48 protein-coding genes and 1 pseudogene (2 of these 49 cut by a window edge) are annotated in these 57,671 nt (G+C 40.9%); 26 read left to right on the top strand and 23 right to left on the bottom strand.

Going from position 1 to position 57,671, the window contains the following annotated elements; genetic code table 11:
• The 6 genes from ACHFIZ_RS06985 to ACHFIZ_RS06960 all read left to right on the top strand — a co-directional run.
• Positions 1-42 carry the end of a PspC domain-containing protein gene (locus tag ACHFIZ_RS06985; protein WP_410884220.1) on the top strand. Its footprint begins 612 nt before the window's first position, so only the last 42 of its 654 coding nucleotides appear in the window; the start codon falls outside the window, past its left edge; it ends in the stop codon at positions 40-42.
• 2 nt (positions 43-44) lie between these two features.
• On the top strand, positions 45-977 hold the full coding sequence (locus ACHFIZ_RS06980) for a LiaF transmembrane domain-containing protein (RefSeq protein ID WP_410884218.1): 933 nt from the start codon (positions 45-47) through the stop codon (positions 975-977).
• A gap of 12 nt (positions 978-989) precedes the next feature.
• The gene (locus ACHFIZ_RS06975) at positions 990-1,607 is read left to right on the top strand and encodes an RDD family protein (protein WP_410884216.1); all 618 of its coding nucleotides are present in this window, start codon (positions 990-992) and stop codon (positions 1,605-1,607) included.
• A 29-nt stretch (positions 1,608-1,636) separates the two neighbouring features.
• Positions 1,637-3,586, top strand: a complete 1,950-nt coding sequence (ispG, locus tag ACHFIZ_RS06970) for a (E)-4-hydroxy-3-methylbut-2-enyl-diphosphate synthase (protein ID WP_410884214.1) — start codon at positions 1,637-1,639, stop codon at positions 3,584-3,586.
• On the top strand, positions 3,583-5,586 hold the full coding sequence (locus ACHFIZ_RS06965; RefSeq protein WP_410884212.1) for a glycoside hydrolase family 97 protein: 2,004 nt from the start codon (positions 3,583-3,585) through the stop codon (positions 5,584-5,586). Before ispG ends, ACHFIZ_RS06965 begins: the two co-directional genes overlap by 4 nt.
• Positions 5,587-5,673: 87 nt before the next feature.
• Entirely contained in the window at positions 5,674-5,874 is a 201-nt protein-coding gene (locus ACHFIZ_RS06960) for a hypothetical protein (protein ID WP_410884210.1), read from the top strand.
• Between the two features lie 860 nt (positions 5,875-6,734).
• Here ACHFIZ_RS06960 and ACHFIZ_RS06955 read toward each other — a convergent pair.
• Both ACHFIZ_RS06955 and ACHFIZ_RS06950 read right to left on the bottom strand, forming a co-directional pair.
• Positions 6,735-7,865: a hypothetical protein gene (locus ACHFIZ_RS06955; RefSeq protein WP_410884208.1), complete on the bottom strand. Its 1,131-nt coding sequence runs from the start codon at positions 7,863-7,865 to the stop codon at positions 6,735-6,737.
• A 6-nt stretch (positions 7,866-7,871) separates the two neighbouring features.
• Complete coding sequence (locus tag ACHFIZ_RS06950) at positions 7,872-8,504, bottom strand: ATP-binding cassette domain-containing protein (RefSeq protein WP_410884206.1); 633 nt, start codon at positions 8,502-8,504, stop codon at positions 7,872-7,874.
• Between the two features lie 394 nt (positions 8,505-8,898).
• Between ACHFIZ_RS06950 and folE the strand changes: the two genes are divergently transcribed.
• The 6 genes from folE to ACHFIZ_RS06920 are packed head-to-tail and all read left to right on the top strand — an operon-like array spanning position 8,899 to position 13,936.
• Positions 8,899-9,582: a GTP cyclohydrolase I FolE gene (gene folE / locus ACHFIZ_RS06945; protein ID WP_410884204.1), complete on the top strand. Its 684-nt coding sequence runs from the start codon at positions 8,899-8,901 to the stop codon at positions 9,580-9,582.
• Complete coding sequence (locus ACHFIZ_RS06940; RefSeq protein WP_410884202.1) at positions 9,579-10,295, top strand: SDR family NAD(P)-dependent oxidoreductase; 717 nt, start codon at positions 9,579-9,581, stop codon at positions 10,293-10,295. The genes folE and ACHFIZ_RS06940 overlap by 4 nt, the downstream gene beginning before the upstream one ends.
• Before the next feature lies 1 nt (position 10,296).
• Positions 10,297-10,935: a flavin reductase family protein gene (locus tag ACHFIZ_RS06935; protein WP_410884200.1), complete on the top strand. Its 639-nt coding sequence runs from the start codon at positions 10,297-10,299 to the stop codon at positions 10,933-10,935.
• A gap of 6 nt (positions 10,936-10,941) precedes the next feature.
• Positions 10,942-12,186 (top strand): NAD(P)/FAD-dependent oxidoreductase, encoded by a 1,245-nt coding sequence (locus tag ACHFIZ_RS06930; RefSeq protein ID WP_410884198.1) that lies wholly within the window; start codon positions 10,942-10,944, stop codon positions 12,184-12,186.
• Complete coding sequence (locus ACHFIZ_RS06925; RefSeq protein WP_410884196.1) at positions 12,183-13,253, top strand: oxygenase MpaB family protein; 1,071 nt, start codon at positions 12,183-12,185, stop codon at positions 13,251-13,253. Before ACHFIZ_RS06930 ends, ACHFIZ_RS06925 begins: the two co-directional genes overlap by 4 nt.
• Positions 13,254-13,258: 5 nt before the next feature.
• Positions 13,259-13,936, top strand: coding sequence for a MarR family winged helix-turn-helix transcriptional regulator (locus ACHFIZ_RS06920; protein ID WP_410884195.1), 678 nt, complete (start codon positions 13,259-13,261; stop codon positions 13,934-13,936).
• Between the two features lie 89 nt (positions 13,937-14,025).
• Here the strand turns inward: ACHFIZ_RS06920 and ACHFIZ_RS06915 are convergent, their stop codons facing one another.
• From ACHFIZ_RS06915 to ACHFIZ_RS06875, 9 genes are all read right to left on the bottom strand, one after another.
• Positions 14,026-14,730 carry a VIT family protein gene (locus ACHFIZ_RS06915; protein WP_410884193.1) on the bottom strand — a complete coding sequence of 235 codons (705 nt, stop codon included), beginning with the start codon at positions 14,728-14,730 and terminating at the stop codon, positions 14,026-14,028.
• A 4-nt stretch (positions 14,731-14,734) separates the two neighbouring features.
• On the bottom strand, positions 14,735-15,184 hold the full coding sequence (locus ACHFIZ_RS06910) for a heme-binding domain-containing protein (RefSeq protein WP_410884191.1): 450 nt from the start codon (positions 15,182-15,184) through the stop codon (positions 14,735-14,737).
• Between the two features lie 323 nt (positions 15,185-15,507).
• Positions 15,508-16,716 (bottom strand): DUF3570 domain-containing protein, encoded by a 1,209-nt coding sequence (locus tag ACHFIZ_RS06905; protein WP_410884189.1) that lies wholly within the window; start codon positions 16,714-16,716, stop codon positions 15,508-15,510.
• A 9-nt stretch (positions 16,717-16,725) separates the two neighbouring features.
• Positions 16,726-16,956, bottom strand: a complete 231-nt coding sequence (locus ACHFIZ_RS06900) for a DUF4266 domain-containing protein (protein ID WP_410884187.1) — start codon at positions 16,954-16,956, stop codon at positions 16,726-16,728.
• Position 16,957: 1 nt separating this feature from the next.
• Positions 16,958-17,887, bottom strand: coding sequence for an FAD:protein FMN transferase (locus ACHFIZ_RS06895; protein WP_410884185.1), 930 nt, complete (start codon positions 17,885-17,887; stop codon positions 16,958-16,960).
• Between the two features lie 6 nt (positions 17,888-17,893).
• Positions 17,894-18,331 carry a thioredoxin family protein gene (locus ACHFIZ_RS06890; RefSeq protein ID WP_410884183.1) on the bottom strand — a complete coding sequence of 146 codons (438 nt, stop codon included), beginning with the start codon at positions 18,329-18,331 and terminating at the stop codon, positions 17,894-17,896.
• 128 nt (positions 18,332-18,459) lie between these two features.
• Positions 18,460-19,605: a sensor histidine kinase gene (locus ACHFIZ_RS06885; RefSeq protein ID WP_410884181.1), complete on the bottom strand. Its 1,146-nt coding sequence runs from the start codon at positions 19,603-19,605 to the stop codon at positions 18,460-18,462.
• Positions 19,606-19,745: 140 nt separating this feature from the next.
• On the bottom strand, positions 19,746-20,417 hold the full coding sequence (locus ACHFIZ_RS06880) for a response regulator transcription factor (protein WP_410884179.1): 672 nt from the start codon (positions 20,415-20,417) through the stop codon (positions 19,746-19,748).
• Between the two features lie 257 nt (positions 20,418-20,674).
• Positions 20,675-20,902: a hypothetical protein gene (locus ACHFIZ_RS06875; protein WP_410884178.1), complete on the bottom strand. Its 228-nt coding sequence runs from the start codon at positions 20,900-20,902 to the stop codon at positions 20,675-20,677.
• Between the two features lie 224 nt (positions 20,903-21,126).
• Here ACHFIZ_RS06875 and ACHFIZ_RS06870 point away from each other — a divergent pair, with 224 nt between their 5' ends.
• From ACHFIZ_RS06870 to ACHFIZ_RS06860, 3 genes are all read left to right on the top strand, one after another.
• A complete protein-coding gene (locus ACHFIZ_RS06870) occupies positions 21,127-21,975 on the top strand; it encodes a chromate resistance protein ChrB domain-containing protein (protein ID WP_410884176.1) in 849 nt (282 codons plus the stop codon).
• Positions 21,976-22,041: 66 nt separating this feature from the next.
• Positions 22,042-23,247 carry a chromate transporter gene (locus ACHFIZ_RS06865; protein ID WP_410884174.1) on the top strand — a complete coding sequence of 402 codons (1,206 nt, stop codon included), beginning with the start codon at positions 22,042-22,044 and terminating at the stop codon, positions 23,245-23,247.
• A gap of 122 nt (positions 23,248-23,369) precedes the next feature.
• The gene (locus tag ACHFIZ_RS06860) at positions 23,370-24,686 is read left to right on the top strand and encodes a hypothetical protein (protein ID WP_410884172.1); all 1,317 of its coding nucleotides are present in this window, start codon (positions 23,370-23,372) and stop codon (positions 24,684-24,686) included.
• A gap of 58 nt (positions 24,687-24,744) precedes the next feature.
• Here ACHFIZ_RS06860 and ACHFIZ_RS06855 read toward each other — a convergent pair whose 3' ends face one another.
• The 3 genes from ACHFIZ_RS06855 to ACHFIZ_RS06845 all read right to left on the bottom strand — a co-directional run bounded on the left by ACHFIZ_RS06855 (position 24,745) and on the right by ACHFIZ_RS06845 (position 30,298).
• Positions 24,745-27,186, bottom strand: coding sequence for a bifunctional YncE family protein/alkaline phosphatase family protein (locus tag ACHFIZ_RS06855; RefSeq protein ID WP_410884170.1), 2,442 nt, complete (start codon positions 27,184-27,186; stop codon positions 24,745-24,747).
• Between the two features lie 6 nt (positions 27,187-27,192).
• Complete coding sequence (locus tag ACHFIZ_RS06850) at positions 27,193-27,987, bottom strand: hypothetical protein (RefSeq protein WP_410884168.1); 795 nt, start codon at positions 27,985-27,987, stop codon at positions 27,193-27,195.
• Positions 27,988-28,147: 160 nt separating this feature from the next.
• Positions 28,148-30,298 (bottom strand): PAS domain S-box protein, encoded by a 2,151-nt coding sequence (locus ACHFIZ_RS06845; RefSeq protein ID WP_410884166.1) that lies wholly within the window; start codon positions 30,296-30,298, stop codon positions 28,148-28,150.
• A gap of 217 nt (positions 30,299-30,515) precedes the next feature.
• Here ACHFIZ_RS06845 and ACHFIZ_RS06840 point away from each other — a divergent pair, with 217 nt between their 5' ends.
• Positions 30,516-31,514 (top strand): glycoside hydrolase family 5 protein, encoded by a 999-nt coding sequence (locus ACHFIZ_RS06840; RefSeq protein ID WP_410884164.1) that lies wholly within the window; start codon positions 30,516-30,518, stop codon positions 31,512-31,514.
• 106 nt (positions 31,515-31,620) lie between these two features.
• Positions 31,621-31,866 carry a hypothetical protein gene (locus ACHFIZ_RS06835; protein ID WP_410884162.1) on the top strand — a complete coding sequence of 82 codons (246 nt, stop codon included), beginning with the start codon at positions 31,621-31,623 and terminating at the stop codon, positions 31,864-31,866.
• Here ACHFIZ_RS06835 and ACHFIZ_RS06830 read toward each other — a convergent pair.
• Positions 31,841-33,097 carry a hypothetical protein gene (locus ACHFIZ_RS06830; protein WP_410884160.1) on the bottom strand — a complete coding sequence of 419 codons (1,257 nt, stop codon included), beginning with the start codon at positions 33,095-33,097 and terminating at the stop codon, positions 31,841-31,843. The genes ACHFIZ_RS06835 and ACHFIZ_RS06830 overlap by 26 nt on opposite strands.
• Positions 33,098-33,239: 142 nt before the next feature.
• Between ACHFIZ_RS06830 and ACHFIZ_RS06825 the strand changes: the two genes are divergently transcribed.
• The 3 genes from ACHFIZ_RS06825 to ACHFIZ_RS06815 all read left to right on the top strand — a co-directional run bounded on the left by ACHFIZ_RS06825 (position 33,240) and on the right by ACHFIZ_RS06815 (position 36,991).
• Positions 33,240-33,896 carry an energy transducer TonB gene (locus ACHFIZ_RS06825; RefSeq protein ID WP_410884158.1) on the top strand — a complete coding sequence of 219 codons (657 nt, stop codon included), beginning with the start codon at positions 33,240-33,242 and terminating at the stop codon, positions 33,894-33,896.
• A gap of 17 nt (positions 33,897-33,913) precedes the next feature.
• Positions 33,914-35,719, top strand: a complete 1,806-nt coding sequence (locus ACHFIZ_RS06820) for a glycoside hydrolase family 2 protein (protein WP_410884156.1) — start codon at positions 33,914-33,916, stop codon at positions 35,717-35,719.
• A gap of 99 nt (positions 35,720-35,818) precedes the next feature.
• The gene (locus ACHFIZ_RS06815; protein ID WP_410884154.1) at positions 35,819-36,991 is read left to right on the top strand and encodes a hypothetical protein; all 1,173 of its coding nucleotides are present in this window, start codon (positions 35,819-35,821) and stop codon (positions 36,989-36,991) included.
• Positions 36,992-37,011: 20 nt separating this feature from the next.
• Here ACHFIZ_RS06815 and ACHFIZ_RS06810 read toward each other — a convergent pair whose 3' ends face one another.
• The 3 genes from ACHFIZ_RS06810 to ACHFIZ_RS06800 all read right to left on the bottom strand — a co-directional run bounded on the left by ACHFIZ_RS06810 (position 37,012) and on the right by ACHFIZ_RS06800 (position 40,777).
• Positions 37,012-37,323 carry a hypothetical protein gene (locus ACHFIZ_RS06810; RefSeq protein WP_410884152.1) on the bottom strand — a complete coding sequence of 104 codons (312 nt, stop codon included), beginning with the start codon at positions 37,321-37,323 and terminating at the stop codon, positions 37,012-37,014.
• Between the two features lie 179 nt (positions 37,324-37,502).
• A complete protein-coding gene (locus ACHFIZ_RS06805; protein ID WP_410884150.1) occupies positions 37,503-40,196 on the bottom strand; it encodes a family 78 glycoside hydrolase catalytic domain in 2,694 nt (897 codons plus the stop codon).
• A gap of 341 nt (positions 40,197-40,537) precedes the next feature.
• Positions 40,538-40,777 carry a hypothetical protein gene (locus ACHFIZ_RS06800; RefSeq protein ID WP_410884148.1) on the bottom strand — a complete coding sequence of 80 codons (240 nt, stop codon included), beginning with the start codon at positions 40,775-40,777 and terminating at the stop codon, positions 40,538-40,540.
• A 354-nt stretch (positions 40,778-41,131) separates the two neighbouring features.
• Between ACHFIZ_RS06800 and ACHFIZ_RS06795 the strand changes: the two genes are divergently transcribed.
• Positions 41,132-42,235, top strand: coding sequence for a GDSL-type esterase/lipase family protein (locus tag ACHFIZ_RS06795; protein WP_410884146.1), 1,104 nt, complete (start codon positions 41,132-41,134; stop codon positions 42,233-42,235).
• A gap of 4 nt (positions 42,236-42,239) precedes the next feature.
• On the opposite strand, the gene ACHFIZ_RS06790 is transcribed toward ACHFIZ_RS06795, so the two are convergent.
• Positions 42,240-43,424 (bottom strand): efflux RND transporter periplasmic adaptor subunit, encoded by a 1,185-nt coding sequence (locus tag ACHFIZ_RS06790; protein ID WP_410884144.1) that lies wholly within the window; start codon positions 43,422-43,424, stop codon positions 42,240-42,242.
• 10 nt (positions 43,425-43,434) lie between these two features.
• Entirely contained in the window at positions 43,435-47,814 is a 4,380-nt protein-coding gene (locus tag ACHFIZ_RS06785) for a CusA/CzcA family heavy metal efflux RND transporter (protein ID WP_410884142.1), read from the bottom strand.
• A gap of 516 nt (positions 47,815-48,330) precedes the next feature.
• Here ACHFIZ_RS06785 and ACHFIZ_RS06780 point away from each other — a divergent pair.
• Positions 48,331-48,900, top strand: a complete 570-nt coding sequence (locus ACHFIZ_RS06780; RefSeq protein ID WP_410884140.1) for an adenylate kinase — start codon at positions 48,331-48,333, stop codon at positions 48,898-48,900.
• A gap of 9 nt (positions 48,901-48,909) precedes the next feature.
• Positions 48,910-49,914 carry a GTPase ObgE gene (obgE, locus tag ACHFIZ_RS06775; RefSeq protein WP_410884138.1) on the top strand — a complete coding sequence of 335 codons (1,005 nt, stop codon included), beginning with the start codon at positions 48,910-48,912 and terminating at the stop codon, positions 49,912-49,914.
• On the opposite strand, the gene ACHFIZ_RS06770 is transcribed toward obgE, so the two are convergent.
• The gene (locus ACHFIZ_RS06770; protein ID WP_410884136.1) at positions 49,911-51,143 is read right to left on the bottom strand and encodes a TCR/Tet family MFS transporter; all 1,233 of its coding nucleotides are present in this window, start codon (positions 51,141-51,143) and stop codon (positions 49,911-49,913) included. The two genes, obgE and ACHFIZ_RS06770, sit on opposite strands and share 4 nt — an antisense overlap.
• 192 nt (positions 51,144-51,335) lie before the next feature.
• On the opposite strand from ACHFIZ_RS06770, the pseudogene ACHFIZ_RS06765 reads away from it, so the two are divergent.
• Positions 51,336-51,545, top strand: a pseudogene (locus ACHFIZ_RS06765) (integrase core domain-containing protein); the annotation flags it as partial.
• Positions 51,546-51,652: 107 nt separating this feature from the next.
• Here ACHFIZ_RS06765 and ACHFIZ_RS06760 read toward each other — a convergent pair.
• Together ACHFIZ_RS06760 and ACHFIZ_RS06755 are read right to left on the bottom strand one after the other, a co-directional pair.
• Entirely contained in the window at positions 51,653-53,143 is a 1,491-nt protein-coding gene (locus ACHFIZ_RS06760) for a TlpA family protein disulfide reductase (RefSeq protein ID WP_410884134.1), read from the bottom strand.
• A gap of 317 nt (positions 53,144-53,460) precedes the next feature.
• Positions 53,461-53,970 carry a hypothetical protein gene (locus tag ACHFIZ_RS06755; protein ID WP_410884132.1) on the bottom strand — a complete coding sequence of 170 codons (510 nt, stop codon included), beginning with the start codon at positions 53,968-53,970 and terminating at the stop codon, positions 53,461-53,463.
• Between the two features lie 287 nt (positions 53,971-54,257).
• Between ACHFIZ_RS06755 and ACHFIZ_RS06750 the strand changes: the two genes are divergently transcribed.
• Together ACHFIZ_RS06750 and ACHFIZ_RS06745 are read left to right on the top strand one after the other, a co-directional pair.
• Entirely contained in the window at positions 54,258-56,825 is a 2,568-nt protein-coding gene (locus tag ACHFIZ_RS06750; protein WP_410884130.1) for a glycoside hydrolase family 38 C-terminal domain-containing protein, read from the top strand.
• Positions 56,825-57,671: the 5' portion of a sialate O-acetylesterase gene (locus tag ACHFIZ_RS06745; protein ID WP_410884128.1), read on the top strand. It continues 632 nt past the right edge of the window; the window shows 847 of its 1,479 coding nt (coding positions 1-847); it begins with the start codon at positions 56,825-56,827; its stop codon lies off the right edge, out of view. The genes ACHFIZ_RS06750 and ACHFIZ_RS06745 overlap by 1 nt, the downstream gene beginning before the upstream one ends.

The following is a 57,671-nucleotide window of genomic DNA, read 5'->3' as shown; positions in this document are numbered from 1 at the left end:
GCGCCTAAAGTAGACGACAGATTTACCAAAAAAGATATATAACGATGAAATTAGATAGAATAATGTGGGGTATTGTACTGCTTTTTATAGGTAGCGTACTTCTTTTGGAAAACTTTAATGTTATAGAATTTTATTGGGGCAGTGTATGGCGTTTCTGGCCTATCTTTTTAATTATTGCTGGGGTAAATATCCTCTTCTCCAAAAGTAAATCACAAGTTGGCGGATACATATCAATCGGCGTTTTGGTGGTCATGCTTGGTGTTCTTTTTTACCGGGGAACGCAGGTGCCTCAATCGGAAAAGGAAAAGAATTTCAGCATGGAGTTTGATAACGATGATGACGGAGGAGATGTTAAAATGCAGTCGTTCGATCTTCCATTCGATGATGCTGCAGGAAAGAAAACCGTCTTAAATATCAGTGGCGGAGGAACATCCTACACTTTAGAAGGAGAGACAGATAGTTTGTTCACCGCTGCCGTTAAAAACAAAGGTGCTGCATTCTCTTTGATGAATAATTTGCAGGATAGCTTGAGGACGGTGACCTTCAAGATGAACAATAAAAAGAACTGGAACATGGGTGAAGGGGGAAATGATGTCAATATACACCTGAATACTAAACCGATATGGGAGATGCACCTTAACATGGGTGCCGGCGAAATAAACTTTGACCTTAGCCCTTATCAAGTCCGTGAATTCAACTTCGATGGTGGCGCTGCGGCTCTTGACATTAAGTTTGGTGATATTTTGCCTATCGCTGATGTTCGAATAAAGACTGGTGTTGCTGATGTAAAGCTAAGTGTACCAACAAACTCTGGTTGTAGAATCACCACAAAAAGCGGATTGTCGTCTAAAGACTTTGAAGGTTTTATCAAATTGAAAGATGGCATTTATGAAACGTCTAACTATAGTACTTCGACAAAAAAGATATTCATCAGTTTAAACGGTGGATTGAGTAACTTTGAGGTGAAGAGATATTAGTAAGACGAAGCAATGCATGACAATGATGTTGACTATACTGTTGTAATAAACGGAAAGCCTGAAGGGCCATTTGAACTTGCGGCATTAAAGGACCTAAAGATTCGAACCTCTACATTTATTAGAAAGCCCGGTATGGATGATTATAAAGAAGCTCACGAGTTCCCGGAACTACGTGAGCTTCTTGGTTTTACCTACCAGCAAACTGCGCCTCAATATTTCGCTTCTTTTGATCAGCGTTTGCTGGCTTCTGTTATTGATTATTTTTTACTGACTATTGGATACGTACTTCTTGTATTAATTGCTTTTGTTTTTGTGGAGGAGAAAGTACAGCGTATTGGGCTAGCTCTGGCAGGGATTCCATTGATACCTCTGGCAAAGTTTATTTATAGTAGTGTTGCGGAAGCCTCCGAAAAACAAGCCACCTGGGGAAAGCGATTGATGAATATCAAGGTGACCGACTTGATGGGAAATCCCATTAAAATAGATGTTTCTTTTGGCAGGAATGCGGCAAAAGCTTTGTCTGTAGCTCCCGTGTTTTTCGGCTACCTCTATAGTTTTCTTAATAAAAAGCAGCAATGCTTTCATGATATTATTGCAAATACATTGGTGATAAAGGATAGATTAATTTAATTTTTATCTTTGTGCCACATCAACACACAATGGAAGGGTATAGTAACAGTTTAACTAGTTATTCAAGGTTTTTGACGAGGGAAGTTCAAATCGGTGATATCCCAATGGGAGGGTTGAATCCAATCAGGATACAATCAATGACCACTACTGATACCATGGATACCATAGGAACGGTAGAGCAGACCATTAGAATGGTTGAATCTGGGTGTGAGTACGTCCGCATCACTGCGCCCAGTGTAAAAGAAGCTGAGAACTTAGCTAACATTAAGAAAGAACTTCGCTACCGTGGCTATAATGTGCCATTGGTTGCCGATATCCACTTTACACCGAATGCGGCAGAATCAGCGGCAAGGATCGTGGAGAAAGTTCGAGTTAATCCTGGAAATTACGCCGATAAAAAGCGTTTTGAGAACATTGATTATACGCAGGCTGCTTATCAGGCAGAGCTTGATAGGATTTATAAGAAGTTTACCCCTCTTGTAAAGATCTGTAAGGAATATGGAACGGCAATGAGAATTGGTACGAACCATGGATCATTGTCTGACCGGATTATGAGTCACTATGGTGATACCCCCAGGGGAATGGTCGAGTCTGCTATGGAGTTCATCCGCATGTGCGAAGACCAGAATTACTACAACCTGGTGATTTCGATGAAGGCAAGTAATACGCAGGTGATGGTTCAGGCGTATAGGTTACTGGTAGAAACCATGGTGAAGGAGGGGATGAATTATCCTTTGCATTTAGGCGTGACTGAAGCTGGTGATGGAGAAGACGGTCGTATTAAATCTGCTGTTGGTATAGGGACTTTGCTGGAAGATGGTCTGGGAGATACGATCAGAGTGTCTCTAACAGAAGATCCTGAGTTTGAAGCACCGGTGGCAAAAGCGCTGGCTTTAAGATATGAGCAGCGTGCCCTGGCTTTAGGTACTGAGGTTTCTGCTAAGGTTGAATCCATAAAAGTGCTTGACTTGCCTTATAGTCCATATGAATATTCGAGAAGGCATACTGTTCCGGTAGGACATATTGGTGGACATTATCATCCTGTAGTGATGCTGGATGTATCATTAGAAAATCTGAAAAATCCTTACTTTTTAGGTGCTGTAGGGTACAAGTATAGTGCGGGACTTGATAAATATAATATAGCCGATCAGGCTTGCGACCTGGTTTACCTTGGAGACAATCTACCATCGTTTTCTTTCCCCGGTAATTTAAAGCAGATTTATAACGCTACTACCTGGGCTGGTTTGGTAGACAAGAACAACTGTCACCCGCTGTTTTCTTTTAGCGAATATCTGATTGCTGGAATTAAAGACGAGCAGTTGAATTTGGTAAGGATTAACACCGATGAGGCTTGTAATATAGATTTTGCTCATTTAGATTCATCAGTTGTAATTGTTTTGGAGACTGATGCGATTCACGGCATGGCTGCTCAAAGAGCTTTCTTCGTTTCGTTGATTAGAAGTGGCGTTGAAATTCCTGTGATCATCAAAAGATCGTACGTGGGTTTGAATGCTGATGATTTAATGCTTTACTCTGCAACCGATGTTGGCGCGCTATTTACAGATGGCTTAGGTGATGGAATATGGGTTAAAGCAGATACTGCAGTCGGATTGTCTTTAGTAAATTCTACAAGTTTTGGGATTTTGCAGGCTACACGCACCAGGATCTCGAAAACAGAGTATATATCTTGTCCGAGTTGTGGACGTACGCTTTTTGACCTTCAGGAAACGACTCAACTCATTCGTTCAAGGACAGATCATTTAAAAGGAATTAAGATTGGAATTATGGGTTGTATTGTAAACGGTCCAGGCGAGATGGCTGATGCCGATTATGGGTATGTAGGTACGGGGCCTGATAAGATTACACTTTATCGTGGGAGAGAAGTGGTTAAGAAAAATGTGAATTCTACACGAGCATTAGATGATTTGATCGACTTGATCAAAGAGGATGGCAAGTGGATTGAAGTAAGTCAGATATGAGGATAGTCAGCCAGATCTTAGTGATCGTTTTAACTTGTTCGTCGCTTTCTCTTGTTGCCCAAAAGAAAGCTTATTTGAAGTCGCCAGACGGTAGAATAGTGTTTTCTTTCCTGTTAAAGAAAGAAGGGCCGAGCTATACCGTTGCTTACAAGGGCAAGATCCTCATTGCCGATTCAGAGCTAGCTATGGACTTCAAGGATGGAGGTCGCTTTGCTGCTAACCTTTCGTTATTAAAAACTACTTCTATTTCAAAGGAAGAGCAGTATGAATTGCCTATTGGTAGAGCCCGGAACATTACCAGTCGGTTTAATCAGCTTACGCTCCCGTTAAAGGAACAATCCAGTCTAGGAAGGCAAATCAATATCGTTGTACGGTTATTTAACGATGGCCTGGCATTCCGGTATGAGTTTCCAAAGCAGGACAATTGGGCTGACTATGTCCTTAAAGAAGAACGGAGCAGCTTTCACCTTGTTGGAAATCCAAAAGTCAGGACACTTTTGTTCGGAAGAGATTATAAAAGCAGCCACGAAGGGTTATATCAAAAGATGACTTTGGATAGGCTTCCTGACAATAATTTAATGGATTTACCTGCGCTGTTTGAATATCCCGAAAAAGTATATGTTGCCATCACAGAGGCTAGCTTGAGAAACTATTCTGGAATGTATTTGGTAAAAGAAAATGGTATTTTGAGAAGCCAGCTTACTCCGCTACCGGGTGAGAAGGATATTACGGTAAAAGCAGTTCTGCCGCATCATACGCCTTGGCGAGTGGTTATGATTAGCGATAGGCCAGGTACATTCTTAGAGTCGAACATCCTGACCAATCTAAATGAACCCACAAAGCTAAAGGACCTTTCCTGGTTGAAGCCTGGAAAAACGTCCTTCCATTGGTGGAATGGAGATGTGGTTCCTGATTCGACTTTTGCACCCGGTGTAAACTTTGAAACCAATAAGTACTATATTGATTTTTGTGCGCGGAATAATATTGAGTATCACTCTGTAATTGGGTATGGAGGATTTGCCTGGTATCCAAATAACTGGGCGAGTTACGCGGACCAGGGCACTTATTCTGATGTTACAAAAACCGTAGCCTCTCTGGATATGCAGCGAATCTGTGACTACGCAAAAAGTAAAGGTGTAGCTATTCATGTTTGGATAAATTGGAAAGCCTTATATCCACAGTTGGAAGCTGCTTTTACACAGTTCGAAAAGTGGGGTATTAAAGGAATGATGGTCGATTTTCTGGATCGCAGTGATCAGGAGATGGTAAATATTCAGGAAGAGATTCTGGAACGTGCTGCAGCTCATCATCTTTTTATTCAGTTTCACGGCGCGTTTAAGCCAACAGGTTTAAATAGAACGTATCCGAATGAATTTACCCGAGAAGGTACGTTTAATTACGAGCAGAACAAGTGGTTGGTAAATCCGATTACTCCTGATCATGACCTGGATATTGCGTTTACAAGAATGATTGCGGGGGCTAGTGATTACCATTTGGGAGGTTTTAGAGCAGTTAAGCCAAGCGATTTTAAGCCTAAGTACATCAGGCCTACAATGGTTGGGACGAGGACGCATATGTTGGCAATGTACGTCGTGCTAGAAAGTTATTTAAATATGGTTGCAGACTATCCGCAAGCCTACGAAGGTGAGCCAGGTTTCGATTTTATTCAAAAGGTACCGACAGTTTGGGAGGAAACCAAAGTGATAAATGCAGAACTCGATGGTTTTTTAACTATTGCAAGGAAGCATAAGAATGAATGGTATGTTGGGACTATAAATAGTAGCTCAGGCAGATCAATCGATATTCCTTTAAATTTTTTGGAGAAGGGGGAGTATAGAGCGGAGATTTATATGGATGCAGAAGACTCAGCAGAACAACCAAATCATTTGGTTATGCTTGAGAAGATGATAAAGAAAGGTGAATTGTTAACAGTAAAACTTGCACCAGGTGGGGGTTGTGCGATAAGGATTTTTAAGAGTGACCCCAATACTGGGAAGTAATCATCCCTCCACTGTTCGTTGTAAGTCTTGGGGTAGTTTTTAAAAACTACCGGCATTGTAGTTTGTTAATCATTAAAATAGTAAGTTATGGAAACGAAGAAAAAACCAGATCCTTTTCAACCTAAAGGTCCCAGAGATGGGTTAGACAATACGGGGACTCAAGGTGCAGATTCATTAAAAGATGATGGCTATGTCGGATCCTCAGACAAGGATGTTGACAATACCCATGAAGATGGTACTGGTAGCTCCTCGGAAGATTTTCACGATAGGCCAATTGACAAACAGTAAAGGGGTTTTCTTTTAGAAAATTTTCTGTATTTCCAAGACATAACAAGACAAATTTATCCTTCATTTTGGAAGTAATGCTGTAATTGCTCCTCAAAACCCCTTGGTTTATTAAACTCACCTTTGCTTCTGAGTGTTGAAAGTTCCGTGTAAAATGTTTCACTTAATAAAGATTTTACTTCCTCCGCTGAAAATGCCATCGTTAATCTTTAAAACAGTAATTATTATAGCTCCTCTGGTGCCCCCAAATTTCAATAAGTCGAATCGCTATTACGTCATTAGGAGATTGCCTTGATGGACTTCTGATTCTACTTCTCCATCCTGCTTAGAAAAATCAATCGTTAGCGTATAATTTGTGTTTTCTACTGCGATATCGTCTAGTCTTAAGTTGCAAGTGTCTATAACGGCGTTATTGGGCTATTGAAAACGGATGATAGCGGGCTAGTGTACACTAATTTTTCTTCTGGGAGCGCAGTTTGATATATTCCCTCGACTCTCAGATTTCCTGTTGGATTTTAAATATCTTCAAATAGGTACTTAACTTTTCCGCTTTCCTAAATTTCGATGAAGCTTCATTAGCGAGATTTGATGCAAATTATGGAGTCGAGTTCTCCGCCAAGAACCCGAAAGCTTTCATGAACAGGATTAAAAATTATAGACTTGTTTATATTAATCAACGAAACTTTCAAATCTTTATGGTCTATTTCTATAATGATAAAGATCAAAGGTTTATTGAAGACTTCATTGAGACAAACCCCCATATTCTTGAGCTCAAAATGGTAAATGATTGTTTATTAGCTGATAGACTGCCTTTGGTTCTAATAGTTTATTTTTCAACTCACCAATACCAATTATACGGATCGCTATGAATAACTGATAGTATGGTTTGGTCTAAAGTAGTGTGTGTAGAATATCGTAAACCCCGCAACAGTGTTGAATGCAAATAGCAGCCAAAGCTGGTCGAACATGATCGTGTAAAACTGTAAGACAAACAAACAGAATGTCCAAATCAGGTATCTATAGATTTGTAATCCGGTTAGATAGACTAAAGACCTAAATAGTAGGGATATGCTCAGAGAAAGTAGTGTGATTTTGATCGCAACTTCCAGATTGGTTGTTGTTAAAAGCCAAATCAGTTCAGGTAAGAGAATAAATACAAACATGATGATGAAATTTACTATAATATGCAGTGGATGATAGGGCATATTACGCGAAAATCTGAGATAAGTCTCTTTAAAATGATGGTCTTTGTAAATTATGAAACTGTGGGTTATTGCCACTCCAAGCATAATAATACCCATTATTCTCTCATCATCGACATCCTCCTTGAATCCGTTATATATTCCAATGATCACTAATAGTGAGCATAATTTAGTTAGTGTCAGGGAGAGTTGAAGTTTTCTTCCCAAGTAATAAAGAAACAGTGAAGGATACGGTTTCTTCCAGTGTCCAGTTAACTTCCCAACTATAGATTTTTTTTCAGGCACTTGAACTTTGTTTAGTTGGTGCAGGTAAATCAAAGCACTAATGATAATTAAAATCAGGATATAGATTAAGGTGATCAGCGGTATAAGATTGGCTTTAAAAAGAACACCTAAAATTGTCGCAAAAAGCCAGTAACCAACCAAGGGTAAAGAGATCACCAATTGCATGAAGAATAAACTTATGAATTGCTTTTCTTTACTGCTCGCGTTGAAACTGTAAAATAGAAACTGATTCGTTTCATCCTTTAGCTGTTTAATCACATATCTCCAGCTTTTTATGGTGTAGAAAAAAAAGAGCACAAAAACCAGCAGCATGACTATTGGACTAACGATGAAGGTCATCATGAGCATCAAGTGATAAAATACAGATTGTTCAGGAGGGTAAACCCCAGCAGTTTTTATGAAGAAGCAGTAGCTTATTACAGATACATAGCTGAATAATAGAAAGCCTGAATTTTCTCTGTAAAAACGCCAGGATAATACTTTTAAAAGAACTCTTGTGATATCCATGCCTCATTAGATAAATTGTACCGTTTGATCTGAAACAATCAACCCTGCTGTTATTTTTAGCCTCTCTGCTTCAAGTATTTGGTGAGAGGCAATTATAAAACTGCAACCTTCAACCTGATGTCTTTCTTTTATCCAACTATACAAAATTTGTAGGGATTCGGTATCAATGGTTATCAGTGGCTCATCAAGAAGAATCAATAATGGATGACCAAGAAACGCCAATACGAGGGACAATTTTTTAAGCATTCCGCTTGAATAGCTTCCAAGTTCATCGTCAATGTAACTACCCATCATCATTTCGGAAATATATTTCTCTGCTTGGTTCGAATGACTGGATTTAGCTGAGGCAAACATTTTAACCATTTCATATCCCGTTAAAAATTCTGGGTATATAGGTTCAGCAGGAGCAAAGTTTACCCTAGTGCGATAGGCTATAGCATCTTTTTTTAGGCTGAACTTTTCATTTAAGAGCACATTCCCATGGAAATGAAGGATACCTGCTAATGACTTCAATAAGGTGCTTTTGCCGCTGCCATTTGTTCCTTTGAGAGAGAATATGCCATTTGGTAGATTCAGTTCTGGAACGGTTAAAACTGGAAGATTCTGATACTTTTTGTGGTAGTCTAAAATTCTGAGCATACAGCAGTTAGAGTTAATAAGACCGTGTATTGTTACTGACCTATGATGTTGATTGCAAGCATTTTGATACAATTGCAAAATCAATGGAAAGATCCTATTCAAAGGCGACCTGTGTTTACAGGTAATTGTAACCTCGTGATCTGTTGCTACCTAAGCTAAAAGTTCCTGCAGATTGAAATTTTGAAACTCAAAATCTAGTTTTAGATAACAGATAATGTTGATGCCGGAAATAACAAGTATTAAATGTGTTTGTTTCATTAATTGTTCATTCTGCTTGAAACTTATTTATTCCAAAGGACACCATTGAATATATACAATATTGCATAATTATTATTAATGTAATACGATATTGTATTACATTTGAACGATTTGTCTTTCGACTATAAAAAATCTCATGATAAATAATAACACAATAAGTATTTTAAACATTGAACAGGCTATTAGTGATATCGAAATGGAACACCATAGCTCGTCTTTCGATACCCCGATGCGTGCGGATGCATTTGTGTTGGATGATGATAGGAAAATTAACCTCATCGCACAACACTTTAGCAGCATAATGGAAATATTGGGTATGGATCTTGAAGACGACAGTTTAAAAGACACACCCAAGCGGGTAGCTAAAATGTATGTGAAAGAAATATTTAGTGGCCTCAATCCAGAGAATAAACCTGTCCCAACGTTGTTTAATAATCCTTTTAAATACAATCAGATGCTTGTGGAAAGGAATATTTCTGTATTCAGCAATTGTGAACACCATTTTGTTCCAATCGTTGGTAAAGCACACGTTGCCTATATCAGCAACGGAAAAGTGATCGGACTCTCCAAATTGAATAGGATCGTCCAGTTTTGTTCTCAACGACCTCAGGTACAGGAAAGACTGACTATGCAGATCGCCAACATGCTTAAAGAGGCTTTGGGAACAGAAGATGTTGCTGTGATTGTAGATGCACATCACCATTGTGTATCAAGTCGCGGAATCAGGGATTCAGGTAGTACAACACTTACCGCTGCGTACAGTGGCAAATTCTCAGAAACTGAAACCAGGAATGAATTTCTTAAATATATAGGCTCATGAATTTTGAAGGAAAAAATATCCTGATTGTTGGAGGAAGTTCAGGTATAGGTCTTTCATTGGTACAGCTATTACATGCGCATAAAGCGAATGTATATGTGATTTGCAGATCCGCTTCGGAAGAATGGCCAAACGATGTAAAATATCTGCAGGCTGATGTAACTGGAGATCTTGATGCTGTTGAGGCCTTTCTTCCCGAGCAATTGCAAGGGCTGGTGTACGCCGTCGGAAGTATCACCCTAAAACCCTTTAACCGGCTCAGCGTAGACGACTTTTTAAACGACTATCAGTTAAGTGTTTTGGGAGCAGCGAGAGTAATCCAACATGCGCTTAAGTCAATTAAAAACGCCGCAGGTTCTTCTATTGTACTAATCAGCTCTGTTGCCGCCAAAATTGGAATGCCCTACCACGCAAGTGTGGCTGCTGCAAAAGGGGCAGTTGAAGGAATGGGATTGAGCTTGGCAGCTGAACTAGCTTCCCAAAAAATAAGGGTAAATGTAGTTGCGCCGTCGTTGACGAATACCCCTATGGCCGAAAAGCTATTGAGCTCGGCTGACAAGCAGGAAGCATCTGCTAAAAGACATCCTTTAGGTCGTTATGGACAGCCAGAAGACATCAGCAACGCAATTGCTTTTTTGTTGTCCGACGATAGCAGTTGGATGACCGGTCAAGTAATCGGTATTGATGGAGGAATGGGTAATCTAAAGCCGAGTTGAGATGATCAGCATTAGCAGTGAACAGATCTACCAGTTAGATAAAGCGTATAGAACGAGTTTGATTAACAGCCTGATTGGTTATCGTTCTTTAAATCTTTTAGGAACAGTTAATGATCAGGGCATTACGAATCTTTGTGTAGTCAGCTCCGTATTTCATCTGGGTGCAAATCCGCCGCTTTTGGGTTTGGTAATGCGGCCCCAACGAGAGCATAATGATACCCTTCGTAACATTAAATCTACAGGGCAGTTTACGCTTAACAACGTACTCCCTTCCTGGTATATGCAAGCACATCAAACAAGTGCCAGTTATCCCTCTGGGGTTTCTGAGTTTGATAGTTGCGGTTTCAAAGCGCATTATATGGAGTCTTTTCAAGCTCCTTTTGTAGCAGAGTCTACCATCCGCATTGGCCTGGAGTTGCGCGAAGTAATTGATATGGAAATCAACGGAACCACAATTATCATAGCGGAGATCGTTCAGATTTTAACTAATGATGCATTGATAGGAGCCGATGGAACGGTGGACCACATTATTGCGGAAACAGTTACAGTGGCTGGCTTGGATGCCTATTTTCTTCCAGAATCTCTGGGAAGGCTAGCCTACGCTAAACCTGAAATGGCGCCCGGGTCACTAACAATCTAGATAACAATGGAAAAAGATGCTGAGGTTATTATTGTAGGTGCTGGTTTGGCAGGTCTGACAGCGGCAAAGGTTTTAAAGGCGGTTGGCAAGTCGATGCTTTTGCTAGAAGCCGCTGATGTAGTAGGTGGTAGGGTTCGTACCGACGCATTTAATGGTTTTTTGATGGATAGGGGGTTCCAGGTGTTACTTACAGCTTACCCGGAAACAAAACGGTTTTTAGATTATAAAGCATTGAACCTTTGTACGTTTGATCCAGGCGCACTAATCCTTGGAGCTGACGGTAACACAGTTATCGGTGATCCCATGAGGAAGCCAGCTTCCTTGATGGAAACATTGCGCTCGCCGGCAGGTACGTTTGCCGATAAGTTGAGGATGTTGAAATTAAAGATTAAACTGCGCCTTAAATCTATTGAGGCAATATTCTCAACAACCGAAACTACGACCATAGCCTATCTTGAAAATCAAGGCTTCAGTGAAAAGATAATCAGCCAATTCTTTAGGCCCTTTATGACTGGAATATTTTTGGAAGACAGGTTGAGTACCTCAAGCAGGATGTTCGAATTTGTATTCAAGATGTTTAGTGAGGGGAATGCAGCCATCCCTGCCGCAGGTATGGGACAGATACCCTTGCAACTGGCAGAAGGATTATCTCCGAATGACATTCTGTTCCGTAAACGGGTGACCGGAGTTGAAGGCGGAATCGTTAGTGCCGATGACGGAACCAGTTATCAGGCGGATTTTGTACTAATTGCCACCGAAGAATCTGCAATTCCTTTTCCATTTGAAAAAAGAGCCGCGAATTATCATTCGGTTACCAACATGTATTTTACTTCAGATAAAAGGCCATTTGAAATGCCATTAATTGCTTTGAATGCGATGCCCGGCAGACTGGTTAACAATATTGCGGTCATGAATCAAATTTCTCCTGCTTATTCTAAAAGCGGCGACTCCTTGATATCACTTTCGCTCATTGGTGATCACAGTCAGAAGGATCAAACTAAACTCCAGTCAAGCGCAATTGACGAGCTTAAATTCTGGTTTCCGGAGGCAGTCTACTGGAAGCACCTAAAAACCTACCATATTGATTACGCGTTGCCCAATGATGACAAGGTTACGAATAACTTAAAAACTATGCGTTTAAATCCCCAGTGTTTTGTATGTGGCGATCATCTCATGAATGGCTCCATAAATGCTGCAATGAAAAGCGGAAGATTAGCTGCTGAAGCTATTATAAACGAGATGAAACAATGATGAATCAAGCTAAGGTTTATAAGGACGAATTGCTCAACGGTAAAAGATCATTGGGTGATCCTCCAGTGGATGAGTTCATCAAGAATGTATTTGCGGACAACGCAAAGAAGCTTCAGCTGCAACAGTGGTTAAGTACTAAGGCAGACCCAGAACATTTTGCATTGTTTAAGGCAGCATATCCAGATGTTGATTTTATCACTCAAGCCAGCGATCTACCTCAATGGGCCGATCCTAAGCTAATGAAAGCCGGCTCGGTTTTCTTTGCTGTGCATGCTGAAATGATCATGAGTTTGCTCGGTCTGTTATCCCTCCCGTATTGCTATACTGCAGCTAACGGGGCGATGGTGCTCTATCTATCCGAATTGATAAGAAAACAGACTACGAAAAGATTATATGATACTGCAATTTTCGTTTGGGAAGTGATGGCCCCTGATGCATTTAGTAAACATGGAAATGCTTGCCAAGAAATCCTTAAAATACGAATCATGCATGCTGCTGTTCGTCACTATACGCTTCAAAGTAACAAATGGGATGACTCTTGGGGTCTCCCCATTAATCAGGAAGATATGGCAGGAACCAACCTTTCATTTTCGCTAATCGTGATGCGTGGACTTCGGATGCTTGGCTTCAAAGTAAGTCCGCAGGAGCAGACAGCGTTTATGCATGTATGGGCGGTTATTGGTTATTTGATTGGCCTGGATAAGGATCTTATACCAGAAAACACCAAGATAGCCCAGATACTGGATCGTTCTATTAAAGACCGTCAGTTTTGTGCTTCTACCCCTGGAAAGGAATTGACTCAGTCGCTCACGGACCATATTTTAAAGGTTAACAAAAGCTCGGCTACTGCGGACGATATATTGGGACTCATGCGGTATTTACTCGGAACAGAAATAGCCGACATGCTTTCGATTAAGGCACCAGAACTTCCAGGTTACAAAATAACGTTGCTCAGAGCGATTAATTATCTAAAGGGTTTTAAGCCAGATGGCGATACCCAGCAAAATTACAAAGTTGCATATGCTAAATTTAAAAAGCAGAGTGCAGCTCATGTAGAAAAATCTTAACTCATATGAAATCTTACCAACTCATTCATAAATTAGTAGACCTTGTCCATCAAATGGAAGAAGAAAACCATGGTCGCGAAATTTCTCTCGGCGACTTTACAGGGTTTTTGCTGAATACGGTCGGAGACAATTCAGGCAGTTCTGTTAATGCAGAATCGAGATTCGGCGACAATGATAGCCATGCTTTAGAGATTGCTTATCAGCTGGATAACAACATCGCACGGTTGTTTGTATTGATGAGCCGTTATGCGAAGTCTTACATTAAAAAGGCACTTGATGGCACACCTTTGCAAACAGCCGAGGATTTTACCGCATTGGCTACCCTGCTAACTCACACTCACTTGTCGAAAAGCGAACTGATTGCGCACAACCTACAGGAAAAAACTTCTGGCACGGAAGTAATCAGGCGCCTCGTGGCATCGGGACTGGTTCGTCAATGGGACGATGTGAAGGATAAGAGGAGCAAGCACATTGCCATTACAAATGAAGGGAAGGAGCTGCTATATCAGGTGTTTGTTGACATGAATCACGTCGGTAAAATGATTACCGGAAAGCTAACTATAGCCGAGAAATTTACGTTGCAGTACCTTTTACAGAAGCTAGAAAACTTCCATTTGGAACATTATGAAAAGAAAACGATTATGACCAAAGCAGATTTAAGGGAGTTTGCAGTAAGTATTTGATATAGTTAGCTGATAATTACTATCATGCAGTTGATTATAGTTTACTGTGACAGGAGAATAAATATATAAAACTTACTTCGTAATACAGCTCAAGCAATGCTAGTCCCAAATAAATGACCAACAACTGCCGTTATTGCCATTGCTGCGGTCCCCCAAAAAGCGATTCTCAATACGGCAGTTTTGAGGTATGAACCACCTGTTTGAGCAGCGATCGCCCCAAGAAGCATTAAAAAAATAATTGAGAGCACATACTGAATATACACCATGTAGGCTAAAGGTGCCAAAATTGAAACCACTAATGGCAATAACGCTCCAAAAATAAACGATCCAAAAGAAGCCAGCGCGGCTTGTAAGGGCCTGGCTGAGGTAATTTCATTGATCCCAAGTTCATCTCTTGCATGCGCCTCAAGGGCATTGTGTTTACTCAGTTGTATTGCCACCTGATGCGCAAGCTCCGCATCCAGCCCACGAGATACATAAATCTCTGCCAGTTCGGCTAATTCTGACTCTGGCATTTCCGATAGTTCTTGTTGTTCTCTTTTTAAATCTGAATTTTCGGAGTCTGCCTGAGAACTTACAGAAACATATTCTCCAGCCGCCATCGACATGGCGCCCGCGATGAGTCCTGCCAGAGCGGCTAGTATAATAGTATCTCTATCTGTGGAAGCCGCTGCGACCCCAATTACGATACTCGTAGTGGAGAGGATACCATCATTTGCCCCCAATACTGACGCCCTGAGCCAACCTATACGCGTAACGAAGTGTTTTTCTGCAGAATCATGTTTTGCCTCCATGACCCTACTTGATGGTTTTCTGGAGATCTTTTGCCCAAGCGATTATTCTGTTTTTCTCCTGAGGAGATAACACAGCTTTTGTATGTATTAATGTATACGAACGCAATGGCATTTCATCTTGCTCAATCATTTCCACAACTTCATCAAGCTTGTGTTTTTTCTTTTTAGCAGTATAACTATTGAATTCATCAAAGTTTATTTCTTGCTTGCCATCTTTTACGTGATTATCTAGCCACCATGCAAAAGGCTGGACTTTACTGTACCAAGGATATACGGTATTGTTGGAATGGCAATCGTAACAACTGGTTTTAAGCAGTCCCTTAATGTCCTCAGGAATGGTATAATGTTTTTCAATTGCATTTGTAGAAACTGTAGTCGCAATATTTTTCTCTGGCGTGAATAACTGGATTATTAATAGTAAAATAGCTAAAACAAAAAGTAATTTCCTGATCATGATTGATGTTATAATTGATTAAATAATGTACTATAATCAAAAGTTCCCACTTAATTAGAGCCCTGCCTTTCCATTTTGATAGGATGGCATTAGGTTAAACGCGGTTGAATTCCTTCCTAATATTAACATTTTAAGTTGAGGGTACAATGCGTAGGACAATTTTGTTGATAAAATTACAAATCCTGCTCCCCCGTCTACAGACAGAGTGATCAGGTTTTTCACGATGGGTAATGTGCTTAAGGGCAGTAACTGATCCGGTCGTGAAAGGCATTATTAGAAAGACCAGCCATTTAGGGTCGCTAAACGAATTGAGGTTTCCCATCTTATTTTAAAGTCAAATTAAGTGACACGATATTAGAGGCCAGTCCGGTTGATCTGGTGTAATGTCCATATCTGAGCTCCAGCATACTCAAACGCTGCCATCCTAACACCCCCTTTGGTGGTGAGAGTCGGATTCCGGCGCCATAGAAGTCGCTGTTTAGCGTCGATAGATCGTAATCACTCGTAAAATAGGTTGTACCTGGCGTATGGGCGCCATAGCCTGCAAAATACCGGGTACCGGTTTGCTTATTGTAACGATAAAATGGGCTAATGGAAATAAAGGAACTCAACTTTACAGGTACTTCAAGCTCTGCAGTATGCGCCCTGATTCCCCAGTTGTCCATATAGTAACGATAAAAGGTTCTAAGCAGAATGTGGTCAGTAGCGAAATAATTTAATCGTAAAGCGATAGGCAATTTTGAGCGTTTGTTAGGTAGGGTTTCCGCCTGAAGAGAACCATCTGTAAAGTAGTTGCGCTGGTACCTTGTGGCAAGCAAGCCCTTCTGATAGGAAGGTTCCACAATAAATACCGCCTGAAGTTTATCATTAATCACCTGCGACAAGGAGAACGACGAACTAAAAGAATTACGTGGACTGTATTCTTCTGACCGCTGTCGCGAACTTCCCGTTCTTAGTTCAATTGGAAGGATCACTGTCCAGGTATCCAAAAATGCCTGAAGTTTGAAGTCGAATTGTGTGTTCTTATTTTTGGATAACCTAGTCAGGTTGAATCCAGCTCCCATCGACTGGTAATCGTATTCTCCAGAATAGGACCCAGTAAATCCAAATGAATTTCCTGTCGACTGATTGGAATGTGTCCAGTTCAAGGATGGGTATATTCTCGTGTCAGCACTAGAAGCCGAAGAAATAGTAGTTGGATCTATTTTGTCAGAGGATGCGGAAGAATAGTGATCAATTCCCAGTTCAAAAAGGAAGGTGTTTTTCTTACCAAACTTATTGATCTTCGACATTTGAAGATCGATGGCGTTGGCAAAATCAGTTAATTTTTCTGTACCAATCCCACCCGTTACGGCGGAGTTGTTCCCATTCTGGTTATAATATGCAGAAACTAAATTGACCTCATCGATTTTTAATTTACGGCTTTGATAACTACTAATGCTGTCGCCCGTATTTATTTTCTGTTTGATCTGTCCATGCGCGCCCAAAACGCCCAGAAACATAACGATTACATGTAAATATATCTTTCTCATGATTCCGGATTAATTACAACCGCAGCCGCCGCCGCTTTTACCTCCGTTTGCACCTGAAGCACCTTCTCGATATAGTTGGAAACTTTGTTCGAATTTCTGAACTTTTCTGGACGAAAGGGTCATCTCCGAATCATTCAGCTTACTTTTCTGATAGGGCTTTACGGTACTGCATGCACTAAAAAGCGTCATGAAAGTTAGCGCTAAGCCGAGCAAAGTCACTGTTTTTTTTGAAGGTTTCATATCAGTATTTTATATTAATATTTTTCGATGTATAAATTTCATTATCGTCATCAATAATGACGCATGCAACGTTTCTCAATTGATTGATTAGGTCCAGGCCTACCTTAGCGCCCATGATTACAATAGGTGTGGCGAGGGCATCAGCTAGTTCGGCACTGGGACAAATAATGCTGACGCTCTTGATGCCCGAAACAGGTAGGCCTGTTTTCGGATTGATAGTATGCGAATATCTCTTCCCGTCGATTAATGCGTATTTTTCATAATTTCCTGATGTTGCTATGGCCATATTGCTAATACTCAATGCAGAGAAAGCACGCTGCTTACTATTAGGGTCTGCAATACCAATTGTCCATGGCTTGCCGCTAGGCTGCAAACCCCAGGTTATCAAATCACCGGCTGCGTTTACAATTCCACTTTCAATTCCTCGACCCATCATAACCTGCTTCGCCCGATCTGCAGCATATCCTTTTCCAATTCCTCCGAATCCGATTCGCATTCCTTTGTGTTTCAACATAACGGTACTTTCCTGTCTGTCAATGATCACATTTTCATAGTTGATCAGACCTACTGATTTTAATGCGGTTTCCTTTTCAGGCAAAGCCTTCATATGTACATCAAAATTCCATAGACTCTTGTCGATTGAGCCGTAAGTAATGTCAAAAGCCCCCTGAGTTATTGTAGATATTTTAAGAGAACGAGTAATTAATTCAATTACTTCTTGATTAACTTTTACGTGAGCAATCCCTGCAGAACGGTTGATCTCGTTCACCTGACTCGTTTCTTTAAATGTGCTTAACAGTTCTTCAACTCGTCTCACTTCATCAATTGCCTCCGAAATTGCGGTTTTCGCCAAAACCTGGTCGTCGCTAACCGCCGTTATTTCAAAACGGTTGCCCATCAGCTTCACAATTTCCCTGTACGATGAAGTCATGCTCATTTATTTGGTCAGCGGTAGTGCCTTTGCTATTTCCTGAACGAACCCTTCCGGACTCTTATCTGGAAATCCATCCCAGCTTCTAATTACTTTACCATTTTCATCTGTCAAAACTGTAAAGGGAAACTTTCCATCAGGGTTGTAACGTTCGGCAAGGGACTCGTTTCTTTCAGTTTGATCAGCAGATAGCCTGTTTTTCTTTTGCCTCGGGAAATCTGCTCGTACCAAGACGAGTTGCGTTGTTGCATATTTCTCGAACACTGGAGTTTCAAGAATTTCCTTTCTCAACCTGATGCAGGGGCCGCACCAATCCGAACCAGAGAAGTTGATTAAAATTTGTTTGTGAGATTTCCCCGCTTCTTTTAGCGCATCCTCGAAATTGTTCATCCAAGTGAGGGAAGGAAGAATTAAATAGAATAATGTGATCAATAGTAGTTTCATAGTCTTTAAGAATATATTGATAGTAATTTGAAGTGCCGAAAGATAATAAATGAGTAGACCAACGCCAGTTATAACTACAATATCAGGCTCAATTCTGGAGACATTATGAAGTTATTTGTTAAATTATGTTAAGGCGATAATCCGGTGTCGAGAGGTGTTATTGGGAAAGAAATTTCAAAGCAATGCTGATTACGAGAATAAGTATAACTAAATCCAAAATACTGTTGATTCGATATTTGCTTTAAAATCGCCAAGCCAAGACCTGTACCTTCAGAATTGCTGTCTTTAAAGAAGCGGTCGAAGATTTTATGCTGATCCAAAGCCTGGGCTATACCTGTATTTTTGAAGATCATGCCATGCGCTGATAGAATTATCTCTATGTTTCCATTCTCGTAATTATGCCTTATTGAATTGCTAAGCAAGTTGTTGATCAAAATTTCAAACAGGTATTTGTTTGTTTTAAGGATCACCGGATTAAGGGTAGTCATCACGCTGAGGTTTCTTTTTTGGGCCAACTCCTGAAAATAATTAATCCTTTCAACCAGTAAAGAGGTTACCTCGACATTTTCCTGTTCCCCAATTATGTTGTTGTCGATTTTTACCAGCAAAAGTAATGACTGATTGAGTTTTGTCAAACGGGAAGTTGCCTTATAAAGGTCGATTAATGTTTCACTTTCTTCCTTTCCAAGTCGGTCTGATTGCAGCATCGTATCAAGTTTTGAATTAATCACAGCTAGAGGGGTCATCATCTCGTGCGAAGCGTTTTCAGTGAAGAGCCTCACTTCCCTGAAGTCAGACCTTACACGAGCCGAAATATCAAGTATGGCTTGATTGAGTTCCTGAAATTCCTGAACTGGACTGGCGACAGATGCAAATGATTTATCCTGATCTAAGTTAAAGGTTTTAATATTTTCCAGGATTTGCCAAAAAGGGCTCCACAATCTCCTCGTCATAAACCTATTAATCAGAAGTAGTACAATTAGTAATAGGAGTAGGGATGAAATTATGATAAAGATAATACTTTTAATCTGATCCTGCCACTCCACTTTTGAGGTAAATATGGTTACTTCGTAATGTGATACCTCATAGGTTACACCAGTTCTTAGGTACCTGGCAGTTTCCCTTCTTTTCTTTTTTGGATTGTAAAAAAAGGTGTCAGCGAATTGTTTTCTGGTGTCTGGATGATCGACTTTTCTATATTTGATCACAAGTCCATCATAAAGGTCATGTACAGGTTTAATATTTCTAATATCGGTAGAATTCTTTAACTCCATGAGCTCTTCCACCAAATTATTGTCGATCTGTTTATTTAAATAAAAGCTCAGGGTATGGTAAAAAAGAAAACCTATACAAATAAGTCCTATAGTACTTACGAGGATTAAAACTCTGTTATAACCGGTTAACAACTTCACCTTTACTGAAACTTATAGCCGATGCCGTAAATAGAATGAAAATAGTCTTTGGAGCCTCCATCCGTCAACTTCTTTCTTATATTCTTGATGTGGGTATAGATAAAGTCAAAACTGTCTGCCATATCTGCATCTTCTCCCCAAACGTGTACCGCTGCAGCTGATTTTGAGATTACCTTAGATTTATTGGTCACAAAATAGAGGAGAATATCAAATTCTTTCTTTGTCAGATAAATCAGGACTGTGTTGACCCTGACCTCTTTAGAAACAACATCAATCTCAATTTCATTAAAAATTACCAGATCATTTCCGCTAAAACTTCTCCTGCGAACGATAGATGTCGTCCTTGCATTTAATTCGGAGAGATGGAATGGCTTTACCAGATAATCATCTGCTCCAAGACTTAAGCCTTCAACACGGTGTTCTATTGAGTCCCTTGCAGAGATGATTAAAACCCCATCCTTTCGTTTCAATTTTTTCAGCAATCTGAGTAGCTCTAGCCCATCGCCATCTGGCAGGCCGAGGTCCAAAAGAATGCAGTCATAGTCGTATAGATTGATTTTCTCAATAGCTTGATCAAACGTTGCTGAGCAATCACAAACATTTCCCTCTGCGGTTAAATACTGCAAGATGCTCCTTCTAAGGCTTTCCTCATCTTCAACGATTAGCAACTTCATAACGTAAATATCCAACTTAATTCTGAAGACTTGCTGAAGTTGATAGCCGTGATTTCAATTGATCTCACTTTTTTTTACTGCGCCGGTCTTGTCATATACCCTTTTTAAAGTCAAAAGTTATAAAAATTTGCTTTGATTTTTTGGTGTTGGCGTGTGGTTTTATTCGCTGTTGGGTTTTGGCCTCGACTTCAGTTTGGCCGACTTTTTCAAGTCCCGTACCTACCTATTTTAAAGTTATTACTTCAAATTTCGTTCCTTTAAAAGTTTCTCCAAGTCCTCATTGTTTTTTGAATTTTTAATTGCCACAATATGCAAAAAAAAGTGATTAGCGAAAGAAATCCAAATGTGTTTTTTACGATACAGTAAGTTACAATTTCAATCATTACTCCAATAAATACAGCAATAATCATGGAAGCTGATTTTATCTTTTTTGCTTCCTCTAAGAGTTCTTGATCTGTTAATTCGGATAGTTCTTCTTGCTTCATTAATTATATTGTTTTCAATATTTCTTTTTTTATAGACAGGTCAGCTATAACGGTTCTATTAAAACTAGGTCCTCTTTATGAGCTTTTTTATTGTTGTCAGCAGTTATTTTTATTCGTAAAATAGCTCGAGACTTGTATCGGTGTTTATACAACTGAAATTCTAAAACATAAATATAAAATGGTGGCCATTCACTAACTTTAGCGAGTAAGTTATACGACATAAAATGAAATGGATTACCCGTGATAGACCAAAGATTGACCGTATCGCCTGCCCTTGGCTTATAAAGCGGTTCATAGATCCGGGTGCACAAATCATCTATGTTCCTTTTGAACAGGTGATTTCTACAGCTGAAAAAATTGGAGCTATTCCCTTTGACCTTCCTGGGGTCGAATACAGCCATTATAATGATCAGTGTACTTTTGACTATTTCTTAAAGAAGCATAGGCTGAAGGATATAGCCCTCGACCGAATGGCGGCAATAATCCGTGGTGCAGATACAGACCGGCTCGACTTTGCCCCACAGGCAGCCGGACTGTCTGCGATCTTCCTTGGCCTTTCCAGAAACATCTCGAATGATCATGATTTGTTAGAAATCGGCATGACGGTTTACGACGGACTCTATACCTGGGCAAAGCACCTTCAGAAGCAAAAGCACACCCAGTCCCCGGTAGAGCATTTATTGCTTGATGTATATAACCGTTACCTTAAATCCAGTTTCAAAAAAGCTCCGGAATGGACAAGGGAACTGAAAGAAATGATCCAGGACCAAACGGACACTAATATGAGCATAAGCCTACAACAGGCATCGGATTCGTTGGACATTAATCCAGCCTACCTTTCAAGAGAGTTCTCGAAATATTTCGACAACCTCTCTTTTGGCGAATATATCCGGAAGATGCGTATCGAGAAAGCAGTAAGTCTGATGGAATCCTCGACCTATTCACTAACCGAAATAGCATACCTGACAGGTTTCTCTGACCAAAGCCATTTCAATAGAATATTTAAAAAGCAGCTGGGCGAAAATCCATCAGTTTTTAGAAAAGCGATGCAAAAAGGTAAAAAGAATACATAACAGTTAAATCCGTACAATTTCAGAGGATTTCTAATGTCGAGTATTGTAGGACAAAAGATTTGACTCATGAATAAAAATATCACTAGCAAAGCAAACCAAATTTACACTCATTCACAATCATCATACAGTTTAAGGGTGCTTAGTATTTATTTCCTAAAATTGGGTACTTGGGGATTCGGTGGTCCTGTAGCGCTTGTGGGTTATATGTACCGTGATTTGGTAGAGAACAAAAAGTGGTTAACTGATGAAGAATATAACGAGGGACTGGCACTTGCTCAGTTAGCACCCGGGCCTCTAGCAGCGCAACTTGGCATCTACATCGGTTTTGTACATCATGGTCTTTTGGGTGCGACGCTGGCCGGAATTGCCTTTGTACTCCCTTCATTTATTATGGTTGTCGTACTTGGAATGGCCTATCAACTTTATGGCGGCCTTGCCTGGATGCAGGCTGTTTTCTATGGAGTAGGTGCTGCAGTGATTGGAATCATTGCTATGAGCGCTTATAGATTGACCATTAAATCCATCAGTAAACTGGAATGGTCAGCCATGAGATCAAAATGGCTCCTCTGGCTCTTTTATATTACTGGTATTGTCATTACCGTCGTTACAGAAAGGGAGGAGATCCTGCTATTTATTAGCTGCGGAATAACATATATGATGATCAAGGCACCACCGAAATTGATCAAGAAACCGAGTTCACTTTCAGTAGGGTTATTGGTTGGGTTAGGGTTTTGGAACTATGATGGAAATACCTTACAAGGAATTGGATGGTTCTTTGCTAAAGCGGGGGCATTTGTTTTCGGGAGTGGGCTGGCTATTGTACCATTCCTGCATGGTGGGGTAGTTAAGGAATTTGGATGGCTAACAGAGCACCAGTTTGTCGACTCTGTGGCGGTCGCAATGATTACTCCAGGTCCTGTTGTCATTACTGTAGGCTTTATTGGTTACCTTATTGCGGGCTTTCCTGGAGCTTGTGTTGCCGCACTGTCCACTTTTCTCCCTTGCTATATTTTTACGGTAGCCCTTGCGCCTTCGTTTAAGAAGATTGCCAAAAACGTCAGCATAAAGGCTTTTGTAGAAGGAATAACAGCTGCCGTAATTGGAGCGCTCGTCGGTTCGGTTATTGTCATAGGGATACGCTCTATTAACGATATTTGGACAGCCTTAATTGCAATAACAGCATTAGGGGCATTGGTTTACATCAAGAAATTACAGGAACCATATATTATCGGGGTAGCTGCCGTCGTTGGACTGCTTATAAAATTTATCTAACCATTCTAGTGGCCCAGTACGGCAATTATGAGATCGTATAAGGTATTGAAGCAAGATATGAAATTGTAAAATAATAATATTGATTAGCTTTAGAGAGAAGTAGATTCCAACCAGTCTTTTTTATGCTAAAAATTATCCGCGTCATTTTTCTTTTTTTTTGCAGCATACCGCTAAATAGTCAGGCTCAAGGTGAAACGACTTTAAAATTTAAATCATTAAAGGCCGTTAAAAGCAATTTGGCGGCGGATGCAGTTGGTGTGAATACGCATTTGAATTACCTGGGATCGGTATATGACCTGCATTACCAGGACATCATCAAGCCGAGACTGATTGAGCTGGGCACAAAACATATCCGCGATCACTTTGGCAATGAGAAAATAAATGCCAGGTACATGAATTTGGCTCATGATTACGGAATTAGGTTGTTGCTGATTGGTGGTGATAACGGCAATGAACTGGAGCAAGGTCGAAATGAAACCATCAGGCTCAATCAGCTCATTCCAGGTAAATCCGTTGTCGAATTTCTAGAGCCCGCCAATGAACGCGACATCGGCTGGAATAGGGACTGGCTGAAATTGTGTAACTATGTAATAAGGTTCAAAAGTATGTTTAAGGAAAATCCAGTTACCAAATCTATTCCCTTACTTGGGCCATCTTTTGCCAATACCAGAAATAGTGTGCTTGATTTTGCTGCGGTATGCAAAAATGCTGCTACACAAATGGACATGGGTAACCTTCATGCCTATAGTGGTCTTTATCCCGAAAGCCCGGTAGGAGGAGGATGGGGAATCGGGTTCAATGAGGCGATATCGCGTTATAAAACAATTTCGGCGGATCAGCCCATCATAGAAACTGAATCAGGTTATAAAATGAGCGAGGGGGCCGATGGACATCCTGCTGTATCGGAAAGAACAGCTGCAAAATATGCCCCCCGTTTGGTATTATCACGATTAAAGGCAGACATTCCTAAAATCTATTTTTATCAGCTCATCAATAATTCGGAGGACTTTGGCTTACTCAATACAGATGGTTCGCCGCGTCTGCAATACACAGCATTAAAAAATTTCATTTCCCTGATGCGTGACACCAATAGCGACTTCGAGCCCGAAACTCTTGAATTCTCATTAACAGGAAACCTGGGAGATATCCAGTACCAATTGTTTCAAAAGAGCGACCGCAGGCTACTGTTATTGATCTGGCGAGGAGTTAATGGTTCAGAGGGAGGTTCAAAGAACAACGACTACCGGGACATCAACAACCCTGAACTCACGATTCAACTTGCGCTTAAAGCAAAGGCGAAACAGGTTAAAATCTATCGTCCGAGTTTTAATTACATGCCCGACGGGAACGGGACAAGCCCATTAAAAGTTTATCAAAATACCGCTATAATGTCAATAGGTATTCCTGACCACATAGTCTGCATTGAGATTACCAAATAGTACGGGTTTAGGGGTGTTACTTTGAAGCGATTTTTGTGACTGTGTAAGCCAAAGCTCATTAATCATCGTCATCTTTCTTTTTCTTTTCCAAAATCACAAATGCACTTCGCTTAGGCGCAGGCATGATGCTATGCTCGCCCTTGACCGATTTCCAGACTACTTCATTTAGGTCTAGATCAGGGGCAGAATCTTCCTTCGCAAAGTTAAAAAGCTCTGACCGCCGACTGCTTTCATTTACTGCCACATTTCGAGTATCCAGGTTTATCATTGGTTGTTTCAATGTAAATGGCGTAAAATCTGGCTTATTAGTAAAACATTCAAACAGCGGCATTGCACCTGCATCATATTGGCTCATTGGTGGTAGTCCGAGTATCAGCTCCATTGTTCTTAAGAAACCTGATGTAGAGTACATGGTATGGACTGCAGCATTTCTTTTGACATATGGGCCAATTACATAGGCCGGTGAACGGTGCGCATCGACATGGTCGGGACCGTTTTGCGCATCATCTTCCAGAATAAATACTACCGATTCTTTCCAAACTGGACTATGCGAAAGGTGTTCAATGATTCGGCCAACCGCAAGATCATTATCCGCCACAGCGGCCTGAGGTGACACTTTACCTTTTTTCTGACCGCTGGTATGATCGTTAGAGATCCTGATTGTATTAAATTGTGGAACCGAACCAGTATTCAACAGCGAATCGAAGTCGTGTTCCCAGGCATCTGCCCTCACTTGGTCGGTAATGTCCATGTCAAATCCTGGAGAGTTCGGGCACATATGCCCTTGCAGTGACTTGATGTTAGCTTTGGCATAGGAACCAAATTCACCGTAACTTCGGTATGAGACTCCTGCCCGCAGGCAATAGTCCCAAATAAATCCACCCTTCGGATAGGTCACTGGCCGGCCGCCCTCGAAAGTTGTAGAGCCACCACGAGCACCATAGCTTGTGGGCCAAGATTTTTCAACTACATCTGTGGCATACGCTGCCATACTCCAATTGTGCCCATCTGCGCTTACCTCGGCATCAACATAAAAATTATCTAGCAGTACGAAATTCTCTGCAAGTGCATGCTGGTTTGGTGTAATCTTTCTGCCAAACAGGCATAATGAAGAATCCCCATTGCCATTGGTTAGGTCGCCTAAAACCTGATCATAGGTTCGGTTTTCTTTGATAATATAGAAAACATGTTTGATAGGGGACTTCTCTCCTGCTCTACGAGGTATTGGGTTTCCAGCTTCTCCGTCAGCAACAATGGTTTTTTTATCATTGAAAGGCGTATTGGCGTATACCTGTTTGGTGTAAGTCTTCAACTCCTCTGGTTTTGGAACAGTGATGAATGATAAGCTACCCTTAAAGAGACCCGCGATATATTCTAGTCTATTATTAGCTGTGCTTCCCATGTGATAGCCGCTATTATCGACCTTAGAAATTGGCTGCGGTCCTTTAGGATTTGGAAGTGACGTATTGCCTTTGCCATTGCTGACAAATATTTTGTTTCCAAATGTTTTAACACTGGTAGGGTACCAACCAACCGGAATAAAGCCTTGACTCAAACTGCTACCTGGTTTACTTACATCAAATACCGCCAAGCAATTGTTGTCGGCATTCGCAATGTACAAGCTTTTTTCATTGGCACTTAAGGCTAGACCATTAGTCGTAGATCCTGTCAGCTGAGTGGCGTAAAGAGTTGTTGCAATAGTTTCTGTTACCTTTCCAGCTATTGTGTTTATCACCGATACCGTGTTGTCATTGGCATTGGCAACAAAAAGAATATTTCCTTTATTGTTGAGCAGCAACTCGTTAGGGTGATCGCCTACGGGGATGATTTTTACGATTTTATTAGTACCGAGATTAACTACTGCTACACCTTTGCCTCCCCATAAGGAAACATAAAGTTTGCTTTCATCCACGGAGAGCACACAGCTGTACGCTATGGCAGGGAGCTGAACTTTATGGAGAATCTTTTTCTCCCCAGGATTAATGATGTAAAGGGTGCTGTCTTCTTTTGTTACTGTGTAAAGCTTGCTATTAGATTTGTTAACCACGATACCGGCCGGACTAATCTTACCTTTTGGCCATACGGGCCCGAGTTTTATAGTGTCACAAGTGCCAAGCAACCTATTCTTGATTTTAAAATCAAGGATCCAGTTGTCATTTCCACCTGAGGCATATAAATGCTGTTCATTCTTGCTAAACGCCAATCCATACCAGGATTTGGACAATGCGCGTTCGTCCAATATTCGCTCTGTTTTTGGATCAACCAATTGCAGTGATTGTGTACTTTGTCCATTATTAGTTATTGCCAAAAAACTGCCTGATGGACTCAGCTGGAGGTTTAGCGGCAAGTCTCCTAGTGGAATCGAGCGGCCTGCCGGACTTAATTTCCATCCATTGGGAAGTAAGATCTGACTCGCTTGATCTGTTTTTCCCGGCCACTGAGCGGAGGTTCGTCCAACCCAAATAAAAGTTATAGTGATTAAAAGAAATACTTGTTTCATTTCTAGTTATTTGAAAAGATTAAAATTAACCAATGCCCTAAACGAATATCCGTTGGTGGTAGCACCAAGTTCGCGGATTGCATCGGAAGGTATGATGTTACTTCTTGTGGCGTAGAACACTGGTCCGCCTGATAACGAAAATGACAGCTTCGAATTTGATGGGGAAATGTTCAAAGAAGGGCCAACCATTAGTTTTGCGCCGCCTTCTGCTTCATCTGCCTCCCAAAATCCTTCCAGGTCCTGACCGACTGCTTCCAGGCCTACAAACAAGGCCGGTGACAAGCGGCACTGAAAACCTAAGCTACTTATGAAGTCGAGTTTATCTCTTTCGCTGTCGAACGCTTTCTCAAACCTGAGATTACCCGTCGCCCGCCATTTAGATTGATCAAAAGACAAAACGATCCTGCTGATGGCAGACTTCACATTCGACCAATCGCGACTTGCCCCTACGCCGACACCAAGCCTGAATCCTTCAGAGATCTTTCCACCGCCAATTAGATCACGTAGCACTTCTGCTTGTTGGGCAGAAGCCACTCCACCTCTATTAGCGAAGCCTACCGATGCTGTTGCATACAAAGTAAAGCGGTTGCCAAGATAGCCCTTGACACCAAACTGTTGGCCTATGCCATCATAGCCAAACTGACCAGAAGTACGTTCTCCATAGCTTCCGGAATAATGTAGGTTCCAGTATGGCTCTTGGCCGGTAAGGGAATTAACGGTGTATAAAAATGGTTGAGCAGTTTGCTGCGCAGACGCATTTAATCCTAAGCCGATTAGAACGGAAAGCAATATCCTTTTCATGGAATATTTTAGTTTAATTATCGAGAGCTATATTAGGCTTGTAAAATGAATAAACGAGTTGTTCTTTGTTAATATTAAGTTAAGTCTTTCCGTTCAGTATAATAAGAATGTGCTACGAAAGGCCTATTTCAATGTATTTGCGAAACTAACCATTCCCTTGCTATCTTTGACAATCTACGATGATCAGTTCGTGGCTCAAAGAGATATGCTGCATTCCTTCCACACTTTCTTCGACCATCTGACCGAAATCAAATGTAGACATATCGTAGGTCATCTTTCCGGCATTGATCTTGGTTACGTCCAAAAGCTCGGTAATCAGCTTGTTCAGGTTGGCCACCTGACCTGAAGACTTCTTGAGCAGGTCGTCCAGCTTGGGGTCTCTATTAGCACGTGCCATCAGCTGGGTGTATGCCTTTATACTAGTCAGAGGTGTCTTTAGTTCATGGCTTGCAATGGAGATGAATTCGTCCTTCTGCTGCTCGTTCTTTTTTTGTGTTTCGATATTGGTATTGGTACCCAGCCATAATGTTGGCAAGTTGGCTTCCGTCAGTGGCAAGGCGCGTCCCAGGTGCCAGTGATAGCTGCCATCAGCAAACTTAAGGCGGAACTCGACCATGTATTCGCTCGCCGTCTGAAGTGAATTCGTCCATTTTTCAAGGCATCCTGGAAGATCATCAGGATGAATAAACTCCTTCCAACCATGGCCAACGATCTGTTGGTTGCTATATCCAAAATCATTGCAGACCACTTCATTGACATAGTCAAGTGCTCCATCTGGTGAAGCGGTCCATACCTGTTGGGGAATCGCGTTGAGTATAAACCTGAATTGCTTTTCGTTGGCCTCAATGAGTTCGATCTTTTCTTCAAGAGCGACTTGCATGAGCTTGAGATTTTCGATAGCCGCCATGGTTTCGTCATTAGATGAATTCAATTCTTCGTTGATAGCGGTGAGTTCCTCATTCATTGCCTGAGCCTGCTGTTCGCTGATCTCCAATTGTTTTCTGTTCATCACCTGCTCGGTAATGTCGTTCACGGTCACCAGGATCGCCTCCACAAGTCCGTCGCTGTTATGGATTGGTTCATATGAAAAATCAATGTATTCTTCACGGTGCAAGTGTGGCGAACGGACTTCAGCTATTTTTACAGGTATTCCTGTATCAAAGACTCCTTGAAGCAATGCTGGATAACTGGTATTCATAAGTTCAGGAAAAACTTCTAGTAGAGGTCTTTCGGTCACTTGTTCGTTTTTTTTGTCCCAGCGATGGAGCATTGGCTGGTTGACAATTTCTATATATAGCTCATGGCTTCTTAGTACGGTCATGGCGATGGGTGCGGTCATAACCATGCTGTACATGCGTTTGCCAATTGATTCAAGTTTTTTCCTTGCATGTATCTGCTCAGACACTTTGGTGGCTATTACGATGATTGCATCGGTCTGCCCGCTACTATTCTGTAAAGGTTTGAATATGAAATTGAAATAGGATTCCTTTCGAGTTCCCTCGTGTTCCAGCTGCGCCAATACCTCGTTTCCGTAGAAGGGTTCTCCCGAAGTGTATACCCTGTCCAGCAATTCGGGAAAGGGCTGGTCTTTGATTTCGGGGAGGGCATCGATCAGCCTCTTTCCGATGATATCGCTTGATTTCCCCCAAACCTTGAGCATCAATTCATTGGCGGATTCGATAACAAGTTCCCGACCTTTAAGGGTACTAATTGCCACTGGTGCCCCTTGGATGAGGTAACGGAAGCGTGATTCGCTTTGGGAAAGTTCCGACGTACGCTTTTCTACGATCAATTCCAGCTGGTCGTTAAGATCCAAAAGCCCTTTTTTGGCTTTGCTGAGCTGGTCATTGGAGCGAAGCAATTCCTGATTGAGCGCCTTTTCTTTCTTGAGTGCTTCAGCACTGATGTAATGTTCGGCTACACGCTGGGTGGTTAGCAGCTCATCGATATCGATGCAAGAGCCAATATATCCTGCAAAACTACCGTCCGCGGCGTACCTTGGCACGCCGTTATCAAGTAGCCAGCGGTAAATCCCATCATATCTTTTTAGGCGATATTCCATCCTGAACGGCTTCCGTGCATCGAAACTGGAGTTGTAAATCTCAAAGCAGCGATCAAAATCTTCTGGATGGACGCCTTCTGCCCAACCGTTGTCATACTCCTGTTCCATTGTTCGTCCCGTAAAGCCAAGCCATCCCTGGTTGAAAAAATAGCAGAGCTTATCAGTTCCTGATATCCAGATCAGTACCGGAGCAGTATCTGCCATGACCTTAAACTGTTCTTCGATCGGAATGAAGCGATTTGAATCCATATCACAATATTAATGTTTTGTCTGCATTTGGTCAAATTATGCTTGGTGCCAGATTATTTTTGTTGATGTTTTAAATGTTACGGCTGACGATCGATCGACTTAAACAAAAATTCCCTGATAGATCTCTTAACATTTGTGTCCCTATTTTTTAGCAATAGAATAAGATTAAATGCTTTATTTTAGTTTAATTGCATCAAATTTTACAATACTTTGAAAGATGAATAGATTATTTTGTTACGCGAGCAGATTTACTTGCATAACCCTGCTTTTAATTGGGACTGCTTTCTCAGTTACATCACAGACCTCCAGTCCGGTAATTCGGCATGGCGCGTTGAAAGTATCGGGAGGAAAAATGGTTGACCGAAATGGCGAGCCGCCACAACTAAGGGGCATAAGCCTTTCATGGAGTATTTGGGGTGGAAGCAAATATTATAACCCCGAGGTGCTGCGTTGGCTGAAAACAGATTTCAATATCAACCTATTGCGAGTATCTATGGCTGTGGAGCCAGCTGGCGGATATCTAAAAGATCCTGAAGGGCAGGAGAAATTAATTATCCCTGTGATCGATGAAGCAATCAGGCAGGGAATATATGTACTGATTGACTGGCATGACCACCACGCAAATGTAAATGTTGATCGTGCAAAGGCTTTTTTTAGTAAGATTAGCAAGAAATATGCCGGCGTACCGAACGTAATTTATGAGATATGGAACGAACCTGAAAGAGTCGAATGGAAGGTTGTGAAAGATTATGCCGATGTGGTTGTAGCCGAGATCCGCAAGAATGATCCAGAAAATATAATAGTGGTGGGTAGCCCACACTGGGACCAAGATATTGACCTCGTTGCCAAAGAACCGCTTACTGGTTTCCAAAATATTGTTTACTCTTTTCATTTTTATGCTTCGGAACCAAATCATCAAGAAGCGTTGATGCGCAGGGCAGATGAGGCTCTGAGTTTAGGGTTACCAATTTTCGTAACGGAATGGGGTGTAGGAGAAGCAACGGGGGATGGTGTTTTTGATGTTCAAAAAACAGATACATGGTTCATGTGGATGGAAAAGCACAAGTTAAGTTCCGCCAACTGGAACTTAACCGATAAAAAAGAAACCACTGCGCTGCTGCTTCCAGGCGCTTCCGCTAATGGGAGCTGGCCATTAAACATGCTAAGTCCCGCAGGAATTTACATTAGAACACAACTGAAGAAATTTAATAAATAATTTTTATCCACTGGTATTCGAAGCCCCGAAAAAACCCCAGCCTAGAATATTTACTAAGGCGGCTAAAAGAACAAGTTTAGACTTTGCTATTCAAGCAGTGTTGATTTTGGCAATTACCTGGTCGGTGGTGTTCTATCGGGGTAGGTTTCATGAGTGGAAAGATATAGAAAAGAATGCTTGTGTTATGACCACAGAACGTTTATCAATAATCATAGCCATTGTTCTTTCTATTATTTTTTTGAAAGAAAAGGTAACCTGGCAAATTATTCTCGGGGGAACTATGATGGTCTCAGGTGCGTTGCTCATTGCTTTGTCCAATATTCCATTTATCTATTATATGGATATTCATTGACCCACCTAAATTTTCTTTTAGTTAGTTCAAATTCTTTTCTCTTTAAAGAGATTACAACTGGCTTACCAAGTAAAATGCCTTTCAAGACCAAGGAATCTTTCTTCAGGCTTTCATAAGTTAAATTATAGATAGAATCTGGTTTCTCCCAAAAAGAGAACTTCATGGACTTTGTAGCGAGCTGGATCTCAGACTTAGCATAGATAGTTTCATTGTCGCCATACTTAATAATCGCCCTATCGTAACTGTCAAAACCAATTACATTCCAGCCTTTGCTCACATAAAGGCTATCTATCGCCGGGGTGCCTTCTGTCCAGGTCAATTTAGATAGGCGATAGGCGCCATATAAACTTTTCTTGAGGTCACCCTTATCATCAGTAGCGATTGTATAAAACTTAGCACCTAAGGGAATCAAAGCGCAAAATACAATAGCAACGTACTTAACCAGAACTACCGTAACTCTTTGCCAGTTTGCATTAAAGGAAGGAGGATTAAATTGATCCAGGCCAACATTCATCCCCATAAAAAAGAATCGAAACAGCCTTACGATATTAGGAGAGAGGATTATTAAACACATGATTACAAGTGCGGTGCTCAGCATCTTTACGGGCACGTCAAAGAAGTAGTTGATTAGCATAATATTAAGACAGGTCATCAAACTTAAAAAGGCCCCAATTGTAGTAGTTTTCCTAAATAAGAGCAATGCGCCCATCATTTCTGCCACGAACATAAAGTGCTTATAGCCATCGGAGTAACCCATAAATCGCCATGCCAAACCCATAGGGGATGAATCACCATAGGTGGTTAACATACCACCAACTGACGGCGAGGGGAATTGTCCGTTGTGAAGCTTTGCCACTGCGTAGTGGATTAACATAAAGCCAACATAATACCGTAATACCACAACAAGCCAATAAAATATGCGCTTGTGATTTGACCGTTTATAGTCTATGGCCGACCAAATAATCGTCCCTAATATTGATAATAGCAAAACTACCAAGAGCAACACGTAGAAATAACTGGTATCTCCGCTGCCATTAAACTGAGGGTCAATTGGTTCAGTCCTATGCAGAATATGTTCGCCTACCCAAAATACCATCGCCTTTTGTAGTGGAACAAAATAATGCATAACGATATCCAGGAAGTTAAATGCACCATTGTTAAAAAATAATACAAACAGGATAAAAAAGAGGAATAGACAGCGGATTGCAATAAGATTAAGGGTTTTGGTCATAAAAGATGTTTATTTTGATGACAACAGGTGGACGGTGTGATTTCAGCTATTATGTCTTGTTGGTTAACCTTCATGAGGGTTATTTTTAAATTGTTTACATGTAAATATAATAGATTTCTTTGCAGAGTGCTATATTAGTACTATGAATTTACGCTTTATCATCTTTCTAGTCACGCTTTTAACTTTCAGTTTACAAAGCTATAGTCAGAAACTAGATACTCTTTTTTACGATGTCAATTGGAAGGAAACATCGAAAGCAAATAGCTCTTTCTATAGAATACTCACTAAGATCGAGGAGGGAAAGTTCTCGGTAACCGATTATTTTAATACAGGCGAGGTTCAAATGACAGGCACCTTGAAATCTATTGCTCCAAATGTTAATGACGGTGAATTTATCTGGTTCTATAAAAATGGGATGACCCAAACAATTACCTCCTACGAAAGCGGTAAAGTTATTACTTCGAAGAGTTGGGATGAAAAAGGAAAGGATATTGTATTAAATGGGATTATTGACATTCAGCCTGAATATCGAGGCGGAATGCAGAACTTCTATCAATATATAGCAAGTCACTTTATTTATCCTAAAGGGCTAAATCCGCGTCCAAAAGGAACGATTAATTTGAGTTTCGTAATAGATAATGACGGAAGCATAAATGATGTTTATGTTGTCAACTCTGTGCATCCAATCTTAGATGCAGAGGCCGTTCGGGTCTTGAAAACAATGCCAAAATGGAAACCGGGGATGCAGAAAGGTAAGGCTGTAAGGGTCAAATATAACATTCCCTTAAGTATGAAATAGAAATCTAAATTGTTAACATGAAAAATCTTTACACGATTGCGTTTTGTTTGTTTTTGTGCTGTATAGCTATAAAAAATTCTTTTGCTCAGGTGCCTAAACTACCAACTAAATGGACAAAAGAAGCAATGGAATCGGTAATCCCATTTCCAGAGTATCCACGCCCACAATTGCAACGCAACGATTGGTTGTGCTTAAATGGAAAATGGGATTACGTTGGCGGTAAGGGGGTTGCTGATGCGTTAAATCCAACACAGCCGATTGCTTTTGAGGGAACAACAGAAAAGATTCTGGTTCCATATTGTCCGGAGTCGGTGATTTCTGGTATTGAAAGGAAACAGGAAATCAACATGTGGTACCGCAGAGCAGTAACCATTCCCGCTTCATGGAATGGCAAGGATGTGATCATTCATTTCGATGCCGTAGATCATGATGCAACCATATTTGTTAACGGACAAAAAGCAGGCACTCATGCTGGGGGCTATGATGCCTTTAGCATTAATATAACTAAGTTTCTTAAATCCGGTAAGAATATGCTAGTTGTCGCTGCGCACGATCTAAATGACGGTCGCACACCATCAGGCAAAAATGGGCCACGTGGCGACTATACCTTTACTTCAGGAATCTGGCAAACAGTGTGGCTGGAGCCCGTTAGCAAAATCTTCATAAAGAATATTCGCATCCTACCCGATCTGGCAAATAATCGCTTAAAAGTCTTTGTGGATGCTGATCAGAGCACCGTAACAGCTTCTGCTCTTGATGGAAAGAGGATCGTTTCACAGGTGCAGGGCGAAAGTGGGAAAGCATTTTATATTCCTATCGTGGAGCCTAAACTATGGTCACCTGATTCTCCTTTCTTGTATGATCTCAAGCTAAGTTTGAAAGATAAATCCGGAAGACTTACTGATGAAGTTCTTAGTTATTTTGGAATGCGGGATGTAAAGCTTGGGAAAGTGGGAGGCGTAGTCAGACCATTGCTAAATGGTAAATTCGAGATGCAGGTGGGATTGTTGGATCAAGGCTATTGGCCAGATGGTATTTTAACCGCCCCGACGGATGAGGCCCTGAAATATGATGTGGAGTTTACTAAGAGAGCGGGATTCAATCTGATCAGAAAGCACATGAAAACCGAGCCAAAACGCTTTTATTATTGGGCTGATAAGTTAGGAATACTCTTATGGCAGGATATGCCAGCCATCTGGTATCAGCATGAAGACACCGCCACAAACAGATCAGTTTTTCGTAAGGAGCTTAAAGCCATTATAGACGACCATTATAATTCCCCCTCGATTATCGCCTGGGTGCCTTTCAATGAAAATTGGGGAGCGTTTGATGTTAGGGAGATTACGGATTGGGTAAAACAGTATGACCCATCAAGACTTGTTAATGGTAACTCTGGCTTCAATAACAATCCGGGTTACCAGAAAGCTTATGGTGATCCTGGGAACGGTGATTTTGTAGATACACATATCTATGTAGGTCCTAATGATGCTTCTGTTCCTGATGGGAAACGAGCAGCATCATTAGGTGAATTTGGAGGAGTTGGTTTGTTTGTAAGGGGACATATGTGGCCAGTTGAAAATAACGCCTATGATTATCAGTCGACCAAAACCGCACTTACAGATAAATACACTTTATTAATGGATCAGGTGGAACAACTTATGAAATATAGAGGGTTAAGTGTTTCCGTTTACACCCAAACCACAGATGTAGAGCATGAGGTTAACGGGTTGCTGACTTATGATCGCCTTTTCGAGAAAATGGATGTAGAAAAGGTTAAAGAAGTTAACCGAGCGGTGATTAATGAGGGAAAAAAAATAAAATGATGTAACAATGCGGCGAAACTCTTTTTTTTAGTCGTTTCATCCCAAACAACTGTTATATTTGATTGCGAATTCCCCACAATTATTCTATCATCATACCATATGGATCAATGCTCACGTGTTAAGCAGGTTGCTATTGCGACGAATCACTTTTTTGAGCAAGAAATCCAACGTTTTTTGCGAACATGGCTCCTCGAACACGGAGATCAAACCCTTCTGCGGTTCGATCAGACGCTGGAAGAGTACTTGGCCAATGATGCTTTAAGGGATTTTTTCCTTAACACACAGCACCCTGTCCAAAAGTTATTAGAAAATTTAAGGGTTGCGGGCCATCTTGCGAGGGACGTTAAAGATGTTTATTTTGATCCAATCAATGGAGATCCACTTTTAGCGCCTTCGGAACAACGAATCTATAACCTTGGCCGCAGAATGGACAGTGAGGAGATGCATGTTCCATTTCGTTCAGTTCAACCGAATAAGCAAACTGAAGCAGGCGATACTGCAGACAAAAACACCTATCCAATCGATTCAGAAGAACTTCGCTACAATAGTGGGAATCATTTTACAAGTATGCCGGCCAATGGAAGTGTTTTTGATGAAAATAGCAGACGTTGCATAGCAAAATCTGAAGGCAATCTCCATGTCTTTTTCAAGCGCGGGTTTCTGGAAGAACGCTTACAGGAGATAAAAGAGATAACTGCTTCCATGCATCAAAGTGGCGTTGTGAAATTACAATTCTTTGTGGTTTGTAGCAGACACTCAATAATGGAAGGGCACTATGGCACTTCTTTGGTGATCATGGATCCAGTTAATCCGGACTTCCCAACCCGAGTCATGGTTTGTGACACTTTGCTCAAAGCATTGCCTCATCATCCGCGTTGGTGGAATCATTTCATCACGGAATATTCCAATGTATTTGGAAATGCAATAGCTGAGATCGTCGAGGATCTTTCTCATCCTTTACAAAAAGTAAATGTGAAAGGTGATGACCCATATCGTCACGATTGGGATTGTCCGTATTACTCAGCCAGTACAGCAGATGCTTTCGCGGAACTGGTAAAATCTGATCCTGAACTTATGATAAGCGGACCGCTACAAGAGATTCATGAAGCCATGAAAGACAAAATGCCTGACTACTACCAGCAGAACGGCGAAATCAAAGAAAGATTTGAAATTCAGACGGTTAATCGCTTAAAACGGTGGAATAGTGGAGGCCAAATGATCAACAACCTCGTAAAGGAGCTTGGAAGCTGTTCGCTTAGGCTTTTTGATTAAATAGTAACGATTGACTAATATTACTCGATGATTTTACCATCGGCTGTGATTTTTAAAGATTTTATTTCTTCTTCTTTCTTCACATCTACTTGGTAGTAACTTGTTTTATCAGCATTCGTTACTAAGAATGCTGCAGTCGGGAGCCAGGCTTTTACTGGTTCGGATGCTAAAGTTGCCTTTACTGAGTCTGGCAAATCTTTAAATGCAACTGGTGTTTTTATAGTGCTATCTTGTCGAACCACATATGCGGTTGGGTTGTTAATTTCGGTTGCTTTTGCTGTTGTTAAACCTGCGATAGCTAAAAATGCTGCTGATAAGATGATCTTTTTCATAACCGTATAATTTAAATGGTTGATATTCTTGTTGATTATGTTTAGGCTATGCTTCATAATTGTGCCGAACCAGTACTTTTTTAGCACAGACCTGAATATCAGTAGATTGGTATAATCGATAAAAAGAAGATAATGTAGCTCATCTCTACATAATGATGAGATGATACCCGTATAAAGTCTTAAAGCATTTCAAATTCATATATCCCAGACTTAAATTCAGCTTGATAAGCATTGCCTTTTTTGTTAACGGCATATGGTTGGCCGCTGTTGTTTATAATCTTCTGCTTACCCTTAGGTAGCACAAATGTGGCGGAGCTGTTCTCAGGAATCTCAATCAGGATTTGGAACTTGCCTGGTTCATTGCGTTTCCATTCAGAGCGGATCTTTCCATATAGGTTGTTATAGGATGATCTGCAATAGGTAAGATCTGCAAGATTCTGCGGTGCTATAATAAAATGTTGCATCCCTGGACTTGAAGGGTCAACCTTGATCCCAGCAATACCAGAGTAAAACCACTTTATCACGCTTCCAAACATTGGATGAGATTTAGAGCCATCACCATTCCATGTTTCCCAAAGTGTACTGTTTTTGCTATCCAACAGATATCCAAAACTTGGAAAGTCTTTCTGGTTCATGATCTTATAGATAATGTCGTGCCTGCCGTTTTGGGCAAGCACTTTTAATAGTAGCGGGGTTCCTAAAATACCCGTATCAAAATGATAGTTTGTTGCTTTCAGGTGTTCCAATAGAGAATTGAAAACTGGATTGTAATTTTTATCTGATGTTAATCCGAAAGCCAGCGCGAATACATCTGCTCCTTGTCGGCCTTCCCAGTAAGATGACTTGGCAGAGTTGTAGTAAGCCCTATTGAAGTCAGCCTTAATCTTTTTACCAACATTGACGAAGGTTTGGCAGTCGTCGGTTTTACCAATCGATTTTGCAACCTTTGCCATTATATCTGTAACATAATAAAAATAGGCAGTATTTACTAAAGTCTCTGGAATTTGAATCTGAGTAGGGGTGCACCAATCACCAAGGCACCAGCCTTTGGGCTCCTCCTTGCTAACCAATCCTTTCTCATCCAAACGTGTTCCCAGATACTCGGCCCATTGTTTCATGCCGATATAATGTTGTTCCAATATGCTGCGGTCACCATAGTAGGAATAGTACAACCAAGGCATAATCACATAAGCTGAGCCCCAAGCAGGACCGCCACCACCACCGCCAAAAGGCGCCGTGTGAGTTACAAAGCCCGTGTTCCTATTTCTTGCATTGTCAATATCCTTTAACCATTTCTGGTAGAATTGAGTCATGTCGAACGAATAAAGTGCACTTTCCATGTTCGTCTGCCCATCTCCTGTATACCCTAATCTTTCGCGATGCGGACAATCGCTGCTTACACTGCCATGGAAGTTTGCTCTTTGCGTGCGTAGATATGCAGCATTAATCTGATTGAAAAAGGGGTTCGAGCATTCAAAACTTCCTTGACTAGCTACCTCAGTGTGAACGTCTTTAACCACCAAGTTCTCTTGATTAAGCGAAATATCTGTAGAAATTACTTCTAGCTTTCTGAAAGCATGCCATGTGAACTTTGGTTCCCAATGCTCCAACGCTCCACCTTTTAATATGTAGGTGTCGTACTGTCCATAATCTTCACCCTCTTCACTGATATACCTTATTTTAAGGCGACTTCCGGCTTTACCTTTTATAGCAATTGATGCCCATCCGGCAACGGTTTCATCTAAATGATACAGGTAAACGGAATCCTTTACTTTGCCTCCAAATGTTGGTTTTAGCGTTCTGGTCACCTTGTCGAACGGTGCCGTTTGTGAATGTAATTTTCCAGAAGGAGCGCGTACTAAAATTGCCGGCTTCCATTGTGAATCTTTATAGCCAGTTTGCGCCCAGTTACCAAATGCTAATCTTGCGTCATACTTTTCTCCAGTAAAAATGCCATCGTGTAGTAATGGTCCACTGCTTGTCTTCCAACTCGCATCCGAACTTATAATCTTAGTACTTCCATCGGTATAAATTAATTCCAGTTGGAAGATTAATTTTGGAACGTCATACCACATGTCACCCTCCACTCTGCGATCCCTTTGATTGTACCATCCGTTTCCAAGCTGAATGCCTATGGCGTTATTTGTCGTGTTCAAATAGCTTTTGACATCAAAGGTGTTGTAAAGAACACGCTGTGTACTCTGGTCGTCGTAAGGGTAAAGAAGGTGTCTCAAAGGTCGCTGGTCATAATTGGCGACCGCTGGGGCCAGCACTTGATCTCCTACTTTCTTGCCGTTTAACTGCAGTTCATAGAAACCTAATCCACTAATGTGCACGGTTGCTTTTCTAACCGCTTTTGTTAGCATAAACTCTTTACGGAAAAATGGAGATGGATAGGTTATGGCTGAATCCGGGTAAGGGTCTTTGAAGGCACCAATCCATTTACCCTTCCAATCGGCAGGCTGCAGTAAGCCCATGGACCATTCATTTACCGGACTCCAGTCGGAACTTTTACCTTGTTCATCCCAAACCTTAACTTTCCAGTATAGTTTAACTCTTGAGTTTAGCGCTTTCCCTTGGTAAACGATGTGCGTAGAGTTACCCGAATTAACTTTGCCACTGCGCCAATAGTCACCTTTGTTTTGTTCTAATAGTGCCGGACTACTGGCAACCAGTATACTGTACGTCTTCTGGTCTATGGCTTTTGCTTTAGATTTGAGTTGCCAGCTCAGTTTGGGCTGCAGGTTTTCGATCGCTATTGGATTAGTCAGATATTCGCAACTCAGGTTTTGAACTTTCAATTTATATTGTTGGGAGAAAGCGAGGTTGATTTGAAGCAGGAGTATGATGCAGGAGACAAGGGGAAATCTCATAAGTATTTTTAGTTTATAGCTTGATTTTGCTGAACAAAATACAACTAAATGTTCTGCTGTGAAAAATTTAACTCTGATAAGGGCTTCTAACTATAAATCCAAAGAATCATATTTTTTGCACCCGTTTTAATCAGGCGATTTATTTCAATTATGGTGAGGTCTGCAATAACCGGGTATCCCTGACTTATGCAAAGTAGGCCTTGAGGATAGGACTTATATTAAGGAACAGGAGAATAAGAATGCAGCAAAGCCACTCTTTTGTAAGAATTGCTATTGATGCTGTCTAGTCTGTGCATCTTGTAATGTGCATGAATACCCCAATTGCTCTAGGCGCGTGCGCCTTATTTGTATTTTCCCAGCGAAGTACAATTGTTATGGATCTTATTACCATAGAAAATTTTAAAAGGAGTACTTCTTTCATCACTGCCATGAGCGCAGAGTCCTTTGATGATGATCTTATTGCTTTTAAAGTCGTACACAATAAACGGTTTTTGCCAGAAGGGAGACTTGTCTCTACCAGTATGCAGAAGGGTATTCATTTTGTTCTCTTTAGCATACCGGAGTGCAGTGGTTGCCCTCATATCAAACTGCATTTCGGCGATTTGGTTGGAGCCTGAGCAAGGCATGTCCTAAACGGAAATAGCGTGTAGAGCAGCAGTGCAATATGGCCGAAGTTCTCCGCTTTCATGGTCTCTATGTTAATACCATATTCCTTTAGAATATCAATCTGTTCCTGGGCTGTGAGATCATAATATGCGGAATGAATCAAATAAAAGTTTGGATTGAAATCTGACCAGCGTAAGCTTAAATATTTTATGGTGCCTTTTTAAATTGTCTTGAACAAATAAGAAGGACTGCGTCTGGTAAAAGATCAGTTTTTTTGTTTACAACAATTTACTGCCTATTATTGCCTGGAATAAATAAAATCCAACCAGATGCGTTTCAAGACCTTTTTGCTATTCTACGCTTTAATTTTCTGCGCTCAGATTAGTAGTGCCGCAAGTAATTCATTGCTCGCAGATACGCTCTATGCGGATAAACTCAAACCCCTTGGGAGAACCCTGATTAATGATCAAAAACAGCTGGAGCTAGTCAGCTCCGCTGCAAGTTTTGAATTTAAGTTTAAAGGGAATAAATGCGAGATTTACTTTTCGCTGAAAGACAAAAAAGCACACAACTATATTCAATACGAGCTGGACGGTAGTTATCAGAAACGTTTGCGTGTTGAAGGTAATTCAAATGGCCCAATCGTGATATCCACTGAATCGTCTGCTGCACATACTGTTAGGGTATTTAAAACTACTGAGGCTCATACGGGCGGTATTTTAGTATTGAAAATAGTTGCCAGTCATGTTAAACCAAACAAGAATGCTAACGCTCCATTAATAGAATTCATTGGCAATAGCATAACTTGCGGTGCTGCGGCAGATCCATCTGAAATACCTTGTGGTACAGGCGAGTATCATGATCAGCACAATGCCTACATGGCCTATGGTCCGAGAGTGGCACGGTCGCTCGGGTTGAACTATTTGTTAAGCAGCGTAAGTGGAATCGGTATTTACAGAACCTGGAATATGGATGGCCCAGCCATGCCTCAAGTTTACGAAAACATTGATTTTAAGCCTGATAATACTCAAATGTGGGACTTCAGCACCTATAAGCCAACTATTGTAAGCATAGCACTTGGAACAAATGACCTCAGCAAAGGTGATGGCAAAACGCCAAGAGCGGCCTTCGATCAAAAGGTATTTATTGAAAGTTATCTTAGCTTCGTCAAGCAAATAAAGTCCAAATATCCAAAAGCAAAAATTGCCTTAATCAGCAGCCCCATGATCAGCGGTGCCTCAGGTAAGGTGCTAGAAGAATGCCTTACCTCAATTAAGAATCAGATCAATCTTTCCTACCCTTCTGATAAACCGGTTCGGACATTCTACTTTACTCCAATTGCAGCCCATGGCTGTGGTGGTCATCCCAGTGTAGAAGATCACCTAATTCTTGCGCAACAACTTAAGCCCTTTTATGAATCAATGTTGAAATAGCCGTTTAATGTGCATGTCCTTCTCCTTCTTCCGCATTTTTAACTTTGCTTAAAAGGTCGTATGCCCCTTTAATAACAATGTTGCGATCCCTATCAGCTATCGAAACCTGGCTGTAACCATTTTCTGTGATACCCGTTTGAACTTCCATCATTTGAAATTCATACAGTCTTTTCTTTGCTTTATCTCCTTCAGATAACTGAATAAAAACGTATTTCTTGCCTTCAAATTCAACAATAGCTTGCTCGGGCAGTGCCGTCACCTTATTAGAGCCGCTTTCCACATAAGCTTTGAGATACATCCCTGGAATAAGCTGCCTGTCTTCTTTATCCAGGTGGCAATGGATCTGCACCGTGCGCTCTTTGCTAATTTCCCTTCCAATTAGAAATACGGTGGCTAGTCTTTCAGTTTCCTCATTCGCAAGTGTAAACTTTACCTTCTGTCCTATCTTCAATTTAGGAACATCTTTCTCAAACACTGTCAGTTCTGCATGAAGGTGCTCAGTATCCGCAATTTTGAAAAGCATATCCTTTGTACTGGCAAAGGCTCCTGTATTGGTATTGACTTGGGTCACATAACCTGTTATCGGCGCGTAGAGGTTGAAAGTCTTTGAGATTCTTCCATTCTCCAGTGCGGAGAAGTTGATATTTAAAAGGGAAAGCCGTGTTCGCTGACCCAGCAGTCTTGCACTTACACTATTGTACTCGCTCCTGGCTTTCTGAACAGCCTTTTTTGAATTCACATTCTCTACAGACAATTCTTCTTGCCTCGATAACTCTTGCTTTAAAAAGTCTAGCTGACTCTTGTAATCCAGAAAGTCTTGCTGCATCTGAATAAATTCCGGATTTTGAATAGTAGCCACAACCGTTCCCTTTTTAACCCGCATTCCCTGCAGCATTTCCGTACTCTTTACGATACCTTCCAGAGGAGTAGAAATAGATACTAAGTTTTTTGGTGGGAGGTCAAGAAGACCATTTACTTTAATTGTGCCACTTAATGTCCTTGTCTCCAGCGCTCCAAGTTTAATCCCAGCTACCTCGTATTGCTCAGGTGTAAGAGAAACATGGTCAGTTTCTTCATGCTGCTGCTTTTCTTCATGAACCTCTGTTTCTTGTTTCTTTTGTGGACTTCCGCAAGAGAGTAGGAAGAGGGCAAAAAGTAATCCAGCAAAATTATTATATTTTAATTTCATGTTGTCTGATTTATAGGGTTGTAGGATAGCCGTTTAAAAACTCAATTCTGTTAATACTTTGGTAAAGCTCAAGCAGTGCGAATATGTGGCTTTCCTTGATCGCATTCACCTGCTTAAGATTTAATAGATGTTCTGAATAACCAATTTCCCCGTTCTGGTAAGCAAGTCTGCTGTTCTTCAAAATCAACACCGCATTCACAAGTGCCGAGTTGACGAAGTAGGTGTACCTGTCTTTACTTTTTAAATAATTTTGAATGGCTTGTTGGTATTGGCTTGTGAAATTACGTTGTTGTACATTCAGGTCATTTTTGGCGATTGACGTACCTATGGACGCAGCTTTAGCTTTTGCAGAATAGGCGCCAAAAAATACCGGAATAGTCAGCCCAATCTGAACGCTTTGAAATCGCTTATTCCTGCCATAGAAAACTTCGTTCCCGTTTACGTTTTGGAAACCTGTTAATGATTGGTTAAAGTAACTGACATTGAGATCAGGAAGTGCTTTTGCTGTTTCTACTTTCCGCTTACCATCGGCTACCACAATCAGCTGACGTAAGTAAGAGAGGGTCGGATTAGTTCCGGTTGCCGTGCTGTCCATTAAAGAAGATAGATTTGGTGATTCTATTAGAAACTGCGCTGAGATGTCTACCTTTTTATCATTTCCTAAAAGCGCCGCAAACTGACTGCCGTAAATTTTAAGGTCTGAACTATTTTGTTTTAGTAAACTCTGTATATCCTGCAGTTGAGTTTCTGCGGCAACTTTTTCTAATAAGGTTGCTTCTCCCGTTTTATACCTCAAAGCAGCAGATTTTAGAAACCCCTGATAAATGCTGTCTTGCTGGGTTAGTAGTTTCGCTTTTGAGTGGAGATATTGCAGGTTGAAATAAACTGATTTGACTTGAGAGATTAACTCGTTTTTGGTAGCTGCCATCATCAGCTTGCTCGCTTTGATGTTTTCAGTACCCAAAGATTCATTGGCAGCAAATAGCGTGGGAAATGGAATCTTCTGAGAAATACTGAAGTTGTTGTCGTTATTGACTATGCTATTGTATTGTCCATAAAGAACCGAGACATCTGTCTTTGGCATTTCAAAGGCAGTTTGTTTAAGCTGCTGTTGCAGCTCAACGCTCAGCTTGGCGCCATTGATGTTTGGATTATTTTCAAGGGCTAAATTGATCGCCTGTTCCAGGGTTACTTTATTAGTCTGGGCTGTTGCGCCCATTCCAGCAAAGCCAAAAAGTATTGTAAAGGCCATGATTACAATCGTATTAGACGTTTTGGGTTTACCCAGCTTCTCCACCCAGATATAAAGGATTGGCAGTACGAGTAAGGTAAGTAATGTTGCAGATAGTAATCCTCCAATAACAACTGTCGCTAATGGGCGCTGCACTTCTGCGCCGCTTCCTGCTGATAAAGCCATTGGAAGAAATCCCAGAGAAGCCACTAAAGCTGTCAAGATAACTGGGCGTAGTCTAACAGAGGTTCCCCTGCGTATAATTTCTAAAATATCTGTCATTCCTTCTTTTTTTAACCTGTTAAATTCACTGATCAGTACGATGCCATTTAATACTGCAACGCCAAACAATGCAATGAAGCCGATGCCAGCCGATATACTGAAAGGCATGCCTCTGATCCAAAGGGCGAGAACACCACCCAAGGCAGATAGGGGTATCGCTGTGAATATCAGCAAGGCATGTTTTAAGGAGTTAAATGTCAAATAGAGTAGCAGCAGAATTAATAGCAAGGCAAGCGGTACCGCAATTGCCAGTCGCTCATTTGCAGCTCTGAGGTTCTCAAACGTACCGCCATAAGTAGGGTAGTAGCCGGGGTCAAATTTGACTTCGTCATTGATCTTTCGCTGAATTTCCTTCACAATACTTTCCACATCCCTGCCTCTGGTGTTAAAGCCAATAGTGATCCTTCTTTTAGCGTCGTCGCGCTGGATTTGATTGGGGCCTTCTGTGTAAGCGATGTCTGCAAGTTGCGCTAAGGGAACCTGAGCTCCATTAGACCCAGTTACAAACAAGTTTTTAACGTCTTCAATTGATTGACGATTTTCCTTTTTCAACCTGACTACCATTTCAAACCGCTTTTCACCTTCAAAAACAAGCCCGGCAACTTCACCGGCAAACCCGCTACGGAGTGCAGTATTTACATCTTCTATGTTCAGTCCGAACTGCGCAATCTTGTCCCTGTGGAATTTCACAATCACCTGGGGTAAGCCAGAAACCTGTTCTACATAAACATCTTCAGCCCCCTTGATTTTATTTGCAATTGCACCTATTTTCGAGGCGTAGCCGGCAAGTTTACCGAAATCTTCACCATAAACTTTGATCACCACGTCTTGCCTGGCGCCGGTCATAAGCTCGTTAAAACGCATCTGAATTGGCTGTTGGAATCCAAACGTAACTCCCGGAATGTATTGTTCGAGCTTAGCTTGCATTTTGTTTGCTAGTTCCTCTCGTGTGCCGGCGGTTGTCCATTCATCTTTGTCCTTCAATATGATGATAAGATCGCAGGCCTCAACCGGCATAGGGTCTGTAGGGATTTCCGCTGAGCCAATCTTTCCAATAACTTCCTTTACCTCAGGGAAGTTGGCCTTCAATACCTTCGCCGCTCTCGTAGCTGCCTCTATCGTTTGAGAAAGACTGCTTCCAGTCAGCACGCGAGTCTCTACTGCAAAATCACCTTCTTCCAGCGTGGGTATAAACTCCGAACCCAATTGCTGAAAAATAAATAGACAAATTACAAACAGAACTACAGAAATGCTTACTACTAAAACACGTGCCCGTAATGCGAAATTGAGCATCGGCGTATAACCTCTTTGGAACCAGTCCATAATGCGGTCTGAGATGTTGCGCTTGGTGCTGATCTGTTTGTTGAGAAATAGCGCGCTCATCATCGGTACATAGGTTAGCGATAATATGAAGGCACCAAGGATAGCAAACGCAACTGTTTGTGCCATTGGTCTGAACATTTTACCCTCAATTCCTACAAGCGCTAGTATTGGTAAGTATACGATTAGGATGATGATTTCTCCAAAAGCTGCGCTGTTTCGTATTTTGGAAGCAGATTTGTAGATCTCAAGATCCATTTCCTGTTGAGTTAGCCTATTTTTATTGTTTCTCATTCCCAGGTGATGCAAAGAAGCTTCCACAATGATGACTGCCCCGTCTACTATCAAACCGAAATCAATAGCCCCCAGACTCATCAAATTGCCGCTTACCCCAAACAGGTTCATCAGACAAACGGCAAAGAGCATGGCAAGGGGAATCACAGAGGCTACAATTAGTCCTGCGCGAAGATTTCCTAGCAGTAGAACAAGCACGAAAATAACAATGAGTGCTCCCTCAGCCAGATTTCTCGTGACGGTTGAAATCGAGCTGTTCACTAATTTAGTCCTGTCCAGAAAGGGTTCTATGACTACACCTTCGGGCAGGGTTTTGGAGATTTGCTCCATCTTAGCTTTTACATTGGCAATGACCTTAGAGGAATTCGCACCTTTCAACATCATGACTACTGCCCCCACTACTTCTCCCTCATCATTCCTAGTCATGGCGCCATATCTGGTAGCTGCCCCGATTCTCACCTCAGAAACATCTCTAATTAGAACGGGAATGCCATTTTGATTGCTGCGTACCACAATATTCTCTATGTCCTCCATACTGCCAATAAGCCCTTGGCTTCTGATAAAATAGGCATTGGGTTTTTTGTCGATATAGGATCCCCCGGTATTCTGATTGTTTTTCTCCAATGCATTAAAAATCTCAGAAATGGAAATATTCATACTCCTCAACTTATCAGGATCTATGGATACCTCGTACTGTTTCAGGTAGCCGCCGAAACTGCTGACATCAGCAATTCCCTCTACACCTAAAAGCTGTCGCCTCACTATCCAGTCTTGGATCGTTCTAAGCGACGTTGCATAAAACTTCTTTTCATAGCCTTTTTTGGTGTGGATAATGTATTGGTAAATCTCCCCAAGTCCTGTGGTCAAGGGAGCAATCTCCGGAACACCCATGCCCTTTGGTACGTTCCTTTCTACTTCTTTAAGGCGCTCATTCACCTGCTGCCTCGCCCAGTATATTTCAATGTTTTCTTTGAATACAATGGTGACTACGGAAAGCCCGAACCGGCTGAAGGAACGTATTTCTTCAACGCCGGGAATTGTCGCCATCGTTTGTTCCACAGGGTAAGTGACAAAGCGCTCTATATCCTCGGCCCCATTGCTTGGGGAACTGGTAATGATTTGAACCTGATTATTCGTGATGTCTGGTAGCGCGTCAATTGGGAGTTGTCTCAAAGAGTAAATTCCCCACGCAATCAGCGCCAGCATCATAATTCCTATCAGCAGTTTCTGCTTGATAGAGAACTCAATGATTTTATTTAACATGAGTTTTAAATGTAAGTAGTAGAAAATAGAAATCGGGTATGCAAGCTCTTAAGTGCATGCTCTTATGATGAAAAGAATCTTTTAAAGTGCTAGAGTAGCTTGGGGGGCTGCCAGATGGCTGCAGGTTGTTTTGTAATTGCTGAAGGTTTCAGCAAGGAATAGAAAGTCGGCAGCATGGCTTCAGTAACTACTGCTGTGTACTCCAAAGGCAAGCTTTTACCAACCGAACAGCATGCACAACTGCAGAATGGTGGACACAATTCTTGCCCACAGTTATCAGATGTGCTATCCACTTGATCCTGACAGGGCATCAGCATAAGTGCTATCATATACAAATTGAATAGCATAAATGTAAATCTCATCTCTTACAAATGTAGGGAATATTTTAAAAGTTCAAGCCTTAGTTTAGTCGTAATGCCTCAAAACTAACCTTCAAGCCGATTTTATTGAAATAATCCTATATTTGCAGGCATTCTGGCATTTTCAGATGAAATTTTTAATTAAAACACACCACAAATGCTAAATCTTGTTCTCTTCGGCCCACCAGGTGCAGGCAAAGGCACTCAATCAGAGAAATTGATCAATAAGTACGAGTTGATCCACATTTCTACTGGTGATCTTTTCAGGGCTCACATTAAAAATCAATCAACTTTAGGTCAGAGAGTAAGCGCATTAATTGCTGACGGACAATTGGTTCCGGACGAAATAACAATTGCGATGCTGGAAGAAGAAGTGGATAAAAATCCGGAAGCTAAAGGCTTCATATTTGATGGTTTCCCACGTACCGTTCCGCAGGCTGAAGCATTAGATGATTTTTTGAAAAGTAAGGATAGTGCCATCACAGGTGTTATCGCACTTGATGTTAATCAGGAAGAATTGACAAAACGAATCGCTCAGCGACAATTGGAAACTGGTCGTGTAGACGATCAGGCAGATAAGCTCCAAACAAGAATTGCTGAATATTTCGACAAGACTATCCACGTTTTACCTTATTATGAGGAGCAAAACAAGTTGAGTAAAGTAAATGGTATCGGTAAGATAGAAGATATTTTTGCCGACCTTTGCGCTCAGGTTGATAAATACTAAACACACATAATGTCTCAAGGATCCAATTTTGTTGATTACGTTAAGATTTGCTGTCGCTCCGGAAAGGGCGGTGCCGGGTCTGCACATTTACACCGTGATATTCGTACCTCTACAGGAGGCCCGGATGGGGGTGATGGCGGTCGCGGTGGGCATATCATTTTAAGAGGTAATTCTCAATTTTGGACAATGCTGCATTTAAAATACCGCAAGCACATCATTGCCCCTGATGGCTTGCCTGGATCCAGCGGAACATCCACAGGTAAATCCGGTAAGGACGAGATCCTTGATGTTCCACTGGGTACCATTGCAAAAGATGCTGAAACAGGAGAAGTTTTATTTGAGGTTACTAAAGACGGCGAAACCAAGATCTTAACTGCCGGTGGTAGAGGTGGTTTAGGTAATTGGCATTTTAAAACACCAACTTTACAAACCCCACGCTTCGCACAGCCAGGAGAAGCTGGAAAGGAAGAATGGGTGGTGCTGGAACTTAAAGTTCTTGCTGATGTTGGTCTGGTAGGTTTCCCAAATGCAGGTAAGTCTACTTTACTTTCAGTGGTCTCTGCTGCTAAACCTGAGATTGCCGATTATCCTTTCACAACGCTTGTACCTAATTTAGGGATCGTTTCTTATAGAGACAGTAAGTCATTCGTCATGGCTGATATTCCCGGGATCATAGAGGGTGCATCTAAAGGAAAAGGTTTAGGTTATCGCTTTCTGAGACATATTGAGCGTAATTCGGTATTGCTCTTTATGGTTCCTGCTGATACGCAAAGAACGATCAAAGAAGAATATCTGATCTTAAAGGCAGAGTTAGAGGACTATAATCCTGAGCTTATGCAGAAGCCCCATGTTCTGGCAATTACTAAATCTGATATGCTTGACGAGGAATTGGTTGCTGAAATGAAGAAAGAACTGCCGGCAAATCTACCTGCAATCTTTATCTCCTCTGTTGCTCAGAAAAACATTGTTGAATTAAAAGACATGCTTTGGAATGCGATTAACGCAGAGGTTTAGGCATCCCCTCGGTTAACAAACGAATCTTTCTTCATGGACCTTGTGGCAATTAAGGCACTAATGAGCATAAATACCGCTCCTGCCAGGAATGGTGCGCCAGCGAATTTTACACTAGCACCAGGCTTGGTAAACCATGCAAAAAGATAAGTCATAAACAAGGGTCCAATGATTGATGTGGCGCTCATCAAACTTGTCAATGCACCTTGCAATTCACCTTGTTCATTTTGTGGTACATTGCTCGACAAAATAGATTGTAAAGCTGGTCCGGCGATACCGCCCAGGCAATACGGAACCAAAAAAGCGAACATCATCCAACTCTGTGTTGCGAAGGCGAATAATAATAACCCCAGCGCATACAAACCAAGACCTATGTAAATGCTTTTCTCGTTTCCTAATTTAGGATTGATGAAGCGAATCAGTCCCCCTTGAACAATGGCAACCAACAAGCCGACTACTGTGAGCGAAATGCCAACAGTAAAAGGACTCCAGTTAAACTTTTCGATGTTAATAAATGTCCAGGTGCTTTGAACGGCATGACTGGCAATATAAACGAAGACAAGTGCTATAATTAATCCGCCCAAACCCTTGTATTTATTCAGTTGCAGCAAAGAGCCCATCGGGTTAGCCCGTTTCCATTCAAAGGGCCGTCGGTGTTCTTTATCTAATGATTCGGGTAGTACGAAGTAACCATAAACCACATTGATCAAGGTCAATATCGCTGCGGCGATGAACGGAACCCGTGGGCCCAGTTCTCCAAGTATTCCGCCGATGGCGGGTCCGATAACAAAGCCAAGTCCAAAGGCAGCACCGATCATCCCAAAGTTTTGTGCACGGTTCTCATTGGTGCTGATATCGGCTATGTAGGCTGTAGCTGTGGTGAAACTGGCACCAAATACGCCTGCGATGATTCTACCTACAAACAGCCACCAAATGGTAGGGGATAAGGCAAGAAAAATATAATCTATACCGAAGCCGAAGAGGGACAGTAGCAATACTGGCCTCCTGCCATATTTATCACTTAGGTTGCCAATTATTGGTGCACAAATGAATTGCATGATGGCATAAGCAAATGTTAGCCAGCCGCTCCACCTTGAGGCCTCACTGAGGTTACCGCCAATTAGTTGTTCAATTAACTGTGGAAAAACAGGAATAATAATACCAATACCTACTACATCAAGAAGCAGCGTGACAAATATAAAGCTGAGCGCAGCCTTTCGGGATTTAGCCATAGAAATAGATATTTTTAGCTTAGCTAAGGTAGTATTTTTGAGTACAAGATGATTGTAGTAATCACTGGAGTTGCTATATTTTATTAGACTGCAAGTTATTGAATTTGATAACTTAAAAACAAATAATTGCGATGAAAACAAGCAAATTTACCTAGGCACAGATCGTATTTGCGATCAAACAACCTGAAACCGGCGTATATTGAGTCTTTTAATGGAAGCTTTCGGGATGAGTGCCTAAATATAAATTGGTTTCTATCCGTGGAAGACGCTGAAGAATAAATAGAAGAATGGTGCAATGAATATAACTCGTTCAGACCCCACAGTTCACTGAGTGGTCTGACTCCGAATGAATTCTTTGAGACCTTAAATTTAACGCCCGATTCTCTAGCTTTAATTGGTTAGTTTTTGGGGAGGGGATTACTAAACCTACACAAATTAGATTCATGTATTTTAAGGGAATAGTTTCTTGAAATCCTATCCAAATGTTAATTTAATATGATAAAAACTGACTATAGATGTTTGTTTATTAAGCTAACCAACTTTTCGCTGCTTGGTCTCGGCGCGTCATCGTTCAACATCTTTCCGGTCTTATCTAGCAACATGTATCTAGGGATAGATTGGACTCCATATTGCTTGACAAATGACGAAGTACTTGAATTCAGCAAAAGGAAATCGTTGGCACCATTTAGGTTTTCTGCATTAGCCGATTTCCTCCAAGCCGACACTTGATCATCGGTAGATATCGTGACGAAAACTAATTTCTTTCCATTATACTTCTTTTTTAGCTCTGCAGTATAAGGTATTTCCTGTATACAGGGAGCGCACCAGCTAGCCCAAAAATCAATTAATACCAAACTACCGTGGTATTTTTGGAAAGCATTAGCCATATCTTGAACAGTTTTTCCGTCAATAGCTAAAAGCTTGTTACCACCTTTCTCGAAATTCTCTTTAAGTTTATTATCGTCAAGAATAGTATGCACGAGTGCTGTATATCGTTTGTCTGTACATAATTTATTAAACTTCTCTTTATAAGCATTGGATATTGTTATGTTGTTTTTGCTGGCCAGGTTCATAGTACTTGAGAGAAAGAAGTTCCTGTGATCACCAGTTAAGGAAGTCGCTATAAAATCGAACCTACGTGGAAAAATTTTACTATCCATATCTCCTCCATCGTGAGGATTAGTGCCAGTAACCATTGCGAGCGCATGTTTGGATGCTTGAATAAACATAGGATACGGTTGAAAACCAATTTTTTCCAACCTGGGAATCTTAGCTTTTGCAAATTGCACATATAAATTCATCGCTTTAAGCAAATCACGGTTGTTATGGTAAAGTAAGAGAGAATCGTCGATTGACGTACTTTCAATGCAATTAATCGCTACTTTAGTAAAACAAGTTTCCAAAGGAAATTTTTCTTGATAATATGCCAGAAATTTCATCCGATTACGCTTGACGCTATCAATAACTTTTTCGAGATCCTGAATCTGGAGTAGCGTGTTCACTTTCTTGTGATAACGCATTGGTGTAAAGAAATAATAAAGGTTGCCAGTTCGACTAACCAGCGCCCTGAAGAAATTCAATTCGTTGGAGCGAACAGGCTTGCCAGGAGCATACATCTGCATAGTATCGGTACTTGCATACCGGATCCTGATGGAATCACCAGGATAAACTAAAAAAGGTGTTTGTGTTTCGTTTGGCTGCATTAGTAGTACCGGGTGATCAAGCAACTGCCGTTGAGTTTTTGAAACAATATCGTAGCCCTTTCCCCAACCTACTGAATCGAGAGAATAGAGCTTTATAGGCTGAAATTTTCCATCCATCATGACTGGATCATCAATGGTGAAAGAAAGAAACTTTTCCGTGCGTTTCGTATTACTCTTATTTTTTACAATTTTAATGTTTTCACCGTTATGGAACATCACCCCGTTTAAGTAACCAAAAACAGGGAATAGGAGCATCGCTATTAAAAGTATACTAATCAATATTTCGATTCTCTTCATGTCATGTTTGTTTAAATCATATAAACAGTCTTCCCTATGAGGATGCCATTTAATTAGCAAATTACTCACAAACTGAGATGTTTCTTATTCGGTTATTAGTTTACTGAATATAAAATAATATTCAGTAAACTAATAACGTAAGTGTATATCAATATACTTTAGCCGATTGATTCATAGTGCCATATGAGCTCTTTTCTTTAGTATCTTAAAAGTATTAAAGTTCAAAGTCTTTAATACTTTATCCTTCGTTTTTTAAGACACTATTATCTCTTAGCCGTACTGCCAACCAATGCTTTCTGCTTAGGTTTGTTCATTTATCATTCAAATTGCCCAATTTTATTAAGTGTTTCGATTAGTTCGGGTGATTTGTTTGTTCCGATGAGCAGTTTTTTGTTATTAGTAAATTCAAGTTGTAAACCTTTGTCACCTGAAACATTATAGGCTGTTCCCTTTCCAAAAAGTCCAAATCTTAAACCCCAACCACCATATTCGGTAATCGGCGAATATTGTCTAACATATGCTTTGGTAAGAGTATCCCAACTGTAATATTTATACTTTAGATGAAAGGGGAAAAAGCGAACATATATTCCGTCTGTTTTTATTGTCGTGTCAAGACGAAAGTTTACAAACAAAACGGTTAGAATAACTATCAGCCCTGTTATTATTGAAAGTACTGTGTTGCTCATTGGCTTATCTCCAAATTGTTGCCCGCCGATTACTTGTTTAAATGCGCCAAAAATAAAATACCCATTAATTCCTGAAAAAATTAACCAAAGCCACCATTGCTTGAATCTCTGTCTTTCACTAAATAAAATTTCGTTGCTCATCGTTTTTGTTTTATATCATAATTCTATTACTGTCGTCCTTCATGTGGCTAATACTTAAATATATGTAAGTTTTTTAGATGGTGAGCTTAAATCACAACTTAGTAGACTTTAAGCGAGTAAAATTTTGATTTCATAATCCTTCGTTTATTAAGACACTTAATTTCTCTTTGCTATACCTAGTTTTAAATTGGTAAAAGGACTTATTAGAGGAAAAGCATTAAACAAAAACAAATGTTAAATTTGAAAGACAACAGATTGTTACCCAACACCTAATAACCATATCCTAAATGAAGCGGTATCCTTTCGCAATTATTTTAACCATATTACTTTGGTCAATTTCCTTAACTACAAAGGCTCAAAACTATTTCATAGACGGGTATCACGGTGGTGTATGGGGTCATTATCCTCTTAATTACACAACTTTCATTTCAGATATGCTGGATAAAAATCCTTTCTGGAAGTTAAACCTGGAGATTGAACCGGTGACTTGGGATGTAGTTAAAATCAATGACCCAACCGGATACCAGCGCTTCAAAAAACATGTAGAAGACCAGTCTATCGATGGACGAATTGAGTTTGTCAATCCTTCCTACGGGCAAGCCTACCTTTTCAACATTCAGGGCGAATCGGTGATCAGACAATTGGAGATTGGTATGGCTAAGATCAGACAGCATTTCCCAACTGCCAGCTTCGAGTCTTATTCCTCCGAGGAACCCTGTTTTACCAGTGCATTGCCTCAGATCCTTAAATCTTTTGGCTACAAATACGCTGCTCTTAAAAATCCTAATACCATGTGGGGAGGTTATACCACCGCCTTTGGTGATGAATTGGTCAATTGGACCGGACCGGATGGTAGCACTCTTTTAACTGTACCAAGGTATGAGTCTGAACAATTCAAAACTGGATCAACATGGCAAACTGTCGCCTGGAATAATGATCCTATGTATCTTAAAGCAGCAAGAGCACAAGGTATTCAAAACCCAATAGGGATGTGTATTCAGGATGCCGGATGGAAGAACGGGCCATGGTTGGGGCAACCAAAAAACTTCAAATACACGACCTGGAAAGACTATATAGCCAATACGGCCGATCATAGCAAAGCAAAAACCTGGAACTTTACACAAGAAAACGTTCAGGTCAGCCTGGTTTGGGGAAGTCAGATTCTTCAGCAATTAGCCCAGAACACCAGAAAAGCAGAAAATAAAATTATCGTTGCAGAGAAATTAAATGCCATAAACTCAATTTACGACAATGGCGTAAGAAAGACCGGTGATTTCAAAGCTGCCTGGCAAAACCTTTTGCTTGCAGAACACCATGACTCCTGGATAGTGCCGTACAATATTGTAGATAAAGTAAAAAAATCAAACTGGGCAGATCAGGTTAAGGTTTGGACAGACAACTCGAACCAGATCACCGACAGTTTACTAGCAACGAATGGCTTTCCAAAGAATATTACCGAGGGCAACCAGATCAGAGTTTATAATACCACTGCCCAAAAAAGAAAAGAACTGGTCGCTGTTTCATTAATGGATAAGACATCCCATAACACACAGATTTATGACCCCAAAGGTTACCTGATCGCTTCCCAAAAAGTAACGCAAAATGATGGCAGTACTGCGCTACTTTTCGAAGCTGAAGTCAACCCAATAGGCTACAATAGCTATTCGCTGAAGTCAGGAGGAGGCAGCAGAGAACTTAACGCTAAGTCTGGGCACAAAGCAAATAAGATGGGGCTAACTGAAGCCGATGGAAAATTAATTATTAGTACTGACTTGTACCGTATAATAATTAACCCAGCCAAGGGCGGAATAATCGAAAGCCTGAAAGGTACGGCGTTAAACAATAAAGAATTTGTAAAGGAGAATAAGTATTTCAATGAGATGAAAGGATATTTTTATGCTGATAGTCTTTGGCAGTCCAGCGCAAACCAAGCCGCGAAAGTAACAGTTGTAGATAATGGTCCGCTCCAGATAAAGCTAAAAATTGAGGGTACAGTAGGCGAGCATACTTTTACACAATACCTCTGCCTTCAAAAAGGAGACGAACGGATTCAGGTACAAACTACTATGGATTGGAAAGGCAATCCTGGAATAGGGGAGAACTACATGCAGAAAGGGGGCTGGAAACAAGAAGATTTGAAGAAAGCATTTTACAATGATAAATTTAAATTTAGGGCAATATTTCCCTTAAATTTAAAAAAGCAGAAGTTATATAAGAACGCTGGCTTCGATGTGCTCGAAAGTAAACTTACTAATACTTATTATAGTACTTGGGATAGCATAAAGAACAACATTATCGTCGATTGGGTAGATGTTTCAGATGAAAATGAAAACTTCGGAATGGCGCTAATTACCGATCATACTACCAGTTATCAGCACGATGAAAATGGAATATTAGGACTTACACTTCAATATTCAGGTATGGGACTTTGGGGTAGAAATTACAGCATTAAAGGTCCTTCTACTTACAATTATACTTTAGTTCCTCATGCGAATAACTGGGAGAATGCAAACGTGTGGAATAAAAGCGTTGCTGTTAACGAGCCGTTTCATGTGGTTAAGACTTCAGAAAAAGCGGTTGGTTCAGGTTCGTTGATAACGCTATCGAATAACCACCTTGAAATTTCTTCCATTCAGATGGAAAATAATGCAATGCTTGTCAGAGTTTTTAATCCTTCAAAGGAATTTGCCTCATCAGATGTCACAATTGGAATTAACACGAAGAACGCAAGCCTTATAGAACTGAATAACACGATAATTCAAAAGCTGCCAATAACTAAGCTTTCTGGAAATAAGACAAGTGTAAAATTAAACCTTACCCCATTCGGTATCCGTACCATAAAACTTGATTTGTAATGCTAAATAAAATACTTTACCTGCTCGCTTTCGCCCTGTTCAACATAATTAATGCCCAAGCACAACAAACACTGGTTTTGTCCAATGTATTGCAAAGCAATATGGTAGTTCAACAAAATAAGCCCTTTAAAGTCTGGGGCACTGCATCCCCTAATTCTTTGGTAACAGTAATTGCAGATTGGAGTCAGAAGGTAAGCACAACTGCTGATTTAAACGGTGATTTTGTAGCGCTAATTAATGTGCCAGCCGTGAAAATTGGTGATTTTAAGCCACATACCATTGAGGTGAAATCCGGTCAAGACGAAGTTAGACTTGATGGTGTCCTTATAGGAGAGGTATGGATCTGCAGCGGGCAATCAAACATGCAATTCAAATTGATGGAAGATAAAAATTCCGCTACAGAATTGCAAGCAGCAAATTACCCCAATATCAGACTTTTCTATGCCGATCTTAACTTTAGTGCCACACCTATTCAGTCTATCAAAGGAAGATGGGAAGCCTGCAGTCCTGAAACGGTAAAGAAATTTAGTGCGGTTGGGTACTATTTCGGTAAATCAATATATAGTAACCTTAATATCCCTGTTGGCATTATTTTTTCAGGAATAGGTGCATCAAAAGTGGAGGCGTTTTTGCCACAGGAAACTCTACAAAACAACCCCACACTGGATTCAGTTTACTTGCAGCCTTACCTAAATAGCCCGAAGTCTAAAGAAAAAGTTAACTCCGGATTTAGCTTTGAGAAAGTGACCCGACCGTTTTTACTTTACAACGCATTAATTAATCCGCTGATAAATCTCTCAATCAAAGGTTTTTGTTGGTATCAGGGTGAAGGCAATAGAATGGAGA

Origin of the sequence: Pedobacter sp. JCM 36344 (assembly GCF_046546555.1) — a bacterium.
In the GTDB taxonomy this organism is placed as follows: Bacteria; Bacteroidota; Bacteroidia; order Sphingobacteriales; family Sphingobacteriaceae; genus Pedobacter.
This window is presented reverse-complemented; position numbering and strand designations above follow the sequence as displayed.

Bases quoted from the DNA above. Each gene is read 5' to 3' on its own strand.
- ACHFIZ_RS06980 (WP_410884218.1), top strand. From the start codon at position 45: ATGAAATTAGATAGAATAATGTGGGGTATTGTACTGCTTTTTATAGGT.
- ACHFIZ_RS06975 (WP_410884216.1), top strand. From the start codon at position 990: ATGCATGACAATGATGTTGACTATACTGTTGTAATAAACGGAAAGCCT.
- ispG (WP_410884214.1), top strand. From the start codon at position 1,637: ATGGAAGGGTATAGTAACAGTTTAACTAGTTATTCAAGGTTTTTGACG.
- ACHFIZ_RS06965 (WP_410884212.1), top strand. From the start codon at position 3,583: ATGAGGATAGTCAGCCAGATCTTAGTGATCGTTTTAACTTGTTCGTCG.
- ACHFIZ_RS06960 (WP_410884210.1), top strand. From the start codon at position 5,674: ATGGAAACGAAGAAAAAACCAGATCCTTTTCAACCTAAAGGTCCCAGA.
- ACHFIZ_RS06955 (WP_410884208.1), bottom strand. From the start codon at position 7,865: ATGGATATCACAAGAGTTCTTTTAAAAGTATTATCCTGGCGTTTTTAC.
- ACHFIZ_RS06950 (WP_410884206.1), bottom strand. From the start codon at position 8,504: ATGCTCAGAATTTTAGACTACCACAAAAAGTATCAGAATCTTCCAGTT.
- folE (WP_410884204.1), top strand. From the start codon at position 8,899: ATGATAAATAATAACACAATAAGTATTTTAAACATTGAACAGGCTATT.
- ACHFIZ_RS06940 (WP_410884202.1), top strand. From the start codon at position 9,579: ATGAATTTTGAAGGAAAAAATATCCTGATTGTTGGAGGAAGTTCAGGT.
- ACHFIZ_RS06935 (WP_410884200.1), top strand. From the start codon at position 10,297: ATGATCAGCATTAGCAGTGAACAGATCTACCAGTTAGATAAAGCGTAT.
- ACHFIZ_RS06930 (WP_410884198.1), top strand. From the start codon at position 10,942: ATGGAAAAAGATGCTGAGGTTATTATTGTAGGTGCTGGTTTGGCAGGT.
- ACHFIZ_RS06925 (WP_410884196.1), top strand. From the start codon at position 12,183: ATGATGAATCAAGCTAAGGTTTATAAGGACGAATTGCTCAACGGTAAA.
- ACHFIZ_RS06920 (WP_410884195.1), top strand. From the start codon at position 13,259: ATGAAATCTTACCAACTCATTCATAAATTAGTAGACCTTGTCCATCAA.
- ACHFIZ_RS06915 (WP_410884193.1), bottom strand. From the start codon at position 14,730: ATGGAGGCAAAACATGATTCTGCAGAAAAACACTTCGTTACGCGTATA.
- ACHFIZ_RS06910 (WP_410884191.1), bottom strand. From the start codon at position 15,184: ATGATCAGGAAATTACTTTTTGTTTTAGCTATTTTACTATTAATAATC.
- ACHFIZ_RS06905 (WP_410884189.1), bottom strand. From the start codon at position 16,716: ATGAGAAAGATATATTTACATGTAATCGTTATGTTTCTGGGCGTTTTG.
- ACHFIZ_RS06900 (WP_410884187.1), bottom strand. From the start codon at position 16,956: ATGAAACCTTCAAAAAAAACAGTGACTTTGCTCGGCTTAGCGCTAACT.
- ACHFIZ_RS06895 (WP_410884185.1), bottom strand. From the start codon at position 17,887: ATGACTTCATCGTACAGGGAAATTGTGAAGCTGATGGGCAACCGTTTT.
- ACHFIZ_RS06890 (WP_410884183.1), bottom strand. From the start codon at position 18,331: ATGAAACTACTATTGATCACATTATTCTATTTAATTCTTCCTTCCCTC.
- ACHFIZ_RS06885 (WP_410884181.1), bottom strand. From the start codon at position 19,605: ATGGAGTTAAAGAATTCTACCGATATTAGAAATATTAAACCTGTACAT.
- ACHFIZ_RS06880 (WP_410884179.1), bottom strand. From the start codon at position 20,417: ATGAAGTTGCTAATCGTTGAAGATGAGGAAAGCCTTAGAAGGAGCATC.
- ACHFIZ_RS06875 (WP_410884178.1), bottom strand. From the start codon at position 20,902: ATGAAGCAAGAAGAACTATCCGAATTAACAGATCAAGAACTCTTAGAG.
- ACHFIZ_RS06870 (WP_410884176.1), top strand. From the start codon at position 21,127: ATGAAATGGATTACCCGTGATAGACCAAAGATTGACCGTATCGCCTGC.
- ACHFIZ_RS06865 (WP_410884174.1), top strand. From the start codon at position 22,042: ATGAATAAAAATATCACTAGCAAAGCAAACCAAATTTACACTCATTCA.
- ACHFIZ_RS06860 (WP_410884172.1), top strand. From the start codon at position 23,370: ATGCTAAAAATTATCCGCGTCATTTTTCTTTTTTTTTGCAGCATACCG.
- ACHFIZ_RS06855 (WP_410884170.1), bottom strand. From the start codon at position 27,186: ATGAAACAAGTATTTCTTTTAATCACTATAACTTTTATTTGGGTTGGA.
- ACHFIZ_RS06850 (WP_410884168.1), bottom strand. From the start codon at position 27,987: ATGAAAAGGATATTGCTTTCCGTTCTAATCGGCTTAGGATTAAATGCG.
- ACHFIZ_RS06845 (WP_410884166.1), bottom strand. From the start codon at position 30,298: ATGGATTCAAATCGCTTCATTCCGATCGAAGAACAGTTTAAGGTCATG.
- ACHFIZ_RS06840 (WP_410884164.1), top strand. From the start codon at position 30,516: ATGAATAGATTATTTTGTTACGCGAGCAGATTTACTTGCATAACCCTG.
- ACHFIZ_RS06830 (WP_410884160.1), bottom strand. From the start codon at position 33,097: ATGACCAAAACCCTTAATCTTATTGCAATCCGCTGTCTATTCCTCTTT.
- ACHFIZ_RS06825 (WP_410884158.1), top strand. From the start codon at position 33,240: ATGAATTTACGCTTTATCATCTTTCTAGTCACGCTTTTAACTTTCAGT.
- ACHFIZ_RS06820 (WP_410884156.1), top strand. From the start codon at position 33,914: ATGAAAAATCTTTACACGATTGCGTTTTGTTTGTTTTTGTGCTGTATA.
- ACHFIZ_RS06815 (WP_410884154.1), top strand. From the start codon at position 35,819: ATGGATCAATGCTCACGTGTTAAGCAGGTTGCTATTGCGACGAATCAC.
- ACHFIZ_RS06810 (WP_410884152.1), bottom strand. From the start codon at position 37,323: ATGAAAAAGATCATCTTATCAGCAGCATTTTTAGCTATCGCAGGTTTA.
- ACHFIZ_RS06805 (WP_410884150.1), bottom strand. From the start codon at position 40,196: ATGAGATTTCCCCTTGTCTCCTGCATCATACTCCTGCTTCAAATCAAC.
- ACHFIZ_RS06800 (WP_410884148.1), bottom strand. From the start codon at position 40,777: ATGAGGGCAACCACTGCACTCCGGTATGCTAAAGAGAACAAAATGAAT.
- ACHFIZ_RS06795 (WP_410884146.1), top strand. From the start codon at position 41,132: ATGCGTTTCAAGACCTTTTTGCTATTCTACGCTTTAATTTTCTGCGCT.
- ACHFIZ_RS06790 (WP_410884144.1), bottom strand. From the start codon at position 43,424: ATGAAATTAAAATATAATAATTTTGCTGGATTACTTTTTGCCCTCTTC.
- ACHFIZ_RS06785 (WP_410884142.1), bottom strand. From the start codon at position 47,814: ATGTTAAATAAAATCATTGAGTTCTCTATCAAGCAGAAACTGCTGATA.
- ACHFIZ_RS06780 (WP_410884140.1), top strand. From the start codon at position 48,331: ATGCTAAATCTTGTTCTCTTCGGCCCACCAGGTGCAGGCAAAGGCACT.
- obgE (WP_410884138.1), top strand. From the start codon at position 48,910: ATGTCTCAAGGATCCAATTTTGTTGATTACGTTAAGATTTGCTGTCGC.
- ACHFIZ_RS06770 (WP_410884136.1), bottom strand. From the start codon at position 51,143: ATGGCTAAATCCCGAAAGGCTGCGCTCAGCTTTATATTTGTCACGCTG.
- ACHFIZ_RS06760 (WP_410884134.1), bottom strand. From the start codon at position 53,143: ATGAAGAGAATCGAAATATTGATTAGTATACTTTTAATAGCGATGCTC.
- ACHFIZ_RS06755 (WP_410884132.1), bottom strand. From the start codon at position 53,970: ATGAGCAACGAAATTTTATTTAGTGAAAGACAGAGATTCAAGCAATGG.
- ACHFIZ_RS06750 (WP_410884130.1), top strand. From the start codon at position 54,258: ATGAAGCGGTATCCTTTCGCAATTATTTTAACCATATTACTTTGGTCA.